Here is a 57,671-nt window from a genome sequence, read left to right on the forward strand (position 1 = left end):
CCAGCTACATGCTGGCCGCCAACGTGGCGGTGAGCATGATGCCCTTCGAGCGTGACGGCGACCGCGTGGGCATGCTGGCCTGGCTGTCGATGGGCAACTCGGTGGCCGCCGTGGGCGGGCCGACGGTGGCCGGCTACATGATCGACCACCACGGCTTTGGCGCCGCCTACGCGACGATGGCCGTCATCGTCGGCTGCAGCCTGGTGGTGTCGTTCTGCGTCGACGTACCCGGCGATGCCGGCGGGCCGCGCAAGGACAAGGCGCAGGGCGAGAGCGTGGTGCGCATGGTGTTCCGCGACCCCCGCGTGCTGCGCATCTACCTGCTGGCCATGGTGCTATCGATGGCGCACGACGGCTTCACTTTCATGATGCCGGTGCTGGGCCACGAGCGCGGCTTCTCGGCCACCGCCATCGGCATGGTGATGTCGGCGCTGGCGGTGGGCACCTTCGGCATGCGGACGATCCTCCCCTGGCTGTCGCGCCAGTTGAGCGAGTGGCAGTTGCTGGTGCTGGCCTACGGGGTGATCGGCAGCGCCTTCCTGCTGTTGCCGCTGGCATACAGCGTGTACTTCCTGGCGGCGCTCGGCTGCGCGCTGGGCATGGCGCAGGCCACCGGCCAGCCCAGCGTGCTGAGCCTGATCTATCGCGCGATGCCGGAAGGCAAGGCCGGCGAAGGCGCGGGCCTTCGCTCGATGATGGGCAACACCGTGGGCCTCACCGCGCCTTCCCTGTACGGCAGTGTTGCCGGCGTGTTCGGCGCGGTGCCGGTGTTCATCGGCGTGGGCTGCGTGGCCTGCGTGGCGAGCTGGCAGGCCTGGGTGGGCTGGCTGGGCAGCCGGGCACCGCAGGCGCGCTGAGGGGCACGATTTAGTGGTGGGTGTCGGGCTTTCGCTTGTTCAGCCCGACCTGCGCCTTCCTCATACCCCGCTCAGGCGCGATAGCGCGGGCTAAGCGCAGCGAAGCCCGACACCTGCTCCCACGGCCGGCATCGCCTCCAGCACCGCCACTCCGCTTATCCACATTAAGAATAAGAACCTTAGTTTTTATTCCTTTTTTGCGGATAAGCATCTAAATAGACTGCACGCTTTCCTTATAAGAAGAGCGACAGCATGTCTTCCGCGTCTTACGCGATTCCTGCTCCCGAGGCGCCGGCGGCCAACAGCCGGCCCCGCCGCAGCAAGCCTTTCCGGGTATTGCCGGGTTTCGGCCTGACCCTGGGCTACACCCTGGTCTACCTGTCGTTGATCGTGCTGATCCCCCTCGGCGGCGTGTTCCTGAAGGCCAGCGGCCTGGGCTGGGAGGCGTTCTGGAACGTGATCTCCGCGCCGCGCATGGTGGCGTCCTACAAGCTGTCCTTCGGCGCTTCGCTGCTGGCGGCCGGCATCAACACGGTGTTCGGCTTCCTGCTGGCGTGGGCGCTGGTGCGCTATGACTTCTTCGGCAAGCGCGTGGTCGATGCGCTGGTCGACCTGCCCTTCGCCCTGCCCACCGCCGTGGCCGGCATCGCGCTGGCCACCGTGTATTCGCCCAAGGGCTGGATCGGCTCCGCGCTGGAGCCGCTGGGCATCAAGGTGGCCTACACGCCGCTGGGCGTGCTGGTGGCGCTGGTGTTCATCGGCCTGCCCTTCGTGGTGCGCACGGTGCAGCCCATCCTGGAAGACCTGGAGACCGAGCTGGAAGAAGCCGCCGCCAGCCTGGGGGCACAGCGCTGGACGACCTTCCGCCTGGTCATCTTCCCGCTGCTGCTGCCGGCGATCCTCACCGGCTTCGCGCTGTCCTTCGCGCGTGCCGTAGGTGAGTACGGCTCGGTGATCTTCGTGGCCGGCAACATCCCGATGGTGTCGGAAATCACCCCGCTGATGATCATCACCAAGCTGGAGCAGTTCGACTACCGCGGCGCCACGGCGATTGCCACCGTCATGCTGGTCGCATCCTTCGTCCTGCTGTTCGCCATCAACGGGCTGCAGGCCTGGAGCGCGCGTCGTATCGGGAGGGCCGTGTAATGGCCGGCTCTACCACCATGCAGGTGCACCGCCAGGCGGCGCACTACGAAGGCAACCCGGCCACGAGCGAGGCAGCGTGGATCAAGTGGAGCATCGTCGGCGTGTCGCTGGCGTTCTTCGCCCTCTTCCTGCTGGTGCCCCTGGCAGCGGTGTTCGCCGAGGCGCTGAAGAAAGGCTGGGTGGTCTACTTCGAGTCGCTGGTTGACCCGGACGCGCTGGCAGCGGTGAAGCTGACGCTGATCGCCGCGCTCATCGCGGTGCCGCTGAACCTGGTATTCGGCGTGAGTGCGGCCTGGGCCATCGCGCGCTTCGAGTTCCGCGGCAAGCAGTTGCTCACCACGCTGATCGACCTGCCGTTCTCGGTGTCGCCAGTCATCGCGGGCCTGATCTACATCCTGATGTTCGGTGCCCAGGGTTACTTCGGCCCCTGGCTGCGCGAGCACGACCTGAAGATCGTCTTCGCCGTGCCGGGCATCGTGCTGGCCACCGTGTTCGTGACCTTCCCCTTCGTGGCGCGTGAGCTGATTCCGCTGATGCAGGCACAGGGCAAGGAGGAAGAGGAAGCCGCCATCGTGCTGGGCGCCAACGGCTGGCAGACCTTCTGGCACGTGACCCTGCCGAACATCAAGTGGGGCCTCATCTACGGCGTGGTGCTGTGCAACGCGCGGGCGATGGGCGAATTCGGCGCGGTGAGCGTGGTGTCCGGCCACATCCGTGGCGAGACCAACACGATGCCGCTGCACATCGAGATCCTCTACAACGAGTACCAGTTCGCTGCCGCCTTCGCCGTGGCATCCCTGCTGGCCCTGCTGGCGCTGGTCACGCTGGTCATCAAGACGTTTGTGGAATGGCAAGTTGCGAACAGCAACAAGAACGTGAAAGGTGAAACGTGAAATGTGATGCCCCCTCCCTGCCCTCCCCCCGCCGGGGGAGGAAAGCGCGCCATGCGCGACGTGCATTCCGTTTCACCTTTCACGTTTCACATTTCACCGGGTCAGCAAAATGAGCATCAAGGTCGAGAACATCCACAAGCAGTTCGGCAACTTCGTCGCGCTCAACAACGTGTCGCTGGACTTTCCCGGCGGCGAGCTGGTCGCCCTGCTGGGCCCGTCCGGCTGCGGCAAGACCACCCTGCTGCGCATCATCGCCGGCCTGGAACGCGCCGACAGCGGCCGCGTGCTGCTGGACGGCGAGGACGCCTCCGAGACCCACATCCGCGAACGCCAGGTCGGCTTCGTGTTCCAGCACTACGCACTGTTCCGCCACATGAGCGTGTTCGACAACGTGGCCTTCGGCCTGCGCGTGAAGCCGCGCAAGGAGCGCCCGAGCGAGGACGTCATCCGCCGCAAGGTGAAGGAATTGCTGGAACTGGTGCAGCTGGACTGGCTGGCCGACCGCTTCCCGTCGCAACTGTCCGGCGGCCAGCGCCAGCGCATCGCGCTGGCCCGTGCGCTGGCGGTGGAACCCAAGGTGCTGCTGCTCGACGAGCCCTTCGGCGCGCTGGACGCCAAGGTGCGCAAGGAGCTGCGCCGCTGGCTGCGCCGCCTGCACGACGAACTGCACATCACCAGCATCTTCGTGACCCACGACCAGGAAGAGGCGATGGAAGTGTCCGACCGCGTGGTACTGATGAACCACGGCAACGTGGAGCAGATCGGCAGCCCGAACGAGGTGTACCAGTCGCCGGCCACGCCCTTCGTGTATGGCTTCCTCGGTGCGGTGAACCTGTTCCACGGGCGCGTCGACGGCGGCCACGTGCAACTGGGCGATCACCTGCACCCGCACGCCCACCCCCACGCCGACCCGCTGCCGCACGGCGCCGAAGTGATTGCCTTCGCCCGCCCGCATGAGCTGCAGATCGTCACCGACGCCGGCGAGACGCGCGGCATCGGCGCCACTGTGTCGCGCGTGCTGAGCTTCGGCGCCAGCACCCGCGTGGAACTGGAAAGCGAGCTGCGGGAAGGCGACGCCCACAAAGGCACGCCGCGCCACATCGAAGTCGAGCTCAGCCGCGAACAGAGCGCACTGCTGGCGCTCGCCAGCGGCCAGCGCGTGCGCGTGCTGCCGGCGCAGCTGCGGGTGTTCCCGCGCAACGCCTGACCCCCCGATAACAAAGTGCCTACTACCCCAGCACGGAGAAACGTCTCATGAACTTCCAGCAACTGCGCATCATCCGCGAGACGGTGCGCCAGAACTTCAACCTGACCGAAGTCGCCAACGCGCTGTTCACCTCGCAGCCGGGCGTGTCCAAGCACATCAAGGACCTGGAGGACGAACTGGGCGTGGAGCTCTTCGTCCGCCGCGGCAAGCGCCTGCTGGGCCTCACCGAGCCGGGCAAGGAACTGGTGGTCATCGTCGAGCGCATGCTGCTGGACGCGAAGAACATCAAGCATCTGGCCGAGCAGTTCACCCAGCGCGACCAGGGCCAGCTGACCGTGGTGACCACGCACACGCAGGCACGCTACGCGCTGCCGCAGGTGGTGGCGGCGTTCAAGAAGGAATTCCCCAAGGTGCACCTGGCGCTGCATCAGGGCAGCCCGCAGGAGATCGTCGACCTGCTGCTGTCCGGCGAGGCCGACATCGGCATCGCCACCGAAGCGCTGGACACGCAATCCGAGCTGGTGAGCTTCCCGTACTACGACTGGCACCACGCGCTGATCGTGCCGCCGGACCATGCCCTGCTGGAAACCAGGCCGCTGACCCTGGCGGCTATCGCCGAGCATCCGGTGATCACCTACCACGAGGGCTTTACCGGCCGCGCCCGCATCGACCGCGCATTCGCCGAGGCCGGACTGGTGCCGGACGTGGTGATGTCCGCGCTGGACGCCGACGTCATCAAGACTTACGTGGAGCTGGGCCTGGGCGTGGGCATCGTGGCCAGCATGGCCTACCAGCCCAAGCGCGACCCGGAGCTGCGCCTGATCGAATGCGACGCGCTGTTCGGCAACAACACCACGCGCATCGCGGTGCGCCGCGGCCACTACCTGCGCGGCTTCGCCTACCGCTTCATCGAGCTGGCCACGCCGTCGCTCACCGAAGCCACGGTGCGCGCCGAAGTGAACCCCTCGCGCGACGCAGCGCTGGTCTGATCGACGCGAAAAAAACGCTCTGCCACCGCAAGGTGGCAGAGCGGAGACACCCGACCAAAGGGAAACGCGGGCGTATGCGCAAACCGGACGTGCAGATACGTCCATGCGCATCTTCGTTTCCCTGCGTTGCAGCAAGATGATGGACGGCCGACAGGCCGGATCAGCCTGCGGCGCACATGTCACAGCCCGCATGTCGCCCACCGCCCGCGTTATGCGGAATCGGCATAAGCAATTCACCTGATCGCCACATTCCTGATCGTTCCGGCTGAGAGAATCCGGCGCGCTCGCCCGAGCACGCCCATCGCAGACGATCATGAAAATCCGCCACCCGGACCTGCAGGACCAGGCCATCAACCCCGAACACGCCGCTCTGGGCCTGCCGCCCGTGGAGTACGCCGTCACCCACGCGTACGACCATCCGCTGCTGCGCATCGCCCATTACATCGTGGGCGCGGTGCTGGTCACCCTGCTGGCCTACCTGGCCTATCGCCTGTTCTGGGCCAATGGCAGTGCGAAGTCGGGCACCGAACTGATCGCCGAGGCGTTAAGCAACCCGGCCTTCTGGAGCGCGGTGGGTGTCGGCCTGCTGGCCCAGGTCATCGACGGCGCTTTGGGCATGGCCTACGGCATCACCTCCACCAGCTTCCTGCTGGCAGCGGGTGCGCCGCCGGCGATGGCCAGTGGCGCCACCCACCTCGCGGAAGTCTTCACCACCGGCGTTTCCGGCGTCGCCCACCTCAAGCTGGGCAACGTGAACCGCCGCCTGTTCTTCAGCCTGCTGCTGCCGGGCATCATCGGGGCGCTGCTGGGCACCTGGGTGCTCACCAGCGTGGACGGCAAGGCCCTGCGCCCCTGGGTGAACGGCTACCTGTTGCTGATGGGCCTGTACGTACTCAGCAAGGCCTTCCGCAAGCATCGCCGCACGGCCTCCATCGAACCGAAGCGCATTGCACCGCTGGCCATGTTCGGCGGCTTCATGGACACCACCGGCGGGGGCGGCTGGGGGCCCATCGTCACCACCTCACTGGTCGGCGCCGGGCACGACCCGCGCACCACCATCGGCTCGGTGAATCTGGCCGAGTTCTTCCTCACCGTCAGCGTGGCCACGGCCTTCTTCACCATCCTCGACGACACGGTGTGGGTGCTGGTGGCGGGGCTGGCCATCGGCGGCCTTTTCGCGGCACCGCTGGCGGCCTACCTGACGCGCCACCTGCAGGCCCGCACGCTGCTGATCCTGGTGGGCTGCCTGATCAGCGCGGTCAGCGTGTTCAACCTGAGTCGCTGAGGGGTTCCGAGGTACGACGACAGGGGCGCTGACAAAACGATTCAGGCCAGGCGCGCCGACGAAGACAGTACAAGTCGTACGGCGAGGAGGTGCAACAACGCCAGAATCGTTTTTGTCAGCGCCGCCCGTGGAGTGCGAAGGGATGGCAAACGGGGTACCCTTACACCCCTTCGCCCCAATTTTTCCCCGTTTCCGCAGTATGAGCATTGTCATCAAGACGCCGGAAGACATCGAGAAGATGCGCGTCGCCGGCCGTCTGGCCTCCGAAGTGCTGGACTACATCACGCCGCACGTCCAGCCCGGCGTCACCACCGAGGAACTCGACCGCCTGTGTCATGAATACATGGTGAAGGAACAGGGCTCTATCCCCGCGCCGCTGAACTACCAGCCGCCCGGCTACACGCCCTACCCCAAGGCCATCTGCACGTCGGTGAACCACGTGGTGTGCCACGGCATCCCCGGCCCCAAGCCGCTGAAGCGTGGCGACTCGGTGAATCTCGACATCACGATCATCAAGGACGGCTACCACGGCGACAACAGCCGCATGTTCCTGGTGGGTGGCGAAGCCGCGGCCACCATCCAGTCCCGCCGCCTGGCGCAGATCACCTACGAATGCATGTGGCTGGGCATCGCCAAGGTGCGCCCGGGTGCACGCCTGGGCGACATCGGCCACGTGATCCAGCGTCACGCCGAGAACGCCGGCTACTCGGTGGTGCGCGAATTCTGCGGCCACGGCATCGGCAAGAAATTCCACGAGGAACCGCAGGTGGTGCACTACGGCCGCCCCGGCACCGGCGTGGAGCTGCGCGAAGGCATGATCTTCACCATCGAGCCGATGATCAACGCCGGCAAGGCCGCCATCTCCGAGCTGCCCGACGGCTGGACCATCATCACCAAGGACCGCTCGCTGTCCGCCCAGTGGGAACACACCGTGCTCGTCACTGCCGACGGCTACGAAGTGCTCACGGTTTCCGCAGGGTCGCCCGCCCCCTACCTCCCGGCCCAGGCCTGATCTCCGCATGGAAGTCGCGCGCGAAGTCCTCGACGCGCTGCGCAAGGTCCTGACCGAGGGCCGCACGCAGCTCCGCCTCGCCTACGAGGAAGATGCCCGCCCGCAGCGCCTGCTGGCCGGCCGCGCGAAGCTGGTGGACCACGTGCTCACCACGCTGTGGCAGGCCTGCTACCTCCCCTCCTCCGCCACGCTGGTGGCCGTGGGTGGCTATGGCCGCGGCGAGCTGTACCCGCAGTCGGACGTCGACATCCTCGTGCTGCTGGCAGAGGAAGCCGACGACGCCCTGCAGGCCACCATCACCGGTTTCGTCGGCTACCTGTGGGACCTCGGGCTGGACATCGGCCACAGCGTGCGCACGGTGGACGAGTGCCTGGCCGAGGCCGAGCACGACATCACCGTGCAGACCACCTTGCTGGAGTCGCGCCGCCTCACCGGCAACCGGGATCTCTATAGCGGCTTCGTGCAGCGCGTGGCGATCGCGATGGACCCGGCCGCCTTCTTCCACGCCAAGCGTGCGGAGCAGGAGCAACGCTACAACCGCTTCCAGGACACGCCCTTCGCGCTGGAACCCAACTGCAAGGAAAGCCCCGGCGGCCTGCGCGACCTGCAGACCATCGTGTGGCTGGCGCTGGCCTGCGGCCTGGGCACGCGCTGGAACGACCTGGCACGCCACGGCCTCATCACCGAGGAAGAGGTCGCCGAGCTGAAGAGCGCCGAGCGCTTCATGCAGCACGTGCGCATCCGCCTGCACCACATCGCCGGCCGCCGCGAAGACCGCATCATCTTCGACCTGCAGGAAACCCTGGCGAAGGCCTTCGGCTTCAGCGCCACGCGCAACCGCCGCGCGTCCGAAGTGCTGATGCAGCACTACTACCGCACGGCCAAGAAGATCGTCCAGCTCAACACCATCCTGCTGCAGAACATCGCAGTGCGCTTCCAGTCGCTGGCCGATGCCACGCCGCGGCCACTCGACGGGCGCTTCCGCATCCTCGGCGACACGCTGGACATCACCCACGACCAGCTCTTTGAACGCGACCCGCACGCCCTGCTCGAATGCTTCCTGCTGATGATGGAGCACCCCGAGCTGAAGAACATGAGCGCCCGCACGCTGCGTGCGCTGTGGCGTGCCCGCAAGCTGGTGGACGCGCAATTCCGTCGCGACCCGGTCAACCGCAAGAACTTCCTGGAGCTGTTCAAGCAGCCGCGCGGCCAGACCCACGAGTTCCGGCGGATGAACCAGTACGGCATCCTCGGCGCCTACCTGCCCGCCTTCGGCCGCATCGTCGGCCAGATGCAGCACGACCTCTTCCACGTCTACACCGTGGACCAGCACATCCTGCAGGTGCTGCGCAACGCGCGCCGCTTCTCGCTGGACGAGCACGCGCACGAGTACCCGCTGATGACGCGCCTGATGAGCGCCTTCGACGCGCCCTGGCTCATCTACGTCGCGGCGCTGTTCCACGACATCGCCAAGGGCCGCGGTGGCGACCACTCCAAGCTGGGCATGAACGACGCCCGCCGCTTCGCGCGCGACCACGGCCTGTCGAAGGAAGATGCCGACCTGCTGGTGTGGCTGGTCGAACACCACCTCACCATGTCGCAGGTCGCGCAGAAGCAGGACCTCAGCGACCCGGACGTCATACGCGGCTTCGCCACCCTGGTCGGCGACGAACGCCACCTCACCGCGCTGTACCTGCTGACCCACGCCGACATCCGCGGCACCAGCCCGAAGGTGTGGAACGGCTGGAAGGCCAAGCTGCTGGAAGACCTCTTCCTCGCCACCCGCCGCCTGCTGCACGGCGACCTGCCTGAAGCCGCGCTCGGCGTCACCGAACGCCAGGAGAACGCCCGCGAGCGCCTGCGCTACTACGGCCTCATGCCCGGCTCGGAAGACGCGCTGTGGAAGGAGCTGGACACCGTCTACTTCATGCGCCACGACAGCGAGGAAATCGCCTGGCATACGCGCATGCTGTACTACCGTCCCGAGTCCGACGAACCCATCGTGCGTGCCCGCCCCCACCAGGTGGAGCAAGGCCTGCAGGTCATGGTCTACACCCGCGACCAGCGCGACCTCTTCGCACGCATCTGCGGCTACTTCAGCCGCATGGGCTTCAGCATCCTGGACGCGAAGATCCACACCACCAGCCACGGCTACGCGCTGGACAGCTTCGTCGTGCTCGACCCGGCCAGCAACACCGGCGACTATCGCGACGTCATCGGCCTGATCGAACACGAACTCACCGAACGCCTCACCACCCAGGCCCCACTCGACACGCCCAGCGCCGGCCGCCTGTCACGCCTGATCAAGCACTTCCCCGTCACGCCCAGCATCACCCTGATGCCCGACGAACGCGGCCAGCGCTACATCCTCTCCATCATCGCCACCGACCGCCCCGGCCTGCTCTACACCGTGGCCCGCACGCTGGCGGAACACGACGTGAACCTGCACACCGCAAAGATCGCCACGCTGGGCGAGCGGGCTGAGGACACGTTCCTGGTGAGCGGCCCGAACCTCGGGCACAGCGGGAAGACGGTGCAGCTGGAATCGGATCTGATCGAACGCCTACGGGTTTGACGTAGGGCGTACGGTGGGCTATAGACAAACCCACGCGCCCACCACACTCTTCAGCCTATCGAGCCAGCACCTACCAAGGCTCCGTCATTCCTGCGAAGGCAGGAATCCAGTGTCGTTGGTGCTGCCTTGAATGTCCTGCCGGCTCCCGCTGTGAGTTTTGAACTCACTCGTTACGCTTGGCCGGGAGTTCGCCCCGGCGGGCGACATACTCTCTGCTGCGCGGCAGAGAGTATGCAGAGAACGCGCCCCGCTTCCGCCGCCGTGCTTCTAGGTCGTATTATTCGGCGCGCTGCGCTTCGCTTGATTGTTCAGCGCAAATGCCGAACGATTCGATATACGGGCTCTAAAGTTGCATGGAATGAACATTCTGCTTCTCATCCTTTCGACTGTTTTTGCGGCCATTGCCTGGCATGCAGACACCACGCCCTTGACATCATTTCCACAGGAGCGTGTTCGGGTTCAGTCGATCACCAGAGCAATGCATGGTGTAACGGAGACAGTTTTCGTTGCAGATGACGGAAGCCAGTTCTCTTGTCATCAAGATAAAACTGGTGGATGTGCCGCTGATTCGATGCTCGCAATTCAGTCAAGAAACGAGTACGTCAACATCTGGCACGATGACGATGAAGTTGTCGGGATTGCCCACAGCAACAAACTTCTGTGGTCTCAAGTCGGCGGCAATGTATCTGCCAAGGCTTTTGCAACCAGCATGTCTATCGCCTTGCTTCTGATTGCTGCTATCCGTATCGCCATTCGTAGCGGGGCTATTAACAGATCGAGGAAGGATGGCGCTTCACTCGAACCGCCCCTCACTCGGCTTTCAGGTAAGGCCGACGAATCTGCACGGCCCCATTCCCCTCTGCAGCCGCCGAGCAGCACAGCCGTGACGAGGGATCGCGCGTAGCGCGACGGCGAGGACTGTCTGAGCGCGTAAGCGCGAGTTCCGCAGCCGCTCGGCATGGCGCGCAGCGCAGGGGACCACACGAAGCGTGGCGACGGAAGCGGGGCGCGTTTTTGGGCTACCTTTTGCCGCGCAGCAAAAGGTAGCTCGCCCGCCGGGGCGAACTCCCGGCCAAGCGTAACGAGTGACCACCCCGCTCACGGCGGGAGCCGGCAAGTAACCAAAGACGAAACCAACGACACTGGATTCCTGCCTTCGCAGGAATGACGGAGCGATACTGCGTACAGACGCGACAACCGTGTCCCCTCCGTTGAGTCGACAAGGTCTATCAAGCAAACAGCCCGCAATCGCGGGCTGTTTTTTCTACGAACGACCGGTTATCCCGGCCGCGTACTCATCAGTTACGGAACGAGCACTTGTTCGGGTTGCCACCCGGGTCGCGACCGAAGGCGGCCACGGTACAGGCGACGCTGTTGCCCACGCCGACGTACTTCAGCTCCCAGTTGCCCTTGCGGCCGAAGGCCACCCAGCCGGTGCCGCGACGCACCGTGCAGGTCTCGCCGGCGTCCGAGCACTTGGAGAAGTTGTTCGGATAATCACCCGTCCCGGACAGGACCGGCGGCGTGCCGCCAGACGAGCTGGTGGACGACGAGCTCGACGAACTGCTGGAGGACGAGCTGGAGCTGCTCGACGAGGAGCTGGAGGAAGAGGACGACGAGGAGCTGCTGGAAGAGCTGCTCGACGAACCGCTACCCGACGAGGACGAGGAAGACGACGAGGAGCTCGACGAGCTGCCGGCACCGGACGAGGACGAGCTGGACGACGAGCTCGACGTGCTGCCGCAGGCCGAGGCCGTCAGTTGCGCACCGTTCTTGCCCACGCCGGCGTAGTTGGCCAGCTTGTCCTTCACGCACTGCGGGGAGACCGGCTCGTAGGTGTAGGGCAGCGTCTTGGTGAACACGCCGGTGGTGGTCCAGGTGTTGGCGTTGATGCCACCGCTGCCCGGGTCATCCCAGGAGATGCCATAGGTGGCGTTGTCGGCCGCGCTGGTGGCGTTGTTGCCGCGCAGGTCCCACTTGCCGCAGTTCACGGTGTCGAAACGGCAGGTCACCGGGTTCAGCGAGTTCTGGAACCAGTTCTTCTCGATCAGGGCCGAGCCGCCGGTACGCACGTTGATGCCGGAGCCGGTGATCTGGTCGTAGAAGTTGTTGTAGGCGTGCACCCAGCCACCACGTTGCAGCGGCAGGCGGCCGTCCACGTTGCGGTAGATGTTGTGGTGGAAGGTCAGCTCGCGACCGTTGGCGATGTCGCTGGCGGAAGAACCATCCAGGCCGACCTTCTTGCTATCGTGGATGTAGTTGTACGAGACGGTGATGTTGTGCGAATCCTTCTTGATGTCCAGCGCGGCTTCGAAGGTCAGGTCGCCGTCGGGCGAGCCCTTGCACTCGTTGTTCACGGCGAACAGCTCGTTGTGGTCGATCCACACGTTGGAGCCGCTGTCGATGCGGATCATGTCGGCGTCGTTCGCAGCACCGGCCAGCGCGCCGATCTTCATGTTGCGCACGACGACGTTGTTGGAGCCGCCGTTGATGACGATGCCGAAGTTGGCCGACGAGCCGTTGGCACCTTCGATGGTCACGCCGGCGGTGAAGTTCTTCACTTCAACCTTGCGGTAGGCCTCGCTCCAGCGCGGCTTCGGGCAGTTGCCGGAGGCGTCGACAGTGTGGTCGCGTACGACCGATGCGATCAGCGCATCTTCGTTGCCGGTGTAGGTGATGTGCACCGGGTAGGCACCGGTCGAGACCTTGGTGCCTGCGTCGTTGATGCGTGCGTTGTCGATGATGCCCTGGATCTGTTCCAGGCTGGACGCGGTGAACTTGCGGGCGCTGCCGATGTTGCCGTCGGCAGTCGAGAAACCGCCGGTCGGGGCCGCGAAGGCCGTCGTACAGGCGAGTAAGGACAATGCCGCAGCCAGCGGCTTTAGCTTGAATTGCATGGTGACCTCTCTCCGAGAAGGATTTTCTTGTATTGGGGTAGCGCGCCGGCGGTGGTGTCCATACCGCCGACCACCCGCTGCGCAGATCTGGCAACAGGCGACATTAGTCTGACAAGCGCGCCATCCTTCTTTCAAGGTTGCCGATCCAGACCGGTGGATGCCAGCCGATGTACGGCGGAGCCGCGGATCCGCGCCTGGCAGCTTGTCGTCAGACTGTCACACGGGCTGTCGTCCGCCAGCGTCGGTGCCCTGCTCCCGCGCCCCGGAAAAGCAGACAGCCCGCTGATGCGGGCTGTCCTGTCTGGCTCGGTGCGGCACGCCAGTGCGCGCCGCAACCAGCCCGGCGCAACCTTATGGCGTGCGACTCACTCCAGCGCCTGGGCCAGTTGCTGCAGCCATTCGTTGACGCCCGTTGCCGGCACGTTGAGCGTGTGGCGCGTCATCGTTGCCGTCGGATAGCCGCCCACCTCGCTCTGGCTGTTGACCAGGGCACCCTTGCGCTGGCGGAAGTTGTCGACGATGCGCGTGTCCACCGCGTCGCGGTCACGCGGGCGGGCGCCGGCATGCTGCAGCACCTGCTCGGTCACCGAGCCCACCGGCAATGCGGACAGGCCGGTAGGCCACACCGGTGCCGCGCTCAGCTGCCTGATGCCAGTGCCGAATGTTTGCGGCACGCTGGCGCCGTTGCGGTCGTAGGCAAGGTTGTCGGTCATCCACACGTCGCCACCGGTGGTGTTGCTGCCCACCAGGCCGAGGCCGGACTTGGTGTTCACGCCGTGGTGCATGACGTTGCCGACGATGGCCACGCGCGGGTTGGGCGGCAGCGTGCGGCCGGACCATTCGCTCTCGATGGTGCCCATGCGGATGGCCCACACGCCGGGGTTGTAGATCAGGTTGTTGACGATGACGCCGGTGGCGCCGCCCTTGTACCAGGGGTTGCGTTCATCGTTGTGGGCGTACAGGTTGCCGATGACGGCCACGTCGGTGACGTTGTCGTGGATCAGCGAGCCCATGGAGTGGGTGCCCTTGGCGTGCGAGGAGTCGTGCAGTGCTTCGGCCACGATGTTGTTCGACAGCGTGACGCGGCGTGCGGTGCCGTTCGGGCCGTCATAGCGCGGGCCGGACACGGACAGGTTCTCGTCCGTCCCCCAGGCGAAGCTGCAATGGTCGACGACGATGTTGTAGGCACTGGCGCCCTCGATCGCCACGTCCTTCTCGAAGCCGCTGCCCTTCGCTGCGCCGGCGTCGCCGATGCGGAAGCGGATGTGCTGCATCAGCACGTCGTGGGTGTTGATCTTCATGCCGGCGCGGATCAGCGTGATGCCGGGCGACGGCGCGGTCTGGCCGGCGATGGTCACGAAGGGCTCGGTGATCTTGAGGTCGCTCTTGTTGAGGTCGATTACGCCGCCCACTTCGAACACGATGATGCGCGGGCCGCTCGCGGCCAGGGCTTCGCGGAAGGAGCCGGCGCCGGTGGAGGCCAGCGTGGTGACGCGGATGATGCGCCCACCACTGCCGGCCACCGTCTCGGTGCCGAAGCCCTTCAACGCGGGCGCCGCGGGGCCGCTGCCGGAGGAGGACGAGCCGGAAGACGACGAGGACGACGACGAAGAGCTGGATGACGAGCTGCTCGAAGATGAACTGGAGCTGCTGGAAGAAGAACTGCTCGAGCTCGATGAGCTGGAGGAGGAGCTGGAAGACGAACTCGATGAGGAGCTCGAAGAAGAACTCGACGAAGAGCTGGATGAAGACCCGGGGCTCGACGGCACCGAGCATTCATTGACGCCCCCGCCGATGCGACCGCCGAAGGTAGCCTCGGTGCATGACAGCACCCCCGCCGCCAGCGTCTTGTAGATGAACTGGTCGGCACGGCCGAAGGCAACGTTCGCCGCACTGCCCAGCGTGCAGGTCGCGCCTTCCTTGCACACCGTCACGTAGCCACTCGGGCGGTTGGCCGCGCTGGCCGTGCCGGCCAGGCTCAGGGCCAGCAGGCCCAGGCCGATCCATGTCTTTCTCATCGTTTGTCTCTCCTCGTTGTTGTGGTGATGCAGCCCGCAGACTGCCACATCGATAAAGCGCGGGCCAAAAAAAACCTGCCACCGGGGTGGCAGGTTTCTGTGTCGCCGGTCAGGCCGCGGCGCTCAGTTCTGGATGGAGCACTTGTTCGGGCTGCCGCCAGGATCGCTGCCGAAGGCGGACACGGTACAGGCGACGCTGTTGCCCACGCCGACGTACTTGCTCACCCACTTGCCCTTGCGGCCGAAGGCCACCCAGCCCGTGCCCTTGGACACGTTGCAGGTACCACCCAGTTCGGCGCACTTCGAGAAGCCGCTCGGGTAGTCACCCGTGCCACCCAGCACCGGTGCCGAGCCGCCCGAGGACGAGCTGCTGGAGGAAGAAGAACTGGAGCTGGAGCTGGAGCTGGAGCTGCTGCTCGACGAGGAGGAGCTCGACGAACTGCTCGAGGACGACGACGAGCTGGAGCTGCTGCTCGAAGAAGACGAGGACGACGAACTCGACGAGCTGCTCGACGAAGAGCTGCTACCACCCGACGAGGACGAGGAGCTGGACGACGACGAAGTGCCGCAAGCAGAGGCCGTCAGTTGCGCGCCGTTCTTGCCCACACCGGCGTAGTTGGCCAGCTTGTCCTTCACGCACTGCGGGGTGACCGGTTCGTAGGTGTAGGTCAGCGTCTTCGGGAAGGCGCCCGTGGTGGTCCAGGTGTCAGCATTCACGCCACCACCGGAATCGGTCCAGGTGATGTTGTAGGTTGCGTTGCTGGCTGCACTGGTGACGTTGTTGCCACGCAGGTCCCACTTGCCGCAGTTGACCACGTCGTAGCGGCAGGTCACCGGGTTCACAGCGTTCTGGAACCAGTTCTTCTCGATCAGCGCGTAACCACCGGTGCGGACGTTGATGCCCGACTCGGTGATCTGGTCGTAGAAGTTGTTGTACACGTGGATCCAGCCACCGCGTTGCAGCGGCAGGCGGCCGTTCACGTTGCGGTAGATGTTGTGGTGGAAGGTGATCTCGCGGCCACCACCGATGTCGGAGGACGACGAACCATCCAGGCCGACTTTCTTGCTGTCGCGGATGACGTTGTACGAGACGGTGATGTTGTGCGAGTCCTTCTTGATGTCGATCGCGCTCTCGAAGGTCAGGTCGCCGTCGGGCGAGCCAGCACATTCGTTGTTCACCGCGAACAGCTCGTTGTGGTCGACCCACACGTTGGAGCCGCTGTCGATGCGGATCATGTCGGCGTCGTTGGACGCGCCGCCCAGGGCACCGATCTTCATGTTGCGCACGACGACGTTGTTCGAGCCGCCGCTGATGACGATACCGAAGTTGGCCGACGAGCCGTTGGCGCCTTCAATGGTCACGCCAGCGGTGTAGTTCTTGATCTCGACCTTGCGGTAGGTGTCGCTCCAGTGCGGCTTCGGGCACTTGCCCGAGGCATCCACGGTGTGGTCGCGCACGATGGTGGCGATCAGCGAATCTTCGTTGCCGGTGTAGGTGATGTGCAGCGGGTAGGCACCGGTGGAAACCTTCTTGCCGGCATCGTCGTAACGCGCGGCGTCGATGATGGCCTGCATCTGTTCGAAGGTGGACGCGCTGAACTTGCGGGCGCTGCCGATGTTGCCGTCAGCGGTGGAGAAGCCACCGGTGGGCGCAGCGAAGGACGACTGGGCAGCAACCAACAACAGCCCTGCAACCACAGGGTTGAGCTTGAACTTCATGACTTGTTGTCTCCTGTTGGAATTATGTTCCGGCCACTCTCGCCCGCTTTGCCGCGTAGCTGAGGTGGTCGGGTCACAGCCCGGTCGTGACTGCAGAAACCCGTCTGTAACACTGACAGTCTGACAAGTCTCCCTAGATAGTTCAAGCATCAAACTTCAAAAACCGTGAATGCTGCACACCGCTCTACGTCTGGCTTTGCGCCGAAACGCAGTGCAGCATCCGCTAAACCAAAGTCTTACAAAGACTTATCCGGAGCCTCTTGCGCGACACGGAAAATCGGCAAAATCGACCCGCCAGCGTCGCAAGCCTGCAGAAACTACAGAGCGGACGGCCGTATTGGTTTACCCGAAAAACCAAAATGCTTGAAACGGCCTTGTGCCAGGCCTGACGCGAGCCTTTCGGGGAGGCTACGGTCAGGGGCGCCAAGGGTTCAGGCAGGCCGGTGAGCCTCGGCCAGGTAGGCGTGCGAGCGCATCTCGACCAGCCGCGACACCGTGCGCGGAAACTCCTGCGCGTTGGGCCCCTCGCGATACAAGGTGTGGGCTTCGGCCTCGGCACTGGCGATCAGCTTGGTGCGGGAGTCGTACAGCACGTCGATGAGCCAGGTGAAGCGCCGCGCCTCGTTGCTCTGGTCGCGGCCCATGACGGGAATGTCGGAGACCACCAGGGTGTGGTGCTCGCGGGCGATTTCCAGGTAGTCGTTCTGCGAACGCGGCCCGCCGCACAGCATGGCGAAACTGAACCAAGCGACGCCGGGCGCGAGCCGCACAGCCGGGATCTCGCGTTCCAGCACGTTCAGGCTGCCGGCGCGGCCCTCCACGCCCGCAATGCGTTCGAAGTGCGCTTCCAGCACGCTGTCAGCCTCCGTCCCGGCCGGCACCAGGAAGATGTTCATCTGCTGCAGCTCACGCAGACGGTAGTCGGTGCCGTCGTCCACTTCCTTCACATCGAAGTGGGCCTTGAGGTATTCGATGGCCGGCAGGAAGTTCTGCCGTTGCAGGCCGCCGGGGTAGAGGCCATCCGGCGGATAGTTGGATGTCATCACGAAGATGACGCCACGACTCATCAGCGCTTCCAGCAAGCGGCCCAGGATCATCGCCTCGGCGATGTGCGAGACGTGGAACTCGTCGAAGCACAGCAACCGCGTCTGCTGGGCCACTTCGTCCGCCACCTGCGACAGCGGGTCCTCGTTGCCGGCATGCGCACGCAGCCGGCCGTGTACCTCCTGCATGAAGGCATGGAAGTGCACGCGACGCTTGCGGGTGTAGGGCACGGCCTCGAAGAAGCAGTCCATGATGAAGCTCTTGCCCCGCCCCACGCCGCCCCAGAGGTACACGCTCTTCGGCGGCTCGGGATGGATGAACAGCTTGCGCAGCGCGTTGCGCCGCCGCGCCTTGAAGTCGAGCAGTTGCGTGTAGAGCTGCTGCAGGCGGTTCACCGCCCCACGCTGCGCCGGATCGGACTTGTAGCCGCGCAGCTTGAGCTGCGTTTCGTAGGCGTCGATGACGCCGTTCTCGGGGACGTTGAGGATGCGGTAGGACATGTCTCTGGAAGGACGAAGGGAGAAGGAGCAGGGCAGCCTTTACAGGCCGGGCGCATTGCCCTCCCCTCCTCCTTCTCCCTTCCTTGCTACAGGCAATGACGATCGGTCAGAAGTGCAGCGAGCGCTTCTCCACCGCCAGCATGGCCTCGTGCATGACTTCCGACAGCGTCGGGTGCGCGTGGCTGATGCGGGCGATGTCCTCGGACGACGCAGCGAACTCCATGGCGGTCACGGCTTCGGCGATCAGCTCCGAAGCATTGGTGCCGATGATGTGCACGCCCAGGATGGTGTCGGTCTCGGCATGCGCCAGCACCTTCACGAAACCGGTGCTGTCGCCCTGGCTCAGTGCGCGGCCGTTGGCCAGGAAGGGGATCTTGCCTTCCTTGAACGGCACGTTGGCGGCCTTGAGCTCCTGCTCGGTCTTGCCCACCCAGGCGATTTCCGGATGTGTGTAGATGACCCAGGGAATGGTGTCGTAGTTGATGTGGCCCGCCTGGCCGGCGATCACCTCGGCAACCATCACGCCCTCTTCCATGCCCTTGTGCGCCAGCATCGGGCCGGGCACCACGTCACCCACGGCCCACACGTTGCGCAGGTTGGTCGAGCAGTGCTCGTCCACCTTCACACGGCCGCGCTCGTCGAGCTGCAGGCCGATAGCGTTGGCGTTGAGGCCATCGGTGTTGGGCACGCGGCCCACGGCGACGATCAGCTTGTCGAATTCCTGGGTCTGCTCGCCTTCCTCGGTCTCGTACTTCACGACGACCGAATTCTTCTTGGCGGTGACTTCCTTCAGCTTGATGCCCAGGCTGATCTTCATGCCCTGCTTGGTGGTGAAGATCTTCCAGGCTTCCTTGGCAACGGCGCTGTCGGCGGCAGCCAGGAAGTCCGGCATGGCTTCGAGGACCGTGACTTCGGAACCCAGGCGCTTCCACACCGAGCCCATCTCCAGGCCGATCACACCGGCGCCGATGACGCCCAGCTTCTTCGGCACGTCGGCGATGTCCAGCGCGCCGACGTTGTCGACGATCAGCTTCTGGTCGACCGGGATGCCCGGCAGGTGACGCGGGCTGGAGCCGGTGGCGATGATGACGTGCTTGGCACGCACTTCCTCTTCGCCGATCTTCACGCGCCAGGTGCCGTTGTCGTCGGCCAGGAAGCTGCCGTGGCCGGGCAGGAAGGTGACCTTGTACTTCTTGAACAGACCCTTGATGCCGGTGACCAGCTGCGTGACGATGTTGTCCTTACGTTTGATCATCGTCGGCACGTCGATCGACACGCCTTCGGTCTTGATGCCGTGCATGACGAAGGAATGGTTGGCCTGGTCGTACAGCTCGGACGAGTGCAGCAGCGCCTTGGACGGGATGCAACCCACGTTCAGGCAGGTGCCGCCCAGACGCGGCTCACCCTTCGGATCGGCATAGGGCTGGGATTCGCAGCAAGCGGTCTTCAGGCCCAGTTGCGAGGCACGGATGGCCGCCACGTAGCCGGCGGGGCCGCCGCCGATGACGACGACGTCGAATTCTTGACTCATGTCTCTTTCCTTTGGTGAAAGGTGAAATGTGAAGCGTGATGCCCCCTCTCCGGCCCTCCCCCTGCCGGGGGAGGGAGGAGCGCAGACGCCGCGCTACGTTTCACCTTTCACTTTTCACGTTTCACTTCGTCCGGTCAGACTTCCAGCAGCAGGCGCGCCGGGTCTTCCAGCGCTTCCTTCATCGTCACCAGACCCAGCACGGCCTCGCGACCGTCGATGATGCGGTGGTCGTAGGACATGGCCAGGTAGTTGATCGGGCGGATGACGATCTGGCCGTTCTCCACCACCGGGCGGTCCTTGGTGGCGTGGATGCCGAGGATCGCGGATTGCGGCGGGTTGATGATCGGCGTCGACAGCATGGAGCCGAAGATGCCGCCGTTGGAGATCGAGAACGTGCCGCCGGTGAGCTCTTCGATGCTGAGCTTCCCGTCGCGGGCCTTGGCGCCGTACTCGGCGATCTTCTTCTCGATGTCGGCCAGGGTCATCTGGTCGGCATTGCGCAGGATCGGCACCACCAGGCCGCGCGGCGAGCCGACGGCGATGCCGATGTCGAAGTAGCCGTGGTAGACGATGTCATTGCCGTCGACCGAGGCGTTCAGCACCGGGTACTTCTTCAGCGCGGCGACGGCGGCCTTCACGAAGAACGACATGAAGCCCAGCTTGACGCCGTGCTCCTTCTCGAACTTCTCCTGGTACTTCTTGCGCATCTCCATCACCGGCGCCATGTTCACTTCGTTGAACGTGGTCAGGATGGCGTTGGTGGCTTGCGACTGCAGCAGGCGCTCGGCCACGCGGGCACGCAGGCGGCTCATCGGCACGCGCTGTTCCGGGCGGTCACCCAGCACGGACTCGACAGCCACCGGGGCCGGCGGTTGCGGCAGCGGCTGGCCGGCACCGACAGTCACCGGCACCACGGCGGCAGCATTGACGCTGCTGCCAGCGGCCGGCTTGGACACGCCCAGCGCATCCGCCTTGGTGATGCGGCCGCCAGGGCCGCTGCCCTGCACGGTGGAGGGATCGACGCCCTTCTCGGCGAGGATCTTCTTGGCGGCCGGGCCGGAGCCGGCAGCGCCGGTACCTGCACTGGCAGCGGCAGCCGGTGCTGCAGCGGGAGCAGCCGCGGCCGGCTTGGCGTCAGCGGCCGGCGCAGCAGCACCCGCCTTGGCTTCGGTGTCGATGTGGGCGATGACTTCACCGCTCGTCACGGTGGAGCCGTTGCCCTTGATGATCTTGACGATCACGCCATCGGCCGGCGCCGGGGTTTCCAGCACGACCTTGTCGGTCTCGATGTCGATCAGGTTCTGGTCGCGCCCAACGGCTTCGCCTTCCTGCTTGTGCCAGGAGACCAGCGTTGCCTCCGACACGGATTCCGACAGCTGCGGAACTTTCACTTCGATCAGCATGTTGTTATTCCTCTGCTTCCTTTGGGCGGACGGCTACTTTGCCGGCGCCGAGTCCTGATTGAGCGCACCGAGCGCGCCTTCGATGACGGCCTTCTGCTGCACGTTGTGCTTGGCGTAGTACCCCACCGCCGGCGAGGCGGAAGCGGGACGGCAGATCAGGTGCAGGGTCTGATCCTTGCGCAGACATTTCGCGAGGTGCTGACGCGACACGAACCAGTACCAGCTGCCCTGGTTGCGCGGCTCTTCCTGACACCACACCACTTCCTTGGCATTCGGGTACTTGTTGATCTCGGCGTCGAACGCAGCTTCGGGGAACGGATAGAGCTGCTCGATGCGCACGATGGCAATGTCCTTCAGCCCCTTCGCGCGGCGCTCGGCCAGCAGTTCATAGTAGATCTTGCCGCTGCACAGCACGATGCGCTTCACCTTCTTGGCATCGAGCGGGTCCACTTCGCTGATGACGGTCTGGAACTGGCCATTGGCGAGTTCTTCCAGCGTCGACACGGCGTCCTTGTGGCGCAGCAGCGACTTGGGCGTCATGACCACCAGCGGCTTGCGGAACGGGCGCTTCTGCTGGCGACGCAGCAGGTGGAAGATCTGCGCCGGCGTGCTGGGCACGCAGACCTGCCAGTTGTCTTCCGCGCACAGCTGCATGTAGCGCTCCAGGCGGGCGGAGGAGTGCTCCGGACCTTGGCCTTCGTAGCCGTGCGGCAGCAGCATGGTGATGCCGCACTTGCGGCCCCACTTGGCTTCGCCAGAGCTGATGAACTGGTCGATGACGACCTGCGCACCGTTGCCGAAGTCGCCGAACTGCGCCTCCCACACGGTCAGCTGGTTGGGTTCGGTGGTGGCATAGCCGTAGTCGAAACCGAGCACGCCGGCTTCCGACAGCACCGAGTCGAACAGCTGGAACGGGGCCTGGCCATCCTGCACGTGCTGCAGCGGAATGTAGCTGCCAGCGTCCCAGCGCTCGCGGTTCTGGTCGTGGAACACGGCATGGCGGTGGAAGAAGGTGCCACGACCGACGTCCTGGCCGGAGATGCGCACGCCATAACCTTCGGCCAGCAGCGTGGCGTAGGCCAGGTTCTCGCCCATGCCCCAGTCCAGCGGCTGGTTGCCATCGCCCATGGCCTTGCGGGCCTCGACGATGTTGGCCACGCGGGAATGCAGCGTGAAGCCTTCCGGCAGGTCGGTCAGGCGCTTGGCCAGACGCTTCAGTTCGTTGAGCGGCACACTGGTGTTGGATTCATCGGTGTACTCGTGGCCGATGAAAGGCGTCCAGTCCACCGCGAACTTGCGGTTGTGGCCGGCCAGCGCCGGGTTGTACAGCAGCTCGCCGCGATCCAGGTGCGCGCGGTAGTCGGCGATGATCTGGTCCGGCTCGCCACCGGTACACACGCCCTGACCCACCAGCTTGTCCGCGTACAGCTTGCGGGTGCCGGGGTGCTGGGCGATCTTCTTGTACATCAGCGGCTGCGTGACCATCGGCTCGTCCTGCTCGTTGTGGCCGAGCTTGCGGAAACACAGCAGGTCGATGACGACGTCCTTCTTGAAAGTCTGGCGGAACTCGACGGCGATCTGGCAGGCCAGCGCCACAGCTTCGGGATCGTCGCCATTGACGTGGAACACCGGTGCATCAGCCATCTTGAAGATGTCCGTGCAGTACATCGAGCTGCGCGCATCGCGCGGGTCCGACGTGGTGAAGCCGATCTGGTTGTTGACGACCAGGTGGATCGCACCGCCGACGCCGTAACCGCGCGTCTGGCTGAAATTCAGGATTTCCTGGTTGATGCCCTGGCCCGCCACCGCGGCGTCGCCGTGGATCAGGATCGGCATGACCTGGCTCATCTCGGTGTCGTTGCGGCGCTTCTGGCGCGCATACACCGAACCCAGCACCACCGGATTGACGATCTCGAGGTGGGACGGGTTGAACGCCAGCGACAGGTGCACCGGACCACCCGGGGTGGTGACGTCACTGGAGAAACCGTTGTGGTACTTCACGTCACCGGCGGACAGGTCGTCGGCATGCTTGCCTTCGAACTCGGAGAACAGCGTCGCGGGGCTCTTGCCCAGCGTGTTCACCAGCACGTTCAGACGGCCGCGGTGGGCCATGCCGATGACGATTTCCTGCACGCCCAGCTTGCCGGCGGTGTTGATGAAGTTGTCCATCGCGACGATGGCGGAGTCACCACCTTCCAGCGAGAAGCGCTTCTGGCCGACGTACTTGGTGTGCAGGTACTTCTCCAGCGTCTCGGCGGCGGTCAGGCGCTCCAGCACGCGCTTCTTGGTCGTGACGTCGAAGCCCGGCGTGGAGCGGATCGGTTCCAGGCGGGCCTGGATCCAGCGCTTCTGGGCGATGTCGCTGATGTACATGTACTCGGCGCCGATCGAGCCGCAGTAGGTCTGGCGCAGCGCTTCCAGGATCTCGCGCAGGGTGGCCTGCGGGTTCTGCTGGAACTGGAACGAGCCGATGTTGAACGGCGCCGACAGGTCGGCTTCAGTGAAGCCGTAGTGCGACGGCTCCAGCTCGGCGATCGCCGGGCGCTCCTGGCGCTTCAGCGGATCGATCTGCGCCCAGCGGTTACCGAGGAAGCGGTAGGCGTTGATGATCTGCAGCACGCCGACCTGGCGCTTGTCGGCCACGCCGGTTGCGGCGCCGCTGGCGCGACTCTGCTTGGCAGCCTGTGCGAAGGACGCGATGACGGGCGCATGCGCCACGTCGCGGCCGGCGCCGGGCAGGTTCTGCAGTGAATCGAAATAGTCGCGCCACTGGTCGGGCACGGCTGCCGGGTTTTCCAGGTAGGCCTCGTACAGTTCCTCCACGAACGGCGCGTTGCTGCCGAAGAGGTACGAGTTGCCCAGGTATTGGTTCATCATGAGATGTGGCCTCTGATGGTCGTCGGGGTAGTCGTTGTGGATACGGAGAGGGGCAGCGCAGCTGCCCCTTCTTCCATGGTGTTCTGGTTCAGCGTTGAGCGATCGGCTTGACGTCGCGTTGGGCAGCACCGGTGTACAGCTGACGCGGACGGCCGATCTTCTGCTCCGGGTCACCGATCATTTCGTGCCACTGGGCGATCCAGCCGATGGTGCGAGCCAGTGCGAAGATGCCAGTGAACAGCGGCACCGGAATGCCCATGGCCTTCTGCACGATGCCGGAGTAGAAGTCGACGTTCGGGTAGAGCTTGCGGGACACGAAGTACTCGTCTTCCAGCGCGATCTTTTCCAGTGCCATCGCCAGCTTGAACATCGGGTCGTCCTGCAGGCCCAGCTCGTTCAGCACTTCGTGGCAGGTCTCGCGCATCAGCGTGGCGCGCGGGTCGTAGTTCTTGTAGACGCGGTGACCGAAGCCCATCAGCTTCACGCCGGAGTTCTTGTCCTTCACCTTGTCGATGAATTCGCCGATCTTGGCCACGCCGCCCTGCTTCATGATGTCGTCCAGCATCACCAGGCAGGCCTCGTTGGCGCCACCGTGCGCCGGGCCCCACAGGCAGGCGATGCCGGCGGCGATACAGGCGAAGGGGTTGGCACCGGAGGAACCGGACAGGCGCACGGTCGAGGTGGAGGCGTTCTGCTCGTGGTCGGCGTGCAGGATCAGGATGCGGTCCAGCGCGCGGGCCAGCACCGGGTTCGGCTTGTACTCCTCGCACGGCGTCGCGAACATCATGTGCAGGAAGTTCTCGGCGTAGTTCAGGTCGTTACGCGGGAACATGAACGGCTGGCCTTGCGTGTACTTGTAGGCCATGGCCACGATGGTCGGCATCTTCGCGATCAGGCGGATCGCGGCGATCATGCGGTGCTCGGGATTGTTGATGTCCAGCGAGTCCTGATAGTAGGCGGACAGCGCGCCGACCACACCGACCAGAATGGCCATCGGGTGCGCGTCGCGGCGGAAGCCCTGGTACAGGCGGGTCAGCTGCTCGTGCACCATGGTGTGCTTGCGCACGGTGCTCTCGAACACGTCGTACTCGGCCTGGTTAGGCAGCTCGCCGTTCTTCAGCAGGTAGCAGGTCTCGAGGAAGTTGGCGTTCTTGGCCAGCTGCTCGATGGGGTAGCCACGGTACATCAGCTCGCCCTTGTCGCCGTCGATGTAGGTGATCGACGACTTGCAGGCGGCGGTGGACATGAACCCCGGGTCGAAGGTGAAGGCACCGGACTTCGCATACAGCGAACGGATGTCGATGACGTCCGGACCGATGGTGCCCGACAGCACCGGGAACTCATAGGACTGGCCGTCGAGGCTCAGCGTGGCGTTCTTTTGCGTAGTCATACCGGTTCCTTACCTTTCTTTAGGAAACTTCCTTCACAGCACCATCGATGCGCGGCCCGCTCTCACGCAGCAGCGCCACCATGTCTCTCCAGCGCTCGACTTCGCATTCGCGACTCCCGTTGACCATGGCCCACAGGTCATGGTCGTCCGCGGTCAGCAGGTCGAGCAGGTTTTCCAGTTGGGCTTCGTCGAGCCCTTCCAGTCTTTCGTTGATGAAGCGCGTGAAGAAAAGGTCCAGTTCCAGCAGACCCCGGCGGCTTCGCCACTTCACACGCTCACGCAACTCATACATAGCTACAACTTCTTTCCTGCGTCATCCCCCTTGCGGACGATGACGCGATTGGGATCACGCTCAGACCGAGCGGGCCAGCATCATTTCCTTGATCTTGCCGATGGCCTTGGTCGGGTTCAGCGACTTCGGGCAGACATCGACGCAGTTCATGATGGTGTGGCAACGGAACAGGCGATACGGATCTTCCAGGTTGTCCAGACGATCGTTGGTCGTCTCGTCGCGGGTGTCCGCGATGAAACGGTAGGCCGCCAGCAGGCCGGCCGGGCCGACGAACTTGTCCGGATTCCACCAGAAGCTCGGGCAGCTCGTGGAGCAGCACGCGCACAGGATGCATTCGTACAGGCCGTTGAGCTCCTCGCGATCTTCCGGCGACTGCAGGCGTTCGCGCTCCGGCGCCGGCGTGTTGTTCACCACGTACGGCTTGATCGAGTGGTACTGCTTGAAGAACTGGGTCATATCCACGATCAGGTCGCGGATGACCGGCAGGCCGGGCAGCGGACGCAGGGTCACGGTGTCGCCCAGCGCTTCGATATCGGTCAGGCAGGCCAGGCCGTTCTTGCCGTTGATGTTCATCGCGTCGGAGCCGCACACGCCTTCGCGGCAGGAACGGCGGTAGGACAGCGAATCATCCTTGGCCTTCAGCTTGGTCAGCGCGTCCAGCAGCTTGCGCTCGGTGCCGTCCAGCTCCAGCGAGATGTCCTGCATGTACGGCGCGGCGTCCTTGTCCGGGTCGTAGCGGTAGATCTTGAAATGCAGAGTCCGTTTGCTCATGTCTTCTGTGCTCCGGCGATCAATAAGTACGCTTCTTGAGCGCAACGGTTTCAACGGTCAGCGGCTTGAGATTCACCGCCTTGTAGTCGAGGCGGTTGCCGTCGCGGTACCACAGCGTGTGCTTGAGCCAGTTCACATCGTCACGGCCGTTCGGCGTCTCCGGTGTATCCAGAGCGTCGTCGCGAACGTGGGCGCCGCGTGATTCGGTACGCGCGTCGGCGGAGATCATCGTGGCCTTGGCGACTTCGATGAGGTTCTCCAGCTCCAGCGCTTCGATACGCGCGGTATTCCAGACCTTGGACTTGTCCTTGATCTCGGTCTGCACGACCTGCTTCTCGATCTCGAGAATCTTGCTGACGCCTTCGGACAGCAGATCCTTGAAGCGGAACACACCGGCGTGCGCTTGCATCGTGCGCTGCATCGCCAGGCGTGCCTCGTCGACGTTGGCGCCGTTGGTCTGGGTGTCCAGGCGATTGACGCGGGCCAGCGAACGGTCGATCTCGCTCTGCGGAACGTCAGGCAGCGCGGACGGTTCGCTCTTGATGAACTCGATCATCGACTCGCCGGAGCTCTTGCCGAAGACCAGCAGGTCCAGCAGCGAGTTGGTGCCGAGGCGGTTGGCGCCGTGCACCGAGGCACAGGCCACTTCGCCGGCGGCGTAGAAGCCTTCCACGCGCTGACCGCCGACCACGACTTCGCCGTGGTAGTTGGTCGGCACGCCACCCATCTGGTAGTGACAGGTCGGCACCACCGGGATCGGCGCCTTGATCGGATCGACACCGGCGAACTGGATCGAGATCTCGCGGATGCCCGGGAGGCGCGACAGGATAACCTTGGGGTCCAGGTGGGTGATGTCCAGCAGCACATGGTCCTTGTTGGGACCACAGCCGCGACCTTCGTTGATCTCGGTGACCATCGCGCGGGAGACGACGTCACGCGAGGCGAGATCCTTGGCGTTCGGTGCGTAGCGCTCCATGAAGGCTTCGCCCGAGCTGTTGCGCAGGATGCCGCCTTCGCCGCGTACGCCTTCGGTGATCAGCACGCCGGCACCGGCCACGCCGGTCGGATGGAACTGCCAGAACTCCATGTCTTCCAACGGGATGCCGGCACGCGCCGCCATGCCCAGGCCGTCACCGGTGTTGATGAAGGCGTTGGTCGAGGAGTAGTAGATGCGGCCCGAGCCGCCGGAAGCGAACAGCGTGGCCTTGGCCTGGAACACGGTGATTTCACCGGTTTCCATTTCCATGGCGATCACGCCCAGCACGCGGCCGTCGACGCCACGCAGCAGGTCCAGCGCCATCCATTCCACGAAGAACTGGGTGTTGGCGCGCACGTTGCGCTGGTACAGCGCGTGCAGCATGGCGTGACCGGTACGGTCAGCCGCGGCACAGGCGCGGCGAACCGGCTTGCCTTCGCCGAAGTGCGACAGGTGCCCACCGAAGGGGCGCTGGTAGATCTTGCCGTTGTCCAGTCGGTCGAAGGGCATGCCGTAGTGCTCCAGCTCCACGACGACCTCGACGGCCTTCTTGCACATGAACTCGATCGCGTCCTGATCGCCGAGCCAGTCGGAACCCTTGACGGTGTCATACATGTGCCAGTGCCAATTGTCCGGCTCGGAATTGCCGAGCGAGGCGGACACGCCGCCCTGCGCCGCCACGGTGTGCGAGCGGGTCGGGAATACCTTGGACAGCACGGCAGTCTTCATGCCGGCTTCGGCCAGCTGCACGGCGGCGCGCATGCCGGCACCACCGGCACCGACGATCACCGCATCGAAATTACGCTTGGCGATGTTCACTCTTAGAGCCTCCAGAGGATCTGGGCTGCCCAGCCGGCATAGCCGAGGAGCACGAAAATGGTTACGCAATGCAGGGCCAGGCGGATGCTGGTCGGCTTGACGTAGTCCATCCAGATGTCACGGATGCCCACCCACGCGTGATAGAACAACGCGAGGAAGAACAGGAAGGTCACGAATTTCATGAGGCCGCCCGAGAACAGGGCGCGCCAGGATTCCAGCGAATGGTTCGGCAGGCCGATCAGGCAGATCGCCAGCAGGACGGTGTAGAGCGCCATGACGATGGCCGTCACGCGCTGGGCCAGCCAGTCGCGGAAGCCATAGTGGGCGCCGACGGTCGTACGCCTCACCATGTCAGCACCCCCAGGATCACGGTCAGCGTGAGGCTCACGGCCAGCACGATGTACGAAGACTTGCGGGCGGTCGGCAGATCGATGCCGACGTGTACGTCCAGCAACAGGAAGCGGATGCCGGCGCAGAAGTGGTGCAGGTAGGCCCACAGCAGGCCCAGCAGCAGCAGCTTGACCAGCCAGAAGCCGGCGACCGCACGGAAGGCATCGGCCTGGTCGGCGTTGACGCTGGCACCGAACAGCCACAACAGCAACGGCAGCATCAGGAACAGGCCCGCACCGCTGACGCGATGCAGGATCGACACGATGCCCGGAATGGGCAGTCGTATGACGAACAGGTTCAAGTGCTTCGGCCTGTCCTTTCTTACGCTCGCTTCCATCTTCACCTCTTCTTATATTCCGCGACTTGCGCCGCGACCATCATCCTGACGTGTGGCGAGGCACGTCAGCCAAACTCATTCTGGATTCAGTTCAACTCGTTCTGATAGTAGTGCCCGGCCGTGGAGTACAGACCACGGCGCCACTCCACGGGCCTGTCTCCGTAGGTGTAGGTCACACGCTCTACCGACAGCAACGGTGTGTGTTCGGCAACCGAAAGCAGTTCGGCTGAATTGCGGTCAGCCGCCACAGCGCGAATCTTTTCCCTGGCCCGGATCATACGGACGCCGAAGCGCGTCTCGAACAGGCTGTACAGCGAGCCCTGCCAGTCCTGGAGCATCTCTAGCGTCAGGGCCCCGAAGAATTCTCCCGGCAAGTAGATTTCATCCACTACCGCGGGCTTGTTTTCCAGTTTCAACAGCCGGCGCACGATGCTGATGGGACTTCCCGGCTCTACAGCCAGGTTGCGGGAGGCCTCCTGGCCCGCCTTTGCGCGCCAACACTCCAGGGGTATGCTTTGCGGCTGCGCAGCACTCCCGTCCAGTGCCGTCATGCGCAGGAAACGCACATGCGCACGGGGATCATCATGCGACGCAACAAATGTACCCTTCCCCTGCCGGCGCACCAACAGGTTTTCGGCGGCCAGTTCATCGACCGCCTTGCGCACCGTCCCCTGGCTCACGCCGAAGCGCAACGCCAGATCCTGCTCGCTCGGAATCGCCTGGCCCGGACGCCACTCGCCCCCTTCAAGCGCTTGAACGATCAAGCTCTTGATCTGGCGGTACAACGGGCTGAAAGTCGGCGATTCGTGTGCCATAACGGGAGTTATTCAAGCACAAAAAAACCAAGTCGTCCATGACCTGTTATATGTCTTATATAAGACATAAGATGTACGTTGACGTATCCTGACGAAGCCGCGTACACTCCGCACACGGTTTCATCCCGGATTTCAGCACTGCCGACCGATGCAGGCGGCAGGCCCCACCACCGCTGGCGCCACCCCTCGTGGCCTCCGAACTACTGACAGGAGTTTTTGCATGTCCAAGTCGCCCATTCGCGTCACCGTCACCGGCGCTGCCGGCCAGATCGGCTACAGCCTGCTGTTCCGCATCGCCAGCGGCGAAATGCTCGGCAAGGATCAACCCGTCATCCTGCAACTGCTGGATCTGCCGCAAGCCCAGAAGGCCGTGAAGGGCGTGATGATGGAGCTGGAAGACTGCGCCTTCCCGCTGCTGGCCGGCATGATCGCCACCGACGACCCGAACGTCGCCTTCAAGGACTCGCAGGCAGCCCTGCTGGTCGGCGCCCGCCCCCGCGGCCCCGGCATGGAACGAAAGGACCTGCTGGCCGAGAACGCCAAGATCTTCACCGTGCAGGGCGCCGCCATCGGCCAGTACGCCGCGCCGGATTGCCGCGTGCTGGTGGTGGGCAACCCCTGCAACACCAATGCCTACATCGCCAAGGAAACCGCCAAGAAGTTCGGTCGCGTGCCGGCCAAGAACTTCACCGCGATGCTGCGCCTGGACCACAACCGCGCCCTGTCGCAACTGGCTTCCAAGTCGGGCCGCGACGTCGCCTCGCTGAAGAACCTGGTCGTGTGGGGCAACCACTCGCCCACCATGTACGCCGACTACCGCTTCGTCACCAGCAACGGCGACAGCGTGAAGAACCTGATCAACGACGAGGCCTGGAACCGCGAAGTCTTCCTGCCCACCGTCGGCAAGCGCGGCGCCGCCATCATCGAGGCGCGCGGCCTGTCCTCCGCTGCGTCGGCCGCCAACGCCGCCATCGATCACATGCGTGACTGGTTCCTCGGCTCCAACGGCGAGTGGGTCACCATGGGCATCGAGTCCGACGGCTCCTACGGCATCCCCGCCGGCATCATCTACGGCGTGCCGGTGATCACCGCCAACGGCGAATACAAGCGTGTCGAAGGCCTGGAGATCGACGAGTTCTCCCGCGAGAAGATGAACTTCACGCTGAAGGAACTGGAAGAAGAGCGCGCCGGCGTTGCCGACCTGCTGGCCTGAACCCCGGCCCGACAGCTGCAACGGCAAGGGATGGATGCACCGCGCATGAGCTCACCGCAAGGCGCCCCGCTCCATCCCGACGCCGTGTTGTACGAGGAAGGCGCCGGCCTTCCCCGGTTGCCCGCGGTGGAACACTTCGCCGGCAACGAGAAGTTGATGCGCAAGGCCATGACCCTGCAGGCCGAACGCGGACCGCTCTTTGACATTACGTTCGATTGCGAAGACGGCGCGGCCGCCGATGCCGAACGGGCCCACGCCGAAATGGTGGGCTCGCTGATCGCGGGCGAAGACAACCGCCATGGCCGCATCGGCGCACGCATCCATGACCTGACGCACCCGGCCTGGCGCGACGACCTTGAACGGATCGTCGGCCTGTGTGGTGATCGCATCGCCTACCTGACGCTGCCGAAGCCGCGTGGCCTCTCCGACGTGGCGCGCGTGCTGGCACAGCTGCGCGACACCGAGGCCCGCCTCGGCCTGCAGTGCAGGATTCCGCTGCACGTGCTGATCGAGACGCACGGCGCGTTGCATGAGGTGTGGCAGATCGCCGCCCTGCCCGGCGTCGAAACGCTGGACTTCGGCCTGATGGATTTCGTCAGTGCGCATCACGGCGCGATTTCCGCCAGCGCGATGAAGAGTCCCGGCCAGTTCACACACCCGCTGGTGCTGCGTGCCAAGACGGAGATCGCTGCCGCCGCACTGGCGCATGGCGTGGTCCCGTCGCACAACGTCAGCACCGAGCTGGTCGACCTGGCCGCCATCGAGGATGACGGCCGCCGTGCCCGCGAGCAGTTCGGCTACCTGCGCATGTGGAGCATTCATCCCGCGCAGATCGACCCGCTGCTGCGCGCGATGCGCCCAGCCCTGGATGACGTGGTGGATGCCGGTGAAATCCTCGCCAGCGCACAGGAAGCCCACTGGGGCCCGACCCGTCATCGCGACCGGCTGCACGACCGTGCCTCTTATCGCTACTACTGGCACGTACTGAAACGCGCCCACGCCACCGGCATGACGCTGGATGACGCGGTCGTACGAAGATTTTTTGCTTGAACTGCTGCCGGGGTGCGGCAGTCGCCACCGGGCGAAGCACCCCGAAAGAACCTCGGAAACCACGGGAGAAAACCAACCATGCTGCAAGCCTATCGCCAACACGTCGCCGAGCGCGCTGCGCTGGGTATCCCGCCGCTCGCGCTGGACGCGAAGCAGACGGCCGATCTGATCGAGCTGCTGAAGGCGCCGCCCGCCGGCGAGGAAGCCTACCTGCTCGACCTGATCACCCACCGCGTCCCGCCGGGCGTGGACGACGCCGCCAAAGTGAAGGCCTCCTTCCTCGCCGCCGTGGCGCACGGTGACGTGCCCTGCCCGCTGATCGACAAGGCCAAGGCCACCGAGCTGCTGGGCACCATGGTCGGCGGCTACAACGTCAAGCCCTTGATCGACCTGCTGGACGAAGCCGCACTGGCGCCCATCGCCGCCGCCGCGCTGAAGAAGACGCTGCTGATGTTCGACTACTTCCACGACGTGGCCGAGAAGGCCAAGGCCGGCAACGCCGCCGCCAAGGAAGTGATCCAGAGCTGGGCTGATGCCGAGTGGTTCACCTCGCGTCCGGAATTCCCGAGCAGCATCAAGCTGACCGTGCTGAAGGTGACCGGCGAGACCAATACCGACGACCTGTCCCCGGCGCCGGACGCCTGGAGCCGCCCCGACATCCCGCTGCACGCGCTGGCCATGCTGAAGAACACCCGCGCCGGCATCACCCCGGAAGAAGACGGCAAGCGCGGCCCGATCAAGATGATCCAGGACCTCGCCGCCAAGGGGAACCTCGTCGCCTACGTCGGCGACGTGGTGGGTACCGGCTCCTCGCGCAAGTCCGCCACCAACTCCGTGCTGTGGTGGACCGGTGAAGACATTCCCTTCGTGCCGAACAAGAAGTTCGGTGGCGTCTGCCTCGGCGGCAAGATCGCTCCGATCTTCTTCAACACGCAGGAAGATGCCGGCGCACTGCCGATCGAGATCGACGTCGCCAAGATGGACATGGGTGACGAGATCACCCTGAACGTCGACCACACCACCGGCAAGGTCAGCGCCACCAAGGGCGGTGCCACCATTGCCGAATCGCAGCTCAAGACGCTCGTGCTGCTGGACGAAGTGCGCGCCGGCGGCCGCATCAACCTGATCATCGGCCGCAGCCTCACCAGCAAGGCCCGCGAGTTCCTCGGCCTCGCCGCTTCCACCCTGTTCCGCCTGCCGCAGAACCCGGCCGATTCCGGCAAGGGCTTCACGCTGGCGCAGAAGATGGTCGGCCGCGCCGTCGGCCTGCCGGAAGGCCAGGGCGTGCGCCCCGGCACCTACTGCGAACCGAAGATGACCTCGGTGGGCTCGCAAGACACCACCGGCCCGATGACTCGCGACGAACTGAAGGACCTCGCCTGCCTCGGCTTCTCCGCCGACCTGGTGATGCAGTCCTTCTGCCACACCGCCGCGTATCCGAAGCCGGTCGACGTCAAGACGCACCGCGAACTGCCCAAGTTCATCAGCAACCGTGGCGGCATCTCGCTGCGCCCTGGCGACGGCGTGATCCACTCTTGGCTCAACCGCATGCTGCTGCCCGACACCGTCGGCACCGGCGGCGACTCGCACACCCGCTTCCCGGTCGGCATCAGCTTCCCGGCTGGCTCCGGCTTGGTGGCCTTCGCGGCCGCCACCGGCGTGATGCCGCTGGACATGCCGGAATCGGTGCTGGTGCGCTTCAAGGGCTCGCTGGACGAAGCGCAGAAGCGCGGCGTCACCCTGCGCGACCTCGTGCATGCCATCCCGCTGTATGCCATCAAGCAAGGCCTGCTGACCGTCGCCAAAGCCGGCAAGATCAACGAGTTCTCCGGCCGTATCCTGGAAATCGAAGGCCTGCCTGATCTGAAGGTTGAGCAAGCCTTCGAACTGTCCGACGCCTCCGCCGAACGCTCCGCCGCCGGTTGCACGGTGCAGCTGAACAAGGCGCCGATCGTCGAGTACATGCGCTCCAACATCGTGCTGCTGAAGAACATGATCGCCGACGGCTACGCCGACAAGCGCACGCTGGAACGCCGCATCCAGAAGATGGAAGACTGGATCGCCAACGGCGAACTGCTGCAGCCGGACGCCAATGCCGAATACGCGTATGTCATCGAGATCGATCTGGCCGACATCCAGGAACCCATCCTGTGTTGCCCGAACGATCCGGACGATGCCAAGGTCCTGTCGGAAGTGCAGAACACGCCGATCGACGAAGTGTTCATCGGCTCCTGCATGACCAACATCGGCCACTTCCGCGCCGCCTCCAAGCTGCTGGAAGGCAAGCGCGACATCCCGGTGAAGCTGTGGGTCGCGCCGCCGACCAAGATGGATGCATCCGAGCTGACCAAGGAAGGCCACTACGGCGTGTTCGGCACCGCCGGTGCACGTACCGAGATGCCCGGTTGCTCGCTGTGCATGGGCAACCAGGCACAGGTGCGCGAAGGCGCGACGGTGGTTTCCACCTCCACGCGTAACTTCCCGAATCGTCTGGGCAAGAACACCAACGTGTTCCTGTCCTCCGCCGAGGTCGCCGCCATCGCCTCGAAGCTCGGTCGTCTGCCGACCGTGGCGGAGTATCAGGCCGACATGGGCGTCATCAACGCCGACGCCGGCAAGATCTACCGCTATATGAACTTCGACCAGATCGCCGAGTACAAGGGAATCGCGGACGAAGTGCAGGTTTGATCGCACACATCTCGTGAATGAAAACGGCCCGCGGAAGCGGGCCGTTTTTCTTGGGGTTGGTTCGTAGGTCGGAAAAGCGCAGCGCCTTCCGACACGCCACGTTACACAACGAGCAATAGCATTCGCTACGGCAGGAATGTCGGAAGGCGCTGCGCTTTTCCGACCTACGCGTCACGCCTTCTTTTTCGCCGACGCCGCCTCGCGCACCTTCTTCGCCTGCTCCAGCAGATACACTTGGTAGTCGTCCAGATCGCCGTCGAAGGGGCGGATACCACCATCGGCCACCAGCCAGAATTCGTCGCACACCGAGCGCAGCAGCGCGCGGTCGTGGCTGACCAGCATCACCGTGCCTTCGAATTCATTGAGCGCCACGCCGAGCGCCTCGCGGGTCGACAAGTCGAGGTGGTTGGTCGGCTCATCCAGCAGCAGCAGGTTGGGGCATTGCCACACGATCATGCACAGCACGAGACGCGCCTTCTCGCCACCGCTCATGCTGCCCACCTGCTGGTGCAGCATGTCGCCACCGAAGTTGAAGGTGCCAAGGTAGTTGCGCAGGCCCTGCTCGCGCCAGTCCATGCCGCTCGGGCGGGCGTTGACCGGCGTGTCCTTCACCAGGCGGATCATGTGTTCCAGCGGCGTGGAACCGGGGTCCAGCACGTCGAGTTCCTGCTGGGCGAAGTAGCCGATGGTCAGGCCCTTGCCCTTGGTGATCTCGCCGTGGATCGGTGACAACGCGGCGGCAATCGTCTTCACCAGCGTGGACTTGCCCTGGCCGTTGGCGCCGAGGATGCCGACGCGCTGCCCGGCGAGCACCGAGCGGTTGATGTTGTTCACGATCACCGTCGGCGGCGTGCCGGCGGGCGCGTCCGGCAGCGGCGGGTAGCCGAAGCTCGCATCCAGCATCGACAGCATGGGATTGGGCACGCTGGCCGGCTCGCGGAACTCGAACTGGAATTCGGAATCGACCAGTACCGGCGCGATCTTCTCCATGCGCTCCAGCGCCTTGACGCGGCTCTGCGCCTGTTTGGCCTTGGCGGCGGATGCCTTGAAACGGTCGATGAATTTCTGCAGGTGGGCGATCTTGTCCTGCTGCTTGGCCAGCGCCGCGGTCTGCAGGGCCATCTGCTCGGCGCGCATGTCTTCGAAGCGGCTGTAGTTGCCGCCGTAGCGCACGAGTTTCGCGTTGTCGATGTGCACCGTCACGGTGGTGACGGCGTCGAGGAATTCGCGGTCGTGGCTGATCACCACCATCGTGCCCTCGTAGCGCTTCAGCCAGGCTTCCAGCCACACCAGTGCGTCGAGGTCCAGGTGGTTGGTCGGCTCGTCGAGCAGCAACAAATCGGACGGGCACATCAGCGCGCGGGCGAGTTGCAGGCGCATGCGCCAGCCGCCGGAAAAGCTGTTCACCGGCTGGTCGAGTTGCGCCGTGCCGAAGCCGAGGCCGAGGATCAGCGCCTGCGCGCGCGCCGCGGCGTCATGCGCGCCGGCATCGTGCAGCGCCATGTAGGCGTGGGCCATGCGCATGCCGTCGTCGCTGGCTTCCGCCGCCGCCACTTCGGCCTGCGCCGCCAGCAGCACGGTGTCGCCTTCGATGACGAAATCGGTCGCGCTCTGCTCCGTCTCCGGCATGTCCTGCGCGACCTGCGCCATCTGCCAGGCGGCGGGAATCGAGAACTCGCCGCTGTCTTCATGCAGCGTGCCGTTGAGCAGCGCGAACAGCGAGGATTTGCCGGCGCCGTTGCGGCCGACCAGACCGACCTTCTCGCCGGGGTTGAGCGTGGCGGAGCAACGGTCGAGCACGACCTTGGTGCCGCGACGCAGCGTTACGTTCCGGATGGAGATCATGATGGTGAGGCGGTGAGGTACGGCGGGAGGGCTGCGCATGATACCCCTGCGCAGACGCGGTTCCTTCGCTGTTTGCGCGCTTGCGGGGCCTGGACGGGGCTTATGTGGCTTGCGGGGCTTGGCGGCCGGCACCAGGGGTTACCATGCGGGACACCAATCCCCGGGGAGCCCCCATGTCATCCGATCGCTTCGTTGCCCTGTTCATCGACGCAGACAACGCGCCGGCCTCCCACATCGACGTGATCCTCGCCGAGCTGGCCAGTCATGGCACGGTGAGCATCCGCCGCGCCTACGGCAACTGGAAGGGCGAACGCCTGACCTCCTGGGAACGCCTGCTGCATGAGTACGCCATCCAGCCCATCCAGCAGTTCGACCTGACCAAGGGCAAGAATGCCACCGACATCGCGCTGGTCATCGACGCGATGGATGCGCTGTACGGCCGCAAGGTGGATGTCTTCGCGCTGGTCTCGTCCGACTCCGACTTCACGCCGCTGGCCACGCGCCTGCAGGCCGACGGCAAGCTGGTCGTGGGCTTCGGCGAACGCAAGTCCCCCGCCCCCTTCGTCAATGCCTGCTCCAAGTTCCTGTACCTGGACATGGAGGACAAGGCCGAGCAGGAATCCAGCAGCGGCAGCGGTGGCAAGCTGGAAGTGAAGCGCAAGTCCGGCGCCGAACTGAAAGGCGACAGCAAGCTGATGAACCTGCTGCGCAACGCAGTGCAGGCTACCGAAGGCGACGACGGCTGGTCGCACCTCGGGCGAGTCGGCTCCACCATTGGAAACCAGGCCTCGTTCGATTCGCGCAACTACGGCTACAAGAAGCTGGTGGATCTCTTCAAGGCCATCGACCGCTTTGAAGTGCAGAACCGCGAAGGCAGTGGCGTGCACGTGCGCGACAAGCGCCGCGCCAACACGCCTGCGGCCGGCAGCAACGGCAACGGCTGACGCCAGTCGGCGGGCGGCGCCTTGCCGCGTTGTGCAGCGTGACTTGCCGAAGCCCCCGGATATGTCTTACAAAGAATGGCCGACACGTTCTGTAACAGGACGGTCGCCAGCAGGCCATGGCGCATCCATGGCCTGCCGACAAACCAATAACGGAGACAAACATGCACAAGACGCAACTCGCGCTCGGGCTCGCGGCCCTGGCGCTGGTTGGTACGGCCTCGGCCGCCAACCGGCCTGCCGGCTACACGACCATCTGCACCGAGAACAAGACCTGCTCGGTCGCCACGACGACCAACGTGGCCTTCGGCCGCGCCGACCAGTTCTTCTACAAGTCACTGACCGGCAGCTTCGTGTGTAACGAAGCCACCTTCGGCGGACGCATCGGTGGCGGCACCAACGAATGCTCGGTGCCGGGCAGTTCGGGTGGCGGTTCGTCCTCGTCGAGCTCCTCCTCCAGCTCTTCATCGAGTTCTTCGTCGAGTTCCTCCTCTTCGACGTCCTCTTCCAGCTCATCGAGCAGTTCTTCGTCGAGTTCGTCCTCGAGCTCGTCGTCGAGCTCCTCCAGCTCCTCGGGCACCGGCTCTTCCAGTTCAAGCTCCAGCTCCGGCGGCCCCGTGCCGCAGGGCCTGATGGGCTGGGCCGCGGTCGCCCCCGGCGGCGCGCCCACCGGCGGCGCCGGCGGCCAGTCCTGCACGGCCTCCAGCATGGCCGAGCTGACCGCCTGCGTCAGCACCGCCAGCAGCGGCAACAACAAGTCGATTCCCTGGACGATCTACGTCAAGGGCTTCATCAACGGCGCCACCAACGCGGACGGCACCGGCTTCACGCAGCAGCGCATCTCGCGCCCCAACACCTCGCTGATCGGCGTGGTGGAGAACGGCGTGATCCCGACGCTGAACGCGGTGTGGATCAACATCAGCGGCCAGTCGAACATCATCATCCGCAACGTGCGCTTCGTCGCCGGCAAGGACACCGGCTGGTCTTACGAGAACTTCGGTAGCTGCACCTACACCGACAAGGACTACTGCCCGTCCAACGCCGAGCCGGACAGCGTCACCCTGCAGGGCGTGACGCGTGCGTGGGTGGACCACAACGAGTTCACCGACGGTGCGAGCTTCGGCGAAGTGAACGCCAACAAGGCGCACTACAAGATGTACGACGGCCTGCTCGACATCAAGAAGGGCTCGGACTACATCACGGTGTCGAACAACAAGTTCAGCAGCCATGACAAGACCATCCTGATCGGTGCCAACGATTCGGCCGACGGCGAGTACCGCGTCACCTTCGCGCAGAACTGGTTCCAGTTCATCGGCCAGCGCGCGCCGCGCGTGCGTAACGGTCACGTTCACATCCTGAACAACCTGTACGACAACGTGAAGAAGACCACCGAGACCCGTCCGTATCACATGAACTATGCGATCGGCCTGGGCTTCAACGGCAAGGCCTACTCGGAGCGCAACGCCTTCGACGTGAGCGGCGCGGTGGCCACCGATCTGCTGTCGGCCAACTTCGACGCGTGGAGCCAGTACTTCACCGACGTGGGCTCTTGGCTCAACGGCAGCCCGGTGGACCTGAACGCCGCAGCCGCCACGGTGGTGAATGCGAAGAACGCGCTCGAGAAGGACAGCAAGCCCTTCCTCGGCCCGGTGAGCTGGAACCCGGCAGCGAACTACAGCTACACGCCGCTGACCACGCCGGACGCGGTGCGCAACACGGTGAAGGCCAACGCGGGCGTGGGCAAGATCGCACCCTGATCGCCCGGGACATCACCGTGCCGCAGCAAGGCCGGTGATGTCGTCATCCGCGAACCCCGCCAGGGCAACCTGGCGGGGTTTTCTTTTGCCCGGCGCCGCCCTCCGCGAAGCCCTGCGCCCGCAGTATCCTCTGGGCGTCACCACGTCCCTGCCCCGCACGCCCGTTCGATGTTGCCCCCGCACCGCCTGCGCCGGCCTCACGCCGCGCCGTCCCATCGCCCACCACTGCTGATCCTGCTGCATGGCAAGGGCAGCAGCGAGGTGGACCTGTTCCAGCTTGCCGACCTGTTCGATCCGCGCTTCATCGTCCTGTCGCTGCGGGCGCCCTTCCAGAACGCATCGGGCCTGTATCGCTGGTACGAGCGTCAGGACACGGCGGACGGATCGGTCTACAACGAAGAGGAAGTGCGGGCCTCGCGGCTCTATCTCGTCCAGGCCATCAACGACAGCGTGATGGCGCTGGGCGCCGATCCACAGCAGGTGTATCTCTTCGGCTTCAGCCAGGGGGCTGCGATGGCGATGTCCGTGGCATTGACGGCGCCGCGCCGCATCCGCGGCCTGGTGGCGATTGCCGGGCGCCTGCTGCCGGCCATTGCGCCGTTCGGTGCGCCCGCGGAATCGATGAGCCACCTGCGCGTGCTGCTGCAGCATGGGCTGAAGGACGAGGTGGTGCCTTTCGCTGAATCCGCCACGGCGTGCCAGTTGTTTGCAGAACTGAGTGTGAAACAAGGTATCCGCGAATACGCGGCCGGCCACACCATTACGCCCGCGATGCTGCGCGATGCGCGGCAATTCCTGCGTGTGCAACTCGACACGACACTCGTCAAAGACCAGGATGGCGCCGCTCAGGATTGAGGCGCGCCACCCGATATAGGGCTGGTCCCCACGACTCTCCGCCCCTTCCTCCTTCCGTCCCCGGCTTCCACCCCTTTCACCCATGTCCAGCCCTTCCCCTCACCCTCCACGCAGCCGGCGGCCCCGCCATCGCAGCCTGCGGTGCGTGGCGGCAGCTGTGGTGATGGGCGCCGTCTGCTTGCTGGGCGCGACGACCGCCGCGGTGGCGCAAGGACAGTTCGACGCGGCCGGCAGGGAGATCCTCGTGGTGGTCAGCCGCCAGAGTGCGGTGCAGACCCTGGACAACGACACGGTGGCAGACCTGTTCCTCGGCGCGATCAGCCGCTTTCCCGACGGGCGCGGCGCGCACGTCATCGACCAGAGCGACCGCCAGGACATCAAGCGCCGCTTCTACGCGCAGGTGGCCGACATGAGCCTGCAGCAGCTGCGCTCGCACCAGGCACGCCTGCTGTTCTCGGGCCGCGCAACCCCGCCACGCCAGGCCGAGAACAGCAGCCTCGTGGCCGAACTGGTCACGCGCGACCCCACCGCCATCGGCTACATCGAACCGGCAGCACTGGACGACCGCCTGCGGGTGGTACTGAGGATCAGCCCATGACACGCACCACCCGGCCGCGCAACACGCTGGTGGCATTCATCCTGGCCGCCTTCGCTGCGCCATCGATGGCGGTGGACTTCAGCTACCAGGGCTTCGGCACGGTGGCGGCAGGTCGCACGCTCGGCGCGGGCCAGCAGGCGCTGGTGGACGGCGCCAACTTCGCCGCCTACGACAACGAGTGGAGCGCCGCGACGGAATCCCGCCTCGGCGTGCGTGCCAGGGCAAGCCTCGACGACACCTGGTCCGCCACGCTGCAAGGCACCAGCTACGCGTCCGAGCAGGGGCGCATCAGCGTGCAGAGCGCCTATGTCGGCTACATGCTGAACCCCGACTGGGAGCTCACGCTCGGCCGCCGCCAGAATGCGCTGTACTACTACTCCGATTTCCTGCCGGTGGGCTACGCCTATCACTGGATCCGCCCACCCACCGAGGTGTATGGTATCTCGCCCTTCACCACCTACGACGGGCTGGGCCTGCAGGGCAAGGCGGTGCTGGGAGGCTGGCGCTGGCAACTGAGCCTGGCCCTGGGACAGAGCAGCAACGTACGCTACAGCGACGACGCCAAGCGCTACACCTCGCGCGTATCCCGCGGCGCCTACGACACGGTGGAAGATCGCGCCGAACAGCGCATCGCTGCCCAGTTGCTGGCCAGCGACGGCCCGTGGACCTTCGGTGCGACGATAACGTCGCTGGACCTGGTGCGCGAGCCGCAGAACCCCACCAACGGCGCCCGGACGGAAGAAGCGCCGGTGCGCTACTACGGCCTCATCGCACGCTGGGATGGCCGTCAGGCTTTCGTCATCGGCGAAGGCGCCTACGTGGAGGCAGTCGAGGGGCGCCGGGCCAATTCCATCTATGCCGGCTACATTTCGGCGGGCCTCAAGCTGGGCATCTGGACGCCGCACTTCACCTACGGTGCCTACGGCGAGCGGCAGGAAGTCTCCACCCGTGTCGCCCGCTCCCACAGCGAGACCATCGGCCTGCGTGTAGAACTCGGCGCCCATGCCGCGCTGAAGATGGACTACAACCGTGTCCATCCGCAGGGCAGCTACCAGAACGCCCAGTTCATCAGCGCCACCGGCCGGCGCAACGCCGAGCTGTTCTCCGCCGCGCTCGACTTCACCTTCTAGCTTTTCAGCCTCCGGCTTCCGGCGTCCACAGGACAGCGGCGGCGAAGCAGTTCAGCGCTCCACCAGCGGCGCCTCCTGCGGCAGGTCCAGCACGATGCTGGTGCCCCGCTCCGGCTGGCTGTCCACCCGCACGCGGCCGCCCAGCAACTGGGTGACCACGCTGTAGACGATGTGGAGGCCCAGCCCGGTGCCACCGCGCCCCAGGCGCGTGGTGAAGAAGGGATCGAAGATGCGCCCCATGTGCGTCGGGTCGATGCCGCGGCCGTCGTCGCTGACGCTCAGCGCGACCCAGCCAGCCTCCACGACACGGGCACTGACCTGGATGCTGCCACTCTGGCGTCCTTCGAAGCCATGCATCTCGGCGTTGATCAGCAGATTGCTGACCACCTGGCCGAGCGCACCGGGGTAGCCGTCGAGTTCCAGCCCGGCCGGCACGTCCAGCGTCAACGCGATGTTGCGCAAGGCGAAGCGCGGGGCCAGCACCTCGGCAACATCCTGCAGGCAGTCACGCAGCGCAAAGCGGCCACGCTGCGCGCTGCGCTGCTCCACCACCACCTGCTTGAAACTGCCCACCAGTTCGGCGGCCTGTTCCACCGCCCGCTGGCACAGCGAGAGTGCCTGCTGTGCTTCGTCCAGCCCGTGCGTGAGCGATGACTTGCGCAGGTTCGGCTGCTCGAGGCTGCGCCGCAGGCGAGTCAGGTCATCGCGCAGGGTCGTCACCATCAACAATGCATTGCCGATCGGCGTGTTGAGCTCGTGGGCCACGCCGGCGACGATGCGCCCCATGGCACCGATGCGCTCGCTCATCACCAGTTCGTGCTGCGTGCGCGCCAGGGTGTCCAGCGTCTCGCGCAGCTTGTCGTTGGCCGCGCTCAACTCGCGGGTGCGTTCCTCCACCCGCAGCTCCAGCGCCTGCGCATGGCCGGCCAGTTCGTCCTCGGCACGACGACGGACCTCCACCTCGATGGACAGCGCCGTATTGGCATGCCTGAGATCGTCGATCATGCCGTTGAGGGCCTGCCGGGTGTGCTCCAGGCTCTGCCCGAGGCGGCCGATCTCGTCGCCGCGCTGCCACGCGAAGGGCTGCGTCACCGCCCCCTGGGCCAGCCGCTGCGACTGCCGCAGCAGGCGGTCGATGGGCCGCACCAGCCGCCAGTGCAGGAACAGCCAGATGAAACCCAGCGCCCCCAGCAGGGACAGGGCGGTCCGCCAGCGGTCGCTCTGCTGTCGCTCGGCCAGCAACTGGACGATGCCCTGCGCGCTGATCTCCACGCTGACGAGCAAGGTCGACTGCCCCGGCCGGCGCAGTTCGCGGGACTCGGTGAGCAGGGGCGGCATGGGTTGAGGGCTGCGCAGGCGGTCGATCAGGTAGGCGCCGGAGTTCAGGTCCAGCACCGACACCCGGGCCACGCGATCGTCCAGCATCACCGCGCTGACGATGGCCGACACCGCGCGCGGGTCACCCGCGATGGCTGCGTCGCGCAGCGCCTCCACCAGCATGTCGGCCAGCAGGCGTTGCTGGTCCTGCAAGGCGTCGTACAGGTAGTCGCGGGTCTCTTCCAGGTTGGCGCGCTGGGCGAAGAAGGCAGGCAGCGCGAGGCCCAGCATCAGGGCCAGCACGATGCCGCCGCGCACCGACACGCGGGTCACCGCGCCGTGCAGGCGCTGCCACAGTCCGGCCAGTGACGCGGCTGCCTTCAAGCTCCCCCCTTTTTTTCGTGTGCGCGCCGCCTGATGGCAGCGCGTGCCAGCTTCTCCGTGCCTACCGGCATTTACGGCAGCCCGGCGTACAACTGCAACGCCGGCCGGGCCGCCGGTCAGGCGGGCGGTGCCTCACCGGCGGCGGTGGCATCGGGGCGGCTGGCCGGTGCGGCATACCATTGCTCGCGCGCGACGAGCTTGGGTTGCTCGGGGTCGCCCTCGTAGTTCGGCGACATGATCTGCACGCCGTATTCGTTGAACACGTCCTGGATGTTGCCATGCAGGACGGTGAGCACCTCGGCACGCGGCTGGCGCTGGGCAGGCAGTGCCATGCAGGACAGGCGGTACTCGACGTAGAAATCCGACAGCGCCGTCTGGTGGATCTGCGGCGGTGACTCCTGGGCGATGGCCGGCGTGCGCTTCGCGGCCTCCAGCAACATCGCGTGCACCTGCCGCCAGGAGGTGTCGTAGCCGATGGTGACCGATGTATCGATCACGAAGCCCTGCTTGCCGGAACCACGCAGGCCGCGCGAATAGTTCTTGACCGCCGTGCCGACGATGGAGGCGTTCGGGATGGACACTTCCAGACCCGTGCCGGTGCGGATGCGGGTGGCGAAGGCGCCCATCTCCAGCACCGTGCCCTGGGTGCCGTCCACCTCCACGTACTCACCGACGCGGATCGTGCGGGCGTACATGAGGATCAGGCCGGAGGCGGCCTGGCCGACGAGGCTGGAAGCGCCCAGCGACAGCATCAGGCCGAGGATCACGGACACCCCCTTGAACGCGTCGGTCTGCGCCCCGGGCAGGTAGGGGTAGGCCATGACCAGCGCGAAGACCCAGATGGCGACGATGAGCAGGCGTCGCGTAGGGCGCACCAGCTCGGCGTCCAGCCACACGACCTCCAGCACGCCCTGTTCGATGCGCTCGAAGATCGACTGCGCGGCGCGCATGAACAGCCAGGCGACAAAGAAGATCAGCAGCGCGGCGCCGAGGTCCGGCAGCTCGCCGAGGATGGCCAGGCCGATGCCGGCCAACGCGTCCAGCAGGTGGCTGTTGAGCTGCTGGCCCCAGGGCCGCGTGTAGGGAATGGTGCTCAGCACGAGGCTCAGCCATTCGTAGACCATCAGCGCGACGAGCAGCCAGTAGGCAAGCTTCAGCGCGCTCTGCGCCATGCGGGCGATGGTGCCGGCATTCACCAGCGTCTTGCCGCCCAGGGTGAGGCGGTCGAGCTGGCGCGCGGTGATCGCTTCCAGCCCCGTCGCCACGCGGCGCCGAAGCCGGCCCAGCCCATACAGCAGCGCAAGCAGGATGGCCGTGGCCACCAGCAGGATGCCTGCTGCGCGCAGCACGAAGCCCTGGTTGCGGCTGGCGCGGCTGGCGTCGATCGCCTCCTGCAGGGCGGCGACCGTGGCGGTCGTGGTGGCCACCAGATCCTGCGTGCCCAGCGGGTCTACGTCACCCGGCTGCAGGATGAACACCATGCTGCCATCGACGCGGATCACGCGGCCCAGCTCATGGGACACGGCATCGACGCGGCCCGCGCTGATCTGCCCCGTCAGGCGCTCAATCTCGCGCTCGGCACGCACCACGCGCTGGGCCGGGCTGATGCCGAACAGGTCCGCACGCAGCACCGTCACCTCGCGATTGAACACCCGCAACGGGGCTTCCGTCGGCACCGGGACGGCCTGTGCCGACGGCGGGGCCAGCGGCTGAGCAGCAGAAGGCTGGGGCGCGGGCATCGACTGCGCCGCCGCCAGCACCGCGAGGGCTGACAGGTACACGCCCAACATCCACCGCCGCAACCACTTCGCCATGTCGTGCTCCCCTCGTCCAGACAACGCGAATGCTAGCCCGGAAGCCCGCATCGATGGCATGTCGGCCAGCCAATGGCGATCGGGCCACCACTGGAGGCGGTCCAGCTTCCGCTTGTCGGACAGCGCGCAGGAAGCATGTTGGAAACCGTCCGACATGGCGTGAAAGAGGGTGAAACCTGACAGCAATCGCCATCCACTGTCGCTGGATTGCGACAAGCGCGAATCGGCCTGTCACAAGGCGCGCGGCAGGATCAGGCGTTTCGCGAGCCGGAACTGTCGCTATATGGCGACACCAGAAAATCCGTGAATGGCTGAATCGTTCGCTAACTACATGATTTCCATGGAGCGCGGTTCTGGTCCGCAGTTTGCATACAAGGCTGCATAGAGGACCTCAGTCCGCATCAAGGCCAGCAAAGGAACATTTCGTCATGACGCCATCGAACCCGCTCAGCCGCCCCCTGCCCTCGCCCCGCCCCTCGCGGCTGTCGACCCCGGTGCGTCACGCAGGCCAGTACGTAGATCGCGATGGCCTCATCGAGCCCCTGCGCCGCCTGGCCCGCGAGCAGCATTACCAGAGCGGTGGTCGCGGTTTCCGCCTCGGCCTGGCCGAAAGCGACTGGCAACGCGCCCAGGCCGCCGAACTCGTGTCCCGTCAGCAGCCGGGCATGCCCTGGCAGGCGCCCGCACGCAGCGGACTGCCCGGCGAGGACCACGCCATCGTGCTGGCGCTGAGCACCACGCCGCCGGCGCCGGACAGCCACGCCCATGCCGCGTGGGCCCTTGGCACCGTGAGCTTGCGTCGCGACGGCCTGGACGGCCTGCTGATCGACCCGCGTTTCGAAGACGCCCTGCTCGAACTGGCCACCGGCAACACCCGCGTCGTGTCCCTGCAGGGCCTCGCCCTCGCGCCGACCATGCTGTATGCGCCGGTACTGCAGGCCCTGCTCGACATCGTGATCGCCATCGCGGTGGACGAGTGGCAGGCCACCGACCTGCTGGTGGCCTGCGACGCCCGCAGCGCCACCTTCTATGGACGTGCCCTCGGCTTGGCGCGCTGTGGCCTGGTGGAGGAATCCGTCGGCAACCAGCCGGAGCGCACCGTGCTGCTGCACGCCAAGGCCAGTGCCCTGGGCGCCGCCGATGACGGCTTCGACCTGCACGGCGCCGCCAGAAATGACCCGCTGACCGATGTGCTGCCGCTGGCGACCCGCACCTGGCAGCGCGCCGCGCAGGAAGCCGCCGCGCTGGTCCCGGCCCAGGCCTGACGCGCCCGAGCCCGCTCCCGGTAGCCACAGGCAGGCCGGGACGGGTGGCATCATTCCGGCATGCGCGTCCGATACCCGGGTTCCTTCCTCAAACTCCTGCTGCTCGGCTTCACCCTTGTCATCGCCCCCATGGCGGTGGCCGTGGTGGACGCCTGGTTCTCGCTCGACGGTCTGTCGCGTCGCACCGAGACCGCCATCACCCGCGCCGTCCAGACCACTCGCGACAGCCGGGCCCTGGGCGCACAACTCATCACGCTCGAACGGGCCGCGCGCCAGCAACTGGTGCTGCGCGACCCCGACGCCCTGAAGGCCTACGAAACCCGTCGCGGCCAGTTTCTGGAAGTGGTGGACAGGCTCGATCGCGAAACGCCCGACCCCGCCATCCGTGAGGGGCTGGAAAGCCTGCGCCACCGCGAGGAACGCATCTTCGCGCTGCTGCAGATGGCGGGCCCGTCGCCAGCCAATGCGCTGGAGGCGGCGGACGGCGTGGCCGGCGACTTCGTGGCGATGCTCGGCATCGGCGACGAAGTGCTGCGCAAGGTGGACGCCCGCATCGAGGCGGACAGCGCCGACCTGCGCCAGCGTGCGGAAGCCGCGCGTCATGGCCTGCTGAACCGCCTGCTCGCGCTTATTCCTGTCGGCCTGGTCATCATCGTGGCGATGACCGTATTGATCCGCCGCCCGATCCGCCGACTGGGCGAAGCCATCGACCGCCTGGGCGAAGGCCGCCTCAGCGAGCCGGTCGACGTGCGGGGCCCCGCCGACCTGCAGGCCCTGGGCCGGCGACTCGACTGGCTGCGCGTGCGGCTGGAGGAGGTGGACACCCAGAAGACGCGCTTCCTGCAGCACGTGTCGCATGAGCTGAAGACACCGCTGACGGCCATCCACGAAGGCAGCCAGCTGCTGTCCGACGCGGTCGCCGGGCCGCTCAACGAAGGCCAGCGCGAGATCGTCTACATCCTGCGCGAAAACGTCACCAAGCTGCGCAAGCACATCGAGAACCTGCTCGACTACAGCGGCCTGCGCTTCGGTTCCTCCACGCTGCATCGCTCAGCCGTGCCGCTGGCCACCCTGTTCGCGCAGGTGGCGGAGGACCAGAAACTGGCCCTCACCGCACGTCGCGTGCAACTCAAGGCGGGGGGCGAAGGTCTGACCGTTTCCGCCGATCGCGACAAGCTGCGCGTCGTGCTCGACAACCTGGTGTCCAACGCCGTCAAATATGCGCCCGAAGACAGCGTCATCGACCTGTCCGCTCACCTGGTCGGGCGCGGAAGCGATACGCGCGCCATCATCGAGGTGTCGGACGAAGGGCCCGGCCTACCGGAGACCGAGGGCGAGATCGAACAGCTCTTCGAACCATTCGTACAAGGCCCTGCACCGCAGGGCGTCGGCATCAAGGGAACCGGCCTGGGGCTCTCTATCGTGAGGGAGCTGGTCGGCGCCCATGGTGGTGACGTCGCCCTGCTACGCAACCGGCCGCGCGGAACCCGGGTACGCGTCAGCCTGCCTCAAGCCACCGGCTGAAGGCCTCTTCCGCAGCCAGCGCTGCGGCAACCGACGAGACAACAAGAACTCACGTGAAGCGTTCTGCTCCCCTGTTCATTCGACACCCGTTGCGACTCCGGTTGCGACGTCAGTTGCAACGCCTTGTGCAACTTTCGCTACGGTCTCCTTTCCGGTCACACACGCATGTCGCTGGCCGACCTGACACCTCACGGCGCTCCACCCAGGTTTTCGCATGCATCGGAGTCGTGGCCTTGCTGCTCGGCGGATGCACCGCCCTCAACACCACCCAGCCGGTTCATCCGGCGTCGATCACCATCAGCCAGCTCGACCAGCTGGCGAACTATGCCTCCGGGCTGCGCGGGCGCAGCGCGGCGGAACTCGCCGATGACGGTGAAGCACTGGCCCGTGCCTACGCCCAGCAGCGCAGCGAGGAAAACCGCCTGCGCCTCGCCGTCTTCCTGGCACTCGCGCCGCCACCGGCCGGCGACCGCAGCCGTGCCCTCGGCCTGCTGGATGTCCCCCCCGGTGAAACATGGGGACGCGGACGCAACCACCCCCTGGCCATCCTGCTGCTTCCCCCGCTGCAGGAACACCGCCGCATGGAAGAAAGTCTCAACGTCACACAAAGCCGCCTGCGTGAGGAACAGAAACGCAGTGAAGGGCTCCAACAGAAGCTCGACGCGATACGCGACATAGAAAAAAAGATGCTCGAGCGCAGCCCCCCCGATAAAACACGCTGAGAGTCGCACGATGAATCCACGCATCCTCCTGGTCGACGACGATCCAGACCTGCTCCGTCTCCTGTCCATCCGCCTGAAGGCCACCGGTTTCGAAGTCATCCCCGCCGACAACGGCGAAGCCGCACTCGCCACCCTTGCCGCCCACCGACCGGACGTGGTGGTGACCGACCTGCGCATGCCGGGCCTGGACGGCATGGCCCTCTTCGATGCCCTGCGCCAGTCCCACCCTACGCTGCCGGTCATCGTGCTGACGGCCAACGGCAGCATTCCCGACGCGGTGGACGCCGTGCGCCGCGGCGTCTTCGGCTACCTCACCAAGCCTTACGACGCGGCCGAACTGATCGAGCAGATCCGCCGCGCGGTGGATCTCTCCGGCAGCGAGAAGCAAGGCAGCCGCTCCAACGAAAGCGAAAGCTGGCGCGCCGACATCATCACGCGCAGCCCGCCGATGGAGGATTTCCTGCAGCAGGCGAAGCTGGTCGCGGCCAGCGAAGTCAGCGTCTTCATCACCGGCCCCAGTGGTGCCGGCAAGGAACTCGCCGCCCGTGCCATCCACAAGGCCAGCGCACGCGCCAACGGCCCCTTCGTCGCCATCAACTGCGGCGCGATTCCCGAACCGCTGCTGGAATCCGAGCTGTTCGGCCACGTGAAGGGCGCCTTCACCGGCGCGCACCGCGACCATGAAGGCCTGTTTCAGTCAGCCCGCGGCGGTACGCTCTTCCTCGACGAAATCGGCGACATGCCGCTGCCGCTGCAGGTCAAGCTGCTGCGCGTGCTGGAGGAGCGCGAGGTGCGCCCGGTCGGCGCCACACGCAGCGTGCCGGTGGATGTGCGTGTCATTTCGGCGACACACCGCAACCTTGAGGAGGCCCGTGACGAAGGCCGCTTCCGCGAGGACCTTTACTACCGCCTCAACGTGGTGTCCCTCACCCTTCCGCCGCTGTCCGAACGGCGTGAGGACATCCCGCTGCTGACCCGGCACTTCCTGCAGCGTCTCGCCGGCCGCTACCAGCGCGACGTGAACAACATCGCGCCCGATGCCATGGCCTTGCTGGTCTCCGCGCCCTGGCCGGGCAATGTGCGCCAGTTGCACAACGTGGTGGAACAGGTGGTGGCGTTGTCCACCACGCCCGTGATTCCGGCCAGCCTGGTACAGCGCGCCCTGCAGGGCGACTATCCGGCCATCGAGTCATTCGAGGAAGCACGCCGCCGCTTCGAGCGTGACTACGTCATCCGCCTGCTGCGCATGACCGAGGGCAACGTCACCCAGGCCGCCCGGCTCGCCAAGCGCAACCGCACGGAGTTCTACCGCCTGCTTGCCCGCCACAACCTGGAAGCGGCGGCGTTCAAGCTCGGTCGCGAATCGGTCCAGAGCGCGTAGGGACTGTCCTTGGCCGTGTCGGCGCGTTCCCTCAGCCCGACACGGCAAATACCTGTTGGCAAAAGGAATTCCCGCCAGGGCCACGGCGGATGTCGCATTCTGGCGACAACCTCATGTTGCGGGAAAATCTCAAGCTGTTGATTTTTAACGACTAAGCTTCCTGGCACGGGATCTGCAAAGGATGGGGGAGTCTGGCCTGGCAAGCCAGCCTTCCAACCACAGAGGAGATACCGATGAAGTCCAGTATCCACCCCCGCGTGTTGCAAGCCTTTCTGGCCGCCTCCGCTTTCAGCCTCGGCCTGGCTCACGCAGCCGACCCCCAACCCACGCCACCGGCCGGCAGCGAACTGCGTTTCGTGGCGTTCGACCTCAACCGTGACGGCTACATCGATGGCAAGGAAGCCACCGGCTTTCCGGAAGTCAGTCGCCTGCTGAGCAGTGGCGACGCCAACAGCGACGGCAGGCTCTCAGAAAAGGAATTCGTCGGCGCGCTCCGCCAATCGGCGCGCTGACACTGTCCCCCGGCTGCTTCGGCAGCCTGGCGCGGTCGGGATTGTCCTCCCTTGACCGACCGCGCCACCTCTTTTCCCCCCACACCCTCCCGCTTTCCTCGCCTCATCGACGGGGGCTGAGTTATCGTCCCAGAGCCTTCCGCCACGGATTCGGGCTGGCCGTTCCCGTACAATCGGCCCGCCATGGAAGTTGCCGCCGCACCCCCACCCGTCTCGCTGACCGCCTACCCGCGCCACCGTCCCGACCTGAAACCCGCGCCCATCCTGCCGATGAGCCGGGCCGAGATGGACAGGCTGGGCTGGGATGCCTGCGACATCATCATCGTGACGGGCGACGCCTACATCGACCATCCCAGCTTCGGCATGGCGCTGGTGGGTCGCGCGCTGGAGGCCCAGGGCTTCCGCGTCGGCATCATCAGCCAACCGGACTGGCAATCCGCGGCGCCTTTCCGCGAGCTGGGACAGCCGCGCCTGTTCTTCGGCATCACCGCCGGCAACATGGACTCGCTGATCAACCGCTACACGGCGGACCGCAAGATCCGCAGCGACGATGCCTACACCGCGGGTGGCGAGGCCGGCAAGCGGCCGGACCGCGCCGTCACCGTGTATGCGCAGCGCGCCCGCGAGGCCTTTCCGCAAGCCAACATCATCATCGGCAGCATCGAGGCCAGCCTGCGCCGCATCGCGCACTACGACTACTGGTCGGACAAGGTGCGCCGTTCCGTGCTGCCGGACTCCAAGGCCGATCTGCTGATCTTCGGCAACGCCGAGCGCGCCATCGTCGACCTCGCCCACCGCCTCGCTGCCGGCGAACCCATCGAGCATATCCGCGACCTGCGCGGCACCGCCTTCATGGTGAAGCGCGGCTGGTTGCCGGGCGAGGACTGGACCGAGGCCGACTCGGTGACGGTGGATCGCCCGGGCCGCATCGACCCGCATCCCGACCCCTACGCGATGGAGCCGCAGGACACGGCCAATGCGCCGAACGCCGACGGCTCGCAGCCGGTGCGCATCATGCCGGCCGCGCAGCGCGTGGCCACCCGCAAGGCACAGCGCGCCAGGACCGTCGTGCGCCTGCCTTCCTACGAGACCGTGGCGACGGACCCGGTGATGTACGCGCATGCCTCGCGCACCTTCCACCTGGAGTCCAACCCCGGCAACGCCCGCGCGCTGGTGCAGGCGCATGGCGAGCGTGACGTGTGGCTCAACCCGCCGCCGATTCCGCTGTCCACCGAGGAAATGGACTGGGTGTTCGACGCGCCCTACGCCCGCATGCCGCACCCGTCCTACGGCGACGCGCGCATCCCGGCCTGGGAGATGATCCGCTTCTCGGTGAACATCATGCGCGGCTGCTTCGGCGGCTGCACCTTCTGCTCCATCACCGAGCACGAAGGCCGCATCATCCAGAGCCGCTCGCACGAATCGATCATCAAGGAGATCGAGGACATCCGCGACAAGGTGCCGGAATTCAAGGGGCATATCAGCGACCTGGGCGGCCCCACCGCCAACATGTACCGCATGGCCTGCAAGGACCCGAAGATCGAGGAGTCCTGTCGCCGCCTGTCCTGCGTGTATCCCGGCATCTGCGAGAACCTGAACACCGACCACAGCTCGCTGATCGAGCTGTACCGCAAGGCCCGCGCCATTCCCGGCGTCAAGAAGATCACCGTCGGCTCCGGCCTGCGTTACGACCTGGCCGCAACATCGCCCGAGTACGTGAAGGAACTGGTCACCCACCACGTGTCCGGCCTGCTGAAGATCGCGCCGGAACACACCGAGGACGCCCCGCTGTCGAAGATGATGAAGCCGGGCATCGGCAGCTTCGACAAGTTCAAGCGCCTGTTCGACAAGTACTCGCGCGAAGCCGGCAAGAAGCAGCACCTGGTGCCCTACTTCATCGCCGCCCACCCCGGCACACGCGACGAGGACATGCTCAACCTCGCCCTGTGGCTGAAGCGCAACGACTTCCGCCCGGACCAGGTACAGACCTTCACGCCGACGCCACTGGCCATGGCCACCGCCATGTATCACTCGCGCAAGAACCCGCTGCGCAAGGTCACCACCGAGTCAGAGGGCGTCGACACCCCGCGCAGCGGCCGCCAGCGCAAACTGCACAAAGCCTTCCTGCGTTACCACGATCCGGACAACTGGCCGCTGCTGCGCGAGGCGCTGCGCGAGATGGGGCGCGAGGACCTGATCGGCAACAAGCCGGAGCATCTGGTGCCGCGTGAGGGTGGCTTCGCGGGACGTGGCGCACATGCCGGACAACGTGCCACCGGCGCGCGTCCAGGCACGGCACCGGGTGTACGCCCCGGCACACGACCAGCCATCGCGCCACGCCGGCCGAGCCCTTCGCGCAAGCGCTGACCTTCCGGGCAATCCATCGGTGCGGGCAGTGAACGGCGGTAGCAGCCCGCTATAGTCGCGCCTCCGTTCTCCACAGGCTTTCACGTATGCCTTCTGCATTCAGCCGGGCAAGGAAGATCATCCTCGCCTGTGGCGTTCTTGCGTCCGTCACCGCACATGCACAGACCGACGAAGCACTCTGCGAGAAAGACCTCGCTTACCTGCCGGATTTCCTGTTGCGGAATGATGCGGGGGTGCTGACGCTGGACTCGGCCCGCCAACGCGCAGCTGTCGAAAGTGCCATCAAGGCAGCCCGCTCTCGCAGCGTGGAGATATCGGACCGGGACTCCTGCCTAGAGCTCCTGAACGTCTTCCTGAAGACCTATCGCAGGGGACATCTGTGGATCCAGGACAGCCAGAGGTCCAAGGCGGCTACGCCCTCAAGTCCCGGCACAGCATCTGACAACAAACCGGACCCGCAGATACCGACGTTCAGACTGCTATCTGCGCACACGGCCTTGCTCGTGGTGCCGTCCTTCTACATCCAGTACCGTGAGCCGCTCATTGGATTGCTTAAGAAGCACGCCGAGGACATCTCTACGCGCCGGAACCTCCTGATCGACGTACGCCTCAATGGCGGCGGGTCGGATGCGACCTACTACGCACTGATGCCGCGGATCGTCGCCAACGCTGCAACCAATATCGGCGTGGAGTTCCTGGCCACCGAAGACAACGCAAAAGGTATCGAATACTGGATCCGGCAACAGAAGAGTGAGCCATTGCAGGACGCTGTCAGGCGCATACAAAACGCGATGCGAGCGCATCCCGCTGGTTCATTCGTTCGCGTTCCGGGCATAGGAGAGTCGGGACAAACCAGTCAGCCTGAGGCTGTGACGCACCCCGCACGCATTGGCATCCTGATTGGCCAGCGATGTGGCAGCAGCTGCGAGCAGTTCCTGCTTGAAGCGCGTCAGAGCTACAAGACCAAGCTGTTCGGTCGCAATACGGCGGGCGCGCTCGACTACTCCAATATGGCCGAGCACGGATTGCCGTCCGGACAGCGAACCTTGTTCTATGCGACCTCCCGCTCGGCAAGACTGCCACTCTTTCCTGTCGATGCATCGGGCATCCAGCCCGACCAGTTCTTCCCCGCGCCCGCAAATGCGGAAGAATATGAAGCGGAGATCGCGAAGGTGCAGGCGATCCTGGAAGCGATGCCCGGACACTGATAACGGAAGCATCTGGCGTAGGTTGGAAAAGCAAAGCGCCTTCCGACACCCATTCTCACGCCACAGCTTCTACGCTCAAGCTCGAACGACAAGGGCGCGCCTCAGTCGCGCCCTTGCATCCTGCTCAGCTCTTCGCCACCGCCAACCCGTCTGCCCTGAACATCGCCTTGATCCCGCGTACGGCCTGCCGGATGCGTGACTCGTTCTCGATCAGTGCAAACCGCACGTGATCGTCGCCGTGGTCGCCGAAGCCGACACCCGGTGACACTGAAACCTTTGCGCGCGCCAGCAACTGCTTGGCGAACTCCAGCGAACCCAGCGCGCGGTAGTGCTCGGGGATCTGCGCCCAGACGTACATCGACGCCTTCGGCAGCTCCACGTCCCAGCCGGCTTCGCGCAGGCCTTTCACCAGCACGTCGCGGCGGCTGCGGTATTGCTCGGCGATGTCGCGCACGCATTGCTGGTCACCTTCCAGTGCGGCGATGGCGGCGATCTGCAGCGGCGTGAAGGTGCCGTAGTCGTGGTAGCTCTTCATGCGTGCCAGCGCGGCAACGAGGTCGGGGTTGCCGACCATGAAGCCGATGCGCCAGCCGGCCATGTTGTAGCTCTTGGACAGGGTGAAGAACTCCACCGCGATGTCCTTGGCGCCGGGCACCTGCATGATGGAAGGCGCCTTCCAGCCATCGAAGACGATGTCGGCGTAGGCGAGGTCATGCACGACCAGGATGTCGTGCTTGCGCGCCAGCGCGATGACGCGCTCGAAGAAATCCAGCTCCACGCATTGTGCGGTGGGATTCGACGGAAATCCCAGCACCATCATCTTCGGCTTGGGGTAGCTGCCGCGGATGGCCTTCTCCAGTTCCTCGAAGAAGTTCACCCCGGGCACCAGCGGCACCGAGCGGATGTCGGCGCCGGCGATGACCGCGCCGTAGATGTGGATCGGATAGCTCGGGTCCGGCACCAGCACCGTGTCACCGCGGTCCAGGGTGGCGAGCATCAGGTGCGCCAGGCCTTCTTTGGAGCCGATGGTGACGATGGCCTCACTGTCCGATTCGATCTCCACGGCGTAGCGGTCCGCGTACCAGCGCGAGATGGCGCGGCGCAGGCGCGGGATGCCGCGTGACGCCGAGTAGCCGTGCGTGTCGCCGCGCTGCGCGGCTTCGGTGAGTTTGGCGACGATGTGCGCCGGCGTGGCCCCGTCGGGGTTGCCCATGCTCATGTCGATGATGTCTTCGCCACGGCGGCGGGCGGCAAGCTTCAGCTCGGCCGTGATGTTGAAGACGTAGGGAGGGAGACGATCGATGCGCGCAAAGCGGCGCTTGCCCACCGGGGAGGAGGCAGAAGACATGCGGAGTTCCTTTACGTGAGCGCCCGGAACCGTCCGAGCGACGTGGGCGGCGCTGTCTCGCCACCCGGGTCAATCCTAACGCAAAGGGACGCGCGGCACAGCCATCGTCGTCACTGCAGGCGGAAGCTGTAGTGGTAGGTCCGGGGGCTGCTGTTGACGATGACGTTGGTGATCGCCACGTTGTAGTCGACGTTGTTCTGCAGCCCCGCCACCTTCCACTGCAGGTTGTTCGCAAGGCCGTAGCCGTTGTAGTCCGCGGACTGTTCGCTGATGCCCAGCGTGCCGCCCGGGCCGCTGACCGTGACGGTCGCCGTCGCGTAACTCACCTGGCTGCCGCCGTTGGCACCCGCGCTGGTCTTGCTGGCGATGGCGCTGAAGGACAGGAACCAGCTCTTGCCGAATTCGCTCGCCGAGTAGTTTCCCTGCGGATAGGCCACGTAGTCATTGGTCATGGCGCTGACGTTGCCACGTCCGTTGCCGATCACCTTCAGCACCGACGAGGAATAGACGCTGCTGGTGCCATTGGGTACACCGTCGACGCGGCCGTAGGTGGTCTTGCCCAGGAAGGGGTCGAGCATCCAGCGGCGATGCCCCAGCGAGGGCACGTCGTCGTCGATCAGGAAACCCACCAGGCTGCTGGTGCTGGCGAGGCCATCGTAGTTTGTCCCGCTGGACTTCCAGCCGAGGTGCAGGTTGCCGGTGCTCGCCAGGTTGTAGGCATTGGTCGAATAGCACAGGCCGCTGGCGGAAGGCGTATGCGTCAGCAGGCGATTGGCGACCATGTACAGCGCCGCTTCGGCTGCAGCCACGTCGTGTGCAGCCTCGTAGGTCACCGCCAGCAGTCCGTGACGGGCACGGATTTCGTTCAGCTTGCCCAGCACGGCCTGCCGCTCGCTGTCCTTCAATTCTCCGGGGTCGCAGCTTGCGATGTTCGCTCGGCGATTGAACGGCCCGTCGGCAGCACCACCGCCTGAGGTCGATCCGGAAGATGAAAACGTCGAAGAGGACGACTGCGTCGCCTGCCCGCCAGCGCCATCGCCGCCCCCACCTCCACAAGCTGCAAGACAGATGAGCAACGAAGCAGACAGGAGCGAACGATGAGGGAACATGGCGCGGACTTCCTAGGGAACAAAACAGCGGCGGGAACGACAGAGATTGTGAGGGCTGGCGCGGGCCCCTGGCCCGGGGCGCCGTCAGTCCGCGATGAACGTAGCGACGCCCGCGCGGGCGCCTGCCCAAGCAGCCTCTCATCGGCGATACTTGTGACTCCCTCCCTAGCCTGCCATCAAGAACATGAGCCCGACACGACACGCAAGTTGGCAACAACTACGCGCGCTGGCTGATACCTGGCGCAAGAAACACCTCCGACAAGTCTTCGAGCACGACCCCGGTCGCGCGGCCAGCATGACGGCGGCTGCCTCGGGAATCCATCTCGACTACTCCAAGAACAGCCTGGACAGCGAAGTGCTGGCCCTGCTGATCGAGCTGGCCAGGGATTGCGACCTGGCGGGCCAGCGCGAAGCGATGTTCAGCGGACAGCGCTACAACCTGACCGAGGGCCGGGCGGTACTGCATACCGCCTTGCGCCAGCAGGTCGACACGCCGGTAAAGCTCGATGGCGAGGACGTCATTCCCGGCGTGCGTGAAGTCCGTGCGCGGTGCTACGACTTCGCCGAACGCGTGCGCAGCGGCGCCTGGCGCGGCCACACCGGCCAGACGATTACCGACGTGGTGAACATCGGCATCGGCGGCTCGGACCTCGGCCCGTTGATGGTCTGCGAAGCGCTCTCGCCACTCGCCGACGGCCCGCGGGTGCACTTCGTTTCCAACGTGGACGGCACCCACCTGTCACAGACGCTGCGCCGCCTCGACGCGTCCCGCACGCTGTTCGTCGTGGCGTCGAAGACCTTCACCACCATCGAAACGCTGTCCAATGCGCGCAGCGCGCGGGCCTGGCTGGTGGAGGCGCTGGGCAGCGAGACTGCCGTCGCACGTCATTTCGTGGCGGT

General features: G+C 65.5%; 44 protein-coding genes (2 of these 44 only partly in view). 25 read left to right on the forward strand and 19 right to left on the reverse strand.

What is annotated here, in order from left to right:
• The 9 genes from VVD47_RS04440 to VVD47_RS04480 form a co-directional block, all read left to right on the forward strand.
• Nucleotides 1-857 carry the 3' portion of an MFS transporter gene (locus tag VVD47_RS04440; RefSeq protein ID WP_327602192.1) on the forward strand. The gene continues 331 nt to the left of window position 1, outside the view, so only the last 857 of its 1,188 coding nucleotides appear in the window; its start codon lies beyond the left edge, outside the window; its stop codon occupies nt 855-857.
• A gap of 252 nt (nt 858-1,109) precedes the next feature.
• Nucleotides 1,110-2,003 (forward strand): sulfate ABC transporter permease subunit CysT, encoded by an 894-nt coding sequence (gene cysT / locus VVD47_RS04445; RefSeq protein WP_327602193.1) that lies wholly within the window; start codon nt 1,110-1,112, stop codon nt 2,001-2,003.
• Entirely contained in the window at nt 2,003-2,896 is an 894-nt protein-coding gene (gene cysW / locus VVD47_RS04450) for a sulfate ABC transporter permease subunit CysW (protein WP_327602194.1), read from the forward strand. Before cysT ends, cysW begins: the two co-directional genes overlap by 1 nt.
• A gap of 109 nt (nt 2,897-3,005) precedes the next feature.
• Nucleotides 3,006-4,103 carry a sulfate/molybdate ABC transporter ATP-binding protein gene (locus VVD47_RS04455; RefSeq protein ID WP_327602195.1) on the forward strand — a complete coding sequence of 366 codons (1,098 nt, stop codon included), beginning with the start codon at nt 3,006-3,008 and terminating at the stop codon, nt 4,101-4,103.
• A gap of 47 nt (nt 4,104-4,150) precedes the next feature.
• Nucleotides 4,151-5,092 (forward strand): CysB family HTH-type transcriptional regulator, encoded by a 942-nt coding sequence (locus tag VVD47_RS04460; protein ID WP_327602196.1) that lies wholly within the window; start codon nt 4,151-4,153, stop codon nt 5,090-5,092.
• Between the two features lie 313 nt (nt 5,093-5,405).
• Nucleotides 5,406-6,377: a sulfite exporter TauE/SafE family protein gene (locus VVD47_RS04465; RefSeq protein WP_327602197.1), complete on the forward strand. Its 972-nt coding sequence runs from the start codon at nt 5,406-5,408 to the stop codon at nt 6,375-6,377.
• 199 nt (nt 6,378-6,576) lie between these two features.
• Nucleotides 6,577-7,389, forward strand: coding sequence for a type I methionyl aminopeptidase (map, locus tag VVD47_RS04470; RefSeq protein ID WP_327602198.1), 813 nt, complete (start codon nt 6,577-6,579; stop codon nt 7,387-7,389).
• Nucleotides 7,390-7,396: 7 nt separating this feature from the next.
• Nucleotides 7,397-9,964, forward strand: a complete 2,568-nt coding sequence (locus tag VVD47_RS04475; protein WP_327602199.1) for a [protein-PII] uridylyltransferase — start codon at nt 7,397-7,399, stop codon at nt 9,962-9,964.
• A gap of 358 nt (nt 9,965-10,322) precedes the next feature.
• The gene (locus tag VVD47_RS04480) at nt 10,323-10,868 is read left to right on the forward strand and encodes a hypothetical protein (RefSeq protein ID WP_327602200.1); all 546 of its coding nucleotides are present in this window, start codon (nt 10,323-10,325) and stop codon (nt 10,866-10,868) included.
• 394 nt (nt 10,869-11,262) lie between these two features.
• Here the strand turns inward: VVD47_RS04480 and VVD47_RS04485 are convergent, their stop codons facing one another.
• From VVD47_RS04485 to VVD47_RS04550, 14 genes are all read right to left on the reverse strand, one after another.
• Nucleotides 11,263-12,861, reverse strand: coding sequence for a pectate lyase family protein (locus tag VVD47_RS04485; RefSeq protein ID WP_327602201.1), 1,599 nt, complete (start codon nt 12,859-12,861; stop codon nt 11,263-11,265).
• A gap of 365 nt (nt 12,862-13,226) precedes the next feature.
• Complete coding sequence (locus VVD47_RS04490; protein WP_327602202.1) at nt 13,227-14,879, reverse strand: pectate lyase family protein; 1,653 nt, start codon at nt 14,877-14,879, stop codon at nt 13,227-13,229.
• A gap of 123 nt (nt 14,880-15,002) precedes the next feature.
• Nucleotides 15,003-16,598, reverse strand: coding sequence for a pectate lyase family protein (locus tag VVD47_RS04495; protein WP_327602203.1), 1,596 nt, complete (start codon nt 16,596-16,598; stop codon nt 15,003-15,005).
• 431 nt (nt 16,599-17,029) lie between these two features.
• Complete coding sequence (gene zapE, locus VVD47_RS04500) at nt 17,030-18,142, reverse strand: cell division protein ZapE (protein ID WP_327602204.1); 1,113 nt, start codon at nt 18,140-18,142, stop codon at nt 17,030-17,032.
• A 106-nt stretch (nt 18,143-18,248) separates the two neighbouring features.
• The gene (gene lpdA / locus VVD47_RS04505) at nt 18,249-19,673 is read right to left on the reverse strand and encodes a dihydrolipoyl dehydrogenase (RefSeq protein WP_327602205.1); all 1,425 of its coding nucleotides are present in this window, start codon (nt 19,671-19,673) and stop codon (nt 18,249-18,251) included.
• A gap of 134 nt (nt 19,674-19,807) precedes the next feature.
• Entirely contained in the window at nt 19,808-21,076 is a 1,269-nt protein-coding gene (gene odhB, locus VVD47_RS04510; RefSeq protein ID WP_327602206.1) for a 2-oxoglutarate dehydrogenase complex dihydrolipoyllysine-residue succinyltransferase, read from the reverse strand.
• Between the two features lie 33 nt (nt 21,077-21,109).
• A complete protein-coding gene (locus VVD47_RS04515; RefSeq protein WP_327602207.1) occupies nt 21,110-23,953 on the reverse strand; it encodes a 2-oxoglutarate dehydrogenase E1 component in 2,844 nt (947 codons plus the stop codon).
• Nucleotides 23,954-24,041: 88 nt separating this feature from the next.
• On the reverse strand, nt 24,042-25,343 hold the full coding sequence (gltA, locus tag VVD47_RS04520) for a citrate synthase (RefSeq protein WP_327602208.1): 1,302 nt from the start codon (nt 25,341-25,343) through the stop codon (nt 24,042-24,044).
• Between the two features lie 19 nt (nt 25,344-25,362).
• Nucleotides 25,363-25,635 (reverse strand): FAD assembly factor SdhE, encoded by a 273-nt coding sequence (locus VVD47_RS04525; protein ID WP_327602209.1) that lies wholly within the window; start codon nt 25,633-25,635, stop codon nt 25,363-25,365.
• 60 nt (nt 25,636-25,695) lie between these two features.
• The gene (locus VVD47_RS04530) at nt 25,696-26,406 is read right to left on the reverse strand and encodes a succinate dehydrogenase iron-sulfur subunit (protein ID WP_327602210.1); all 711 of its coding nucleotides are present in this window, start codon (nt 26,404-26,406) and stop codon (nt 25,696-25,698) included.
• Between the two features lie 19 nt (nt 26,407-26,425).
• Complete coding sequence (gene sdhA / locus VVD47_RS04535; RefSeq protein ID WP_327602211.1) at nt 26,426-28,201, reverse strand: succinate dehydrogenase flavoprotein subunit; 1,776 nt, start codon at nt 28,199-28,201, stop codon at nt 26,426-26,428.
• Nucleotides 28,202-28,203: 2 nt separating this feature from the next.
• Nucleotides 28,204-28,551, reverse strand: coding sequence for a succinate dehydrogenase, hydrophobic membrane anchor protein (gene sdhD, locus VVD47_RS04540; RefSeq protein ID WP_327602212.1), 348 nt, complete (start codon nt 28,549-28,551; stop codon nt 28,204-28,206).
• A complete protein-coding gene (sdhC, locus tag VVD47_RS04545) occupies nt 28,545-28,928 on the reverse strand; it encodes a succinate dehydrogenase, cytochrome b556 subunit (protein ID WP_327602213.1) in 384 nt (127 codons plus the stop codon). Before sdhC ends, sdhD begins: the two co-directional genes overlap by 7 nt.
• An 86-nt stretch (nt 28,929-29,014) precedes the next feature.
• Complete coding sequence (locus VVD47_RS04550; RefSeq protein WP_327602214.1) at nt 29,015-29,743, reverse strand: GntR family transcriptional regulator; 729 nt, start codon at nt 29,741-29,743, stop codon at nt 29,015-29,017.
• Nucleotides 29,744-29,963: 220 nt separating this feature from the next.
• On the opposite strand from VVD47_RS04550, the gene VVD47_RS04555 reads away from it, so the two are divergent.
• From VVD47_RS04555 to VVD47_RS04565, 3 genes are all read left to right on the forward strand, one after another.
• A complete protein-coding gene (locus VVD47_RS04555; protein ID WP_327602215.1) occupies nt 29,964-30,956 on the forward strand; it encodes a malate dehydrogenase in 993 nt (330 codons plus the stop codon).
• A gap of 45 nt (nt 30,957-31,001) precedes the next feature.
• The gene (locus tag VVD47_RS04560) at nt 31,002-32,006 is read left to right on the forward strand and encodes an HpcH/HpaI aldolase/citrate lyase family protein (RefSeq protein WP_327602216.1); all 1,005 of its coding nucleotides are present in this window, start codon (nt 31,002-31,004) and stop codon (nt 32,004-32,006) included.
• Between the two features lie 78 nt (nt 32,007-32,084).
• The gene (locus tag VVD47_RS04565; protein ID WP_327602217.1) at nt 32,085-34,694 is read left to right on the forward strand and encodes a bifunctional aconitate hydratase 2/2-methylisocitrate dehydratase; all 2,610 of its coding nucleotides are present in this window, start codon (nt 32,085-32,087) and stop codon (nt 34,692-34,694) included.
• 171 nt (nt 34,695-34,865) lie between these two features.
• On the opposite strand, the gene VVD47_RS04570 is transcribed toward VVD47_RS04565, so the two are convergent.
• On the reverse strand, nt 34,866-36,539 hold the full coding sequence (locus VVD47_RS04570) for an ABC-F family ATP-binding cassette domain-containing protein (RefSeq protein WP_443080959.1): 1,674 nt from the start codon (nt 36,537-36,539) through the stop codon (nt 34,866-34,868).
• 173 nt (nt 36,540-36,712) lie between these two features.
• Here VVD47_RS04570 and VVD47_RS04575 point away from each other — a divergent pair, with 173 nt between their 5' ends.
• From VVD47_RS04575 to VVD47_RS04595, 5 genes are all read left to right on the forward strand, one after another.
• Complete coding sequence (locus VVD47_RS04575; RefSeq protein WP_327602219.1) at nt 36,713-37,483, forward strand: NYN domain-containing protein; 771 nt, start codon at nt 36,713-36,715, stop codon at nt 37,481-37,483.
• 161 nt (nt 37,484-37,644) lie between these two features.
• Nucleotides 37,645-39,237, forward strand: coding sequence for a pectate lyase family protein (locus VVD47_RS04580; protein WP_327602220.1), 1,593 nt, complete (start codon nt 37,645-37,647; stop codon nt 39,235-39,237).
• Between the two features lie 168 nt (nt 39,238-39,405).
• A complete protein-coding gene (locus VVD47_RS04585; protein ID WP_327602221.1) occupies nt 39,406-40,092 on the forward strand; it encodes an alpha/beta hydrolase in 687 nt (228 codons plus the stop codon).
• A gap of 163 nt (nt 40,093-40,255) precedes the next feature.
• Nucleotides 40,256-40,690, forward strand: coding sequence for a hypothetical protein (locus tag VVD47_RS04590; protein ID WP_327602222.1), 435 nt, complete (start codon nt 40,256-40,258; stop codon nt 40,688-40,690).
• The gene (locus VVD47_RS04595; RefSeq protein ID WP_327602223.1) at nt 40,687-41,820 is read left to right on the forward strand and encodes a hypothetical protein; all 1,134 of its coding nucleotides are present in this window, start codon (nt 40,687-40,689) and stop codon (nt 41,818-41,820) included. Before VVD47_RS04590 ends, VVD47_RS04595 begins: the two co-directional genes overlap by 4 nt.
• A gap of 51 nt (nt 41,821-41,871) precedes the next feature.
• Here the strand turns inward: VVD47_RS04595 and VVD47_RS04600 are convergent, their stop codons facing one another.
• Both VVD47_RS04600 and VVD47_RS04605 read right to left on the reverse strand, forming a co-directional pair.
• On the reverse strand, nt 41,872-43,521 hold the full coding sequence (locus VVD47_RS04600) for a sensor histidine kinase (protein ID WP_327602224.1): 1,650 nt from the start codon (nt 43,519-43,521) through the stop codon (nt 41,872-41,874).
• A 116-nt stretch (nt 43,522-43,637) separates the two neighbouring features.
• On the reverse strand, nt 43,638-45,302 hold the full coding sequence (locus VVD47_RS04605) for a mechanosensitive ion channel family protein (RefSeq protein WP_327602225.1): 1,665 nt from the start codon (nt 45,300-45,302) through the stop codon (nt 43,638-43,640).
• A gap of 461 nt (nt 45,303-45,763) precedes the next feature.
• On the opposite strand from VVD47_RS04605, the gene VVD47_RS04610 reads away from it, so the two are divergent.
• The 7 genes from VVD47_RS04610 (at nt 45,764) to VVD47_RS04640 (ending at nt 54,314) form a co-directional block, all read left to right on the forward strand.
• Nucleotides 45,764-46,600 (forward strand): N-acyl amino acid synthase FeeM domain-containing protein, encoded by an 837-nt coding sequence (locus VVD47_RS04610; protein WP_327602226.1) that lies wholly within the window; start codon nt 45,764-45,766, stop codon nt 46,598-46,600.
• A gap of 60 nt (nt 46,601-46,660) precedes the next feature.
• Nucleotides 46,661-48,124: a HAMP domain-containing sensor histidine kinase gene (locus VVD47_RS04615; RefSeq protein ID WP_327602227.1), complete on the forward strand. Its 1,464-nt coding sequence runs from the start codon at nt 46,661-46,663 to the stop codon at nt 48,122-48,124.
• A gap of 227 nt (nt 48,125-48,351) precedes the next feature.
• Nucleotides 48,352-48,846: a hypothetical protein gene (locus VVD47_RS04620; RefSeq protein ID WP_327602228.1), complete on the forward strand. Its 495-nt coding sequence runs from the start codon at nt 48,352-48,354 to the stop codon at nt 48,844-48,846.
• Nucleotides 48,847-48,856: 10 nt separating this feature from the next.
• Nucleotides 48,857-50,227, forward strand: coding sequence for a sigma 54-interacting transcriptional regulator (locus VVD47_RS04625; RefSeq protein ID WP_327602229.1), 1,371 nt, complete (start codon nt 48,857-48,859; stop codon nt 50,225-50,227).
• 233 nt (nt 50,228-50,460) lie between these two features.
• Nucleotides 50,461-50,739 (forward strand): hypothetical protein, encoded by a 279-nt coding sequence (locus VVD47_RS04630; RefSeq protein WP_327602230.1) that lies wholly within the window; start codon nt 50,461-50,463, stop codon nt 50,737-50,739.
• Nucleotides 50,740-51,009: 270 nt separating this feature from the next.
• On the forward strand, nt 51,010-53,106 hold the full coding sequence (locus VVD47_RS04635) for a YgiQ family radical SAM protein (RefSeq protein WP_327603183.1): 2,097 nt from the start codon (nt 51,010-51,012) through the stop codon (nt 53,104-53,106).
• Nucleotides 53,107-53,192: 86 nt separating this feature from the next.
• Nucleotides 53,193-54,314: a S41 family peptidase gene (locus VVD47_RS04640; RefSeq protein ID WP_327602231.1), complete on the forward strand. Its 1,122-nt coding sequence runs from the start codon at nt 53,193-53,195 to the stop codon at nt 54,312-54,314.
• Nucleotides 54,315-54,438: 124 nt separating this feature from the next.
• Here the strand turns inward: VVD47_RS04640 and alaC are convergent, their stop codons facing one another.
• Both alaC and VVD47_RS04650 read right to left on the reverse strand, forming a co-directional pair.
• Nucleotides 54,439-55,662, reverse strand: coding sequence for an alanine transaminase (alaC, locus tag VVD47_RS04645; RefSeq protein WP_327602232.1), 1,224 nt, complete (start codon nt 55,660-55,662; stop codon nt 54,439-54,441).
• Between the two features lie 110 nt (nt 55,663-55,772).
• Entirely contained in the window at nt 55,773-56,567 is a 795-nt protein-coding gene (locus tag VVD47_RS04650) for a CAP domain-containing protein (RefSeq protein ID WP_327602233.1), read from the reverse strand.
• A 388-nt stretch (nt 56,568-56,955) separates the two neighbouring features.
• On the opposite strand from VVD47_RS04650, the gene pgi reads away from it, so the two are divergent.
• Nucleotides 56,956-57,671 carry the start of a glucose-6-phosphate isomerase gene (gene pgi / locus VVD47_RS04655; protein WP_327602234.1) on the forward strand. Its footprint extends 925 nt past the window's final position, so only the first 716 of its 1,641 coding nucleotides appear in the window; its start codon is at nt 56,956-56,958; its stop codon lies beyond the right edge, outside the window.

Source organism: Uliginosibacterium sp. H1 (assembly GCF_036017065.1).
Taxonomy (GTDB): domain Bacteria; phylum Pseudomonadota; class Gammaproteobacteria; order Burkholderiales; family Rhodocyclaceae; genus Uliginosibacterium.

Coding starts and splice junctions, on each gene's coding strand:
- cysT (WP_327602193.1), top strand. CDS start 1,110: ATGTCTTCCGCGTCTTACGCGATTCCTGCTCCCGAGGCGCCGGCGGCC.
- cysW (WP_327602194.1), top strand. CDS start 2,003: ATGGCCGGCTCTACCACCATGCAGGTGCACCGCCAGGCGGCGCACTAC.
- VVD47_RS04455 (WP_327602195.1), top strand. CDS start 3,006: ATGAGCATCAAGGTCGAGAACATCCACAAGCAGTTCGGCAACTTCGTC.
- VVD47_RS04460 (WP_327602196.1), top strand. CDS start 4,151: ATGAACTTCCAGCAACTGCGCATCATCCGCGAGACGGTGCGCCAGAAC.
- VVD47_RS04465 (WP_327602197.1), top strand. CDS start 5,406: ATGAAAATCCGCCACCCGGACCTGCAGGACCAGGCCATCAACCCCGAA.
- map (WP_327602198.1), top strand. CDS start 6,577: ATGAGCATTGTCATCAAGACGCCGGAAGACATCGAGAAGATGCGCGTC.
- VVD47_RS04475 (WP_327602199.1), top strand. CDS start 7,397: ATGGAAGTCGCGCGCGAAGTCCTCGACGCGCTGCGCAAGGTCCTGACC.
- VVD47_RS04480 (WP_327602200.1), top strand. CDS start 10,323: ATGAACATTCTGCTTCTCATCCTTTCGACTGTTTTTGCGGCCATTGCC.
- VVD47_RS04485 (WP_327602201.1), bottom strand. CDS start 12,861: ATGCAATTCAAGCTAAAGCCGCTGGCTGCGGCATTGTCCTTACTCGCC.
- VVD47_RS04490 (WP_327602202.1), bottom strand. CDS start 14,879: ATGAGAAAGACATGGATCGGCCTGGGCCTGCTGGCCCTGAGCCTGGCC.
- VVD47_RS04495 (WP_327602203.1), bottom strand. CDS start 16,598: ATGAAGTTCAAGCTCAACCCTGTGGTTGCAGGGCTGTTGTTGGTTGCT.
- zapE (WP_327602204.1), bottom strand. CDS start 18,142: ATGTCCTACCGCATCCTCAACGTCCCCGAGAACGGCGTCATCGACGCC.
- lpdA (WP_327602205.1), bottom strand. CDS start 19,673: ATGAGTCAAGAATTCGACGTCGTCGTCATCGGCGGCGGCCCCGCCGGC.
- odhB (WP_327602206.1), bottom strand. CDS start 21,076: ATGCTGATCGAAGTGAAAGTTCCGCAGCTGTCGGAATCCGTGTCGGAG.
- VVD47_RS04515 (WP_327602207.1), bottom strand. CDS start 23,953: ATGATGAACCAATACCTGGGCAACTCGTACCTCTTCGGCAGCAACGCG.
- gltA (WP_327602208.1), bottom strand. CDS start 25,343: ATGACTACGCAAAAGAACGCCACGCTGAGCCTCGACGGCCAGTCCTAT.
- VVD47_RS04525 (WP_327602209.1), bottom strand. CDS start 25,635: ATGTATGAGTTGCGTGAGCGTGTGAAGTGGCGAAGCCGCCGGGGTCTG.
- VVD47_RS04530 (WP_327602210.1), bottom strand. CDS start 26,406: ATGAGCAAACGGACTCTGCATTTCAAGATCTACCGCTACGACCCGGAC.
- sdhD (WP_327602212.1), bottom strand. CDS start 28,551: ATGGTGAGGCGTACGACCGTCGGCGCCCACTATGGCTTCCGCGACTGG.
- sdhC (WP_327602213.1), bottom strand. CDS start 28,928: ATGGAAGCGAGCGTAAGAAAGGACAGGCCGAAGCACTTGAACCTGTTC.
- VVD47_RS04550 (WP_327602214.1), bottom strand. CDS start 29,743: ATGGCACACGAATCGCCGACTTTCAGCCCGTTGTACCGCCAGATCAAG.
- VVD47_RS04555 (WP_327602215.1), top strand. CDS start 29,964: ATGTCCAAGTCGCCCATTCGCGTCACCGTCACCGGCGCTGCCGGCCAG.
- VVD47_RS04560 (WP_327602216.1), top strand. CDS start 31,002: ATGAGCTCACCGCAAGGCGCCCCGCTCCATCCCGACGCCGTGTTGTAC.
- VVD47_RS04565 (WP_327602217.1), top strand. CDS start 32,085: ATGCTGCAAGCCTATCGCCAACACGTCGCCGAGCGCGCTGCGCTGGGT.
- VVD47_RS04570 (WP_443080959.1), bottom strand. CDS start 36,539: ATGATCTCCATCCGGAACGTAACGCTGCGTCGCGGCACCAAGGTCGTG.
- VVD47_RS04575 (WP_327602219.1), top strand. CDS start 36,713: ATGTCATCCGATCGCTTCGTTGCCCTGTTCATCGACGCAGACAACGCG.
- VVD47_RS04580 (WP_327602220.1), top strand. CDS start 37,645: ATGCACAAGACGCAACTCGCGCTCGGGCTCGCGGCCCTGGCGCTGGTT.
- VVD47_RS04585 (WP_327602221.1), top strand. CDS start 39,406: ATGTTGCCCCCGCACCGCCTGCGCCGGCCTCACGCCGCGCCGTCCCAT.
- VVD47_RS04590 (WP_327602222.1), top strand. CDS start 40,256: ATGGGCGCCGTCTGCTTGCTGGGCGCGACGACCGCCGCGGTGGCGCAA.
- VVD47_RS04595 (WP_327602223.1), top strand. CDS start 40,687: ATGACACGCACCACCCGGCCGCGCAACACGCTGGTGGCATTCATCCTG.
- VVD47_RS04610 (WP_327602226.1), top strand. CDS start 45,764: ATGACGCCATCGAACCCGCTCAGCCGCCCCCTGCCCTCGCCCCGCCCC.
- VVD47_RS04615 (WP_327602227.1), top strand. CDS start 46,661: ATGCGCGTCCGATACCCGGGTTCCTTCCTCAAACTCCTGCTGCTCGGC.
- VVD47_RS04625 (WP_327602229.1), top strand. CDS start 48,857: ATGAATCCACGCATCCTCCTGGTCGACGACGATCCAGACCTGCTCCGT.
- VVD47_RS04630 (WP_327602230.1), top strand. CDS start 50,461: ATGAAGTCCAGTATCCACCCCCGCGTGTTGCAAGCCTTTCTGGCCGCC.
- VVD47_RS04635 (WP_327603183.1), top strand. CDS start 51,010: ATGAGCCGGGCCGAGATGGACAGGCTGGGCTGGGATGCCTGCGACATC.
- VVD47_RS04640 (WP_327602231.1), top strand. CDS start 53,193: ATGCCTTCTGCATTCAGCCGGGCAAGGAAGATCATCCTCGCCTGTGGC.
- alaC (WP_327602232.1), bottom strand. CDS start 55,662: ATGTCTTCTGCCTCCTCCCCGGTGGGCAAGCGCCGCTTTGCGCGCATC.